General features: G+C 69.3%; 47 protein-coding genes (1 of these 47 running past the window's edge). 17 read left to right on the top strand and 30 right to left on the bottom strand.

The genetic code is table 11. From position 1 onward, the window contains the following. Together JGU66_33475 and polX are read right to left on the bottom strand one after the other, a co-directional pair. On the bottom strand, positions 1 to 42 hold the 5' end (the start) of the coding sequence (locus JGU66_33475) for a trypsin-like peptidase domain-containing protein (GenBank protein MBJ6765692.1). The gene continues 573 nt to the left of window position 1, outside the view; 42 of the gene's 615 nt are visible here — the first part of the coding sequence; the start codon lies at positions 40 to 42; its stop codon lies beyond the left edge, outside the window. A gap of 19 nt (positions 43 to 61) precedes the next feature. Beyond that, the gene (gene polX / locus JGU66_33470) at positions 62 to 1,792 is read right to left on the bottom strand and encodes a DNA polymerase/3'-5' exonuclease PolX (GenBank protein ID MBJ6765691.1); all 1,731 of its coding nucleotides are present in this window, start codon (positions 1,790 to 1,792) and stop codon (positions 62 to 64) included. 104 nt (positions 1,793 to 1,896) lie between these two features. Here polX and JGU66_33465 point away from each other — a divergent pair, with 104 nt between their 5' ends. The 6 genes from JGU66_33465 to JGU66_33440 all read left to right on the top strand — a co-directional run bounded on the left by JGU66_33465 (position 1,897) and on the right by JGU66_33440 (position 7,083). Beyond that, positions 1,897 to 2,211, top strand: coding sequence for a Rieske 2Fe-2S domain-containing protein (locus tag JGU66_33465; protein MBJ6765690.1), 315 nt, complete (start codon positions 1,897 to 1,899; stop codon positions 2,209 to 2,211). A 147-nt stretch (positions 2,212 to 2,358) separates the two neighbouring features. Next, on the top strand, positions 2,359 to 2,502 hold the full coding sequence (locus JGU66_33460) for a hypothetical protein (GenBank protein ID MBJ6765689.1): 144 nt from the start codon (positions 2,359 to 2,361) through the stop codon (positions 2,500 to 2,502). Beyond that, positions 2,499 to 2,966, top strand: a complete 468-nt coding sequence (locus JGU66_33455) for a molybdenum cofactor biosynthesis protein MoaB (GenBank protein MBJ6765688.1) — start codon at positions 2,499 to 2,501, stop codon at positions 2,964 to 2,966. The genes JGU66_33460 and JGU66_33455 overlap by 4 nt, the downstream gene beginning before the upstream one ends. Positions 2,967 to 3,076: 110 nt before the next feature. Next, positions 3,077 to 3,919 carry a TIGR02757 family protein gene (locus tag JGU66_33450; protein ID MBJ6765687.1) on the top strand — a complete coding sequence of 281 codons (843 nt, stop codon included), beginning with the start codon at positions 3,077 to 3,079 and terminating at the stop codon, positions 3,917 to 3,919. Positions 3,920 to 4,069: 150 nt separating this feature from the next. Next, entirely contained in the window at positions 4,070 to 5,929 is a 1,860-nt protein-coding gene (locus JGU66_33445) for a response regulator (GenBank protein MBJ6765686.1), read from the top strand. Positions 5,930 to 5,958: 29 nt separating this feature from the next. Then, positions 5,959 to 7,083, top strand: a complete 1,125-nt coding sequence (locus tag JGU66_33440; GenBank protein ID MBJ6765685.1) for a hypothetical protein — start codon at positions 5,959 to 5,961, stop codon at positions 7,081 to 7,083. Positions 7,084 to 7,156: 73 nt separating this feature from the next. Here the strand turns inward: JGU66_33440 and JGU66_33435 are convergent, their stop codons facing one another. The 9 genes from JGU66_33435 to JGU66_33395 all read right to left on the bottom strand — a co-directional run bounded on the left by JGU66_33435 (position 7,157) and on the right by JGU66_33395 (position 19,306). Next, entirely contained in the window at positions 7,157 to 8,500 is a 1,344-nt protein-coding gene (locus JGU66_33435) for a RagB/SusD family nutrient uptake outer membrane protein (protein MBJ6765684.1), read from the bottom strand. A 5-nt stretch (positions 8,501 to 8,505) separates the two neighbouring features. Beyond that, complete coding sequence (locus tag JGU66_33430) at positions 8,506 to 11,592, bottom strand: SusC/RagA family TonB-linked outer membrane protein (protein MBJ6765683.1); 3,087 nt, start codon at positions 11,590 to 11,592, stop codon at positions 8,506 to 8,508. 147 nt (positions 11,593 to 11,739) lie between these two features. After that, positions 11,740 to 12,957 (bottom strand): hypothetical protein, encoded by a 1,218-nt coding sequence (locus tag JGU66_33425; protein ID MBJ6765682.1) that lies wholly within the window; start codon positions 12,955 to 12,957, stop codon positions 11,740 to 11,742. A 13-nt stretch (positions 12,958 to 12,970) separates the two neighbouring features. Next, positions 12,971 to 13,834: a hypothetical protein gene (locus JGU66_33420; protein MBJ6765681.1), complete on the bottom strand. Its 864-nt coding sequence runs from the start codon at positions 13,832 to 13,834 to the stop codon at positions 12,971 to 12,973. Positions 13,835 to 13,862: 28 nt separating this feature from the next. Next, entirely contained in the window at positions 13,863 to 14,729 is an 867-nt protein-coding gene (locus JGU66_33415; GenBank protein ID MBJ6765680.1) for a hypothetical protein, read from the bottom strand. A 127-nt stretch (positions 14,730 to 14,856) separates the two neighbouring features. Next, positions 14,857 to 15,756, bottom strand: coding sequence for a class I SAM-dependent methyltransferase (locus JGU66_33410; protein ID MBJ6765679.1), 900 nt, complete (start codon positions 15,754 to 15,756; stop codon positions 14,857 to 14,859). A gap of 111 nt (positions 15,757 to 15,867) precedes the next feature. Further along, entirely contained in the window at positions 15,868 to 16,626 is a 759-nt protein-coding gene (locus JGU66_33405; GenBank protein ID MBJ6765678.1) for a TonB family protein, read from the bottom strand. Between the two features lie 119 nt (positions 16,627 to 16,745). Then, complete coding sequence (locus JGU66_33400; GenBank protein ID MBJ6765677.1) at positions 16,746 to 17,471, bottom strand: response regulator transcription factor; 726 nt, start codon at positions 17,469 to 17,471, stop codon at positions 16,746 to 16,748. Beyond that, entirely contained in the window at positions 17,468 to 19,306 is a 1,839-nt protein-coding gene (locus tag JGU66_33395; GenBank protein ID MBJ6765676.1) for a HAMP domain-containing histidine kinase, read from the bottom strand. The genes JGU66_33400 and JGU66_33395 overlap by 4 nt, the downstream gene beginning before the upstream one ends. Before the next feature lie 248 nt (positions 19,307 to 19,554). Here JGU66_33395 and JGU66_33390 point away from each other — a divergent pair, with 248 nt between their 5' ends. After that, positions 19,555 to 20,289, top strand: coding sequence for a hypothetical protein (locus JGU66_33390; protein MBJ6765675.1), 735 nt, complete (start codon positions 19,555 to 19,557; stop codon positions 20,287 to 20,289). A gap of 12 nt (positions 20,290 to 20,301) precedes the next feature. Here the strand turns inward: JGU66_33390 and JGU66_33385 are convergent, their stop codons facing one another. The 8 genes from JGU66_33385 to JGU66_33350 all read right to left on the bottom strand — a co-directional run bounded on the left by JGU66_33385 (position 20,302) and on the right by JGU66_33350 (position 29,279). Further along, the gene (locus JGU66_33385) at positions 20,302 to 21,390 is read right to left on the bottom strand and encodes a peptidase M35 (GenBank protein ID MBJ6765674.1); all 1,089 of its coding nucleotides are present in this window, start codon (positions 21,388 to 21,390) and stop codon (positions 20,302 to 20,304) included. A gap of 150 nt (positions 21,391 to 21,540) precedes the next feature. Then, the gene (locus JGU66_33380; protein MBJ6765673.1) at positions 21,541 to 22,224 is read right to left on the bottom strand and encodes a hypothetical protein; all 684 of its coding nucleotides are present in this window, start codon (positions 22,222 to 22,224) and stop codon (positions 21,541 to 21,543) included. Between the two features lie 114 nt (positions 22,225 to 22,338). Continuing rightward, positions 22,339 to 23,544: a hypothetical protein gene (locus JGU66_33375; protein ID MBJ6765672.1), complete on the bottom strand. Its 1,206-nt coding sequence runs from the start codon at positions 23,542 to 23,544 to the stop codon at positions 22,339 to 22,341. Between the two features lie 98 nt (positions 23,545 to 23,642). Continuing rightward, a complete protein-coding gene (locus JGU66_33370) occupies positions 23,643 to 24,500 on the bottom strand; it encodes a sterol desaturase family protein (protein MBJ6765671.1) in 858 nt (285 codons plus the stop codon). Then, the gene (locus JGU66_33365) at positions 24,497 to 24,760 is read right to left on the bottom strand and encodes a hypothetical protein (protein ID MBJ6765670.1); all 264 of its coding nucleotides are present in this window, start codon (positions 24,758 to 24,760) and stop codon (positions 24,497 to 24,499) included. The genes JGU66_33370 and JGU66_33365 overlap by 4 nt, the downstream gene beginning before the upstream one ends. A 37-nt stretch (positions 24,761 to 24,797) precedes the next feature. Next, positions 24,798 to 25,028 (bottom strand): hypothetical protein, encoded by a 231-nt coding sequence (locus JGU66_33360; GenBank protein ID MBJ6765669.1) that lies wholly within the window; start codon positions 25,026 to 25,028, stop codon positions 24,798 to 24,800. A 93-nt stretch (positions 25,029 to 25,121) separates the two neighbouring features. Next, positions 25,122 to 28,688 carry a DEAD/DEAH box helicase gene (locus tag JGU66_33355; GenBank protein ID MBJ6765668.1) on the bottom strand — a complete coding sequence of 1,189 codons (3,567 nt, stop codon included), beginning with the start codon at positions 28,686 to 28,688 and terminating at the stop codon, positions 25,122 to 25,124. 132 nt (positions 28,689 to 28,820) lie between these two features. Continuing rightward, complete coding sequence (locus JGU66_33350) at positions 28,821 to 29,279, bottom strand: DoxX family protein (GenBank protein MBJ6765667.1); 459 nt, start codon at positions 29,277 to 29,279, stop codon at positions 28,821 to 28,823. 88 nt (positions 29,280 to 29,367) lie between these two features. Here JGU66_33350 and JGU66_33345 point away from each other — a divergent pair, with 88 nt between their 5' ends. Next, complete coding sequence (locus tag JGU66_33345; GenBank protein ID MBJ6765666.1) at positions 29,368 to 29,775, top strand: helix-turn-helix transcriptional regulator; 408 nt, start codon at positions 29,368 to 29,370, stop codon at positions 29,773 to 29,775. 13 nt (positions 29,776 to 29,788) lie between these two features. Here the strand turns inward: JGU66_33345 and JGU66_33340 are convergent, their stop codons facing one another. Further along, positions 29,789 to 30,460: a hypothetical protein gene (locus JGU66_33340; protein ID MBJ6765665.1), complete on the bottom strand. Its 672-nt coding sequence runs from the start codon at positions 30,458 to 30,460 to the stop codon at positions 29,789 to 29,791. Between the two features lie 755 nt (positions 30,461 to 31,215). Between JGU66_33340 and JGU66_33335 the strand changes: the two genes are divergently transcribed. The 7 genes from JGU66_33335 (at position 31,216) to JGU66_33305 (ending at position 42,780) form a co-directional block, all read left to right on the top strand. After that, the gene (locus JGU66_33335; GenBank protein ID MBJ6765664.1) at positions 31,216 to 32,433 is read left to right on the top strand and encodes a biotin/lipoyl-binding protein; all 1,218 of its coding nucleotides are present in this window, start codon (positions 31,216 to 31,218) and stop codon (positions 32,431 to 32,433) included. Positions 32,434 to 32,435: 2 nt separating this feature from the next. Then, positions 32,436 to 35,186 (top strand): ATP-binding cassette domain-containing protein, encoded by a 2,751-nt coding sequence (locus JGU66_33330; protein MBJ6765663.1) that lies wholly within the window; start codon positions 32,436 to 32,438, stop codon positions 35,184 to 35,186. Further along, a complete protein-coding gene (locus tag JGU66_33325; GenBank protein ID MBJ6765662.1) occupies positions 35,183 to 37,294 on the top strand; it encodes an ABC transporter ATP-binding protein in 2,112 nt (703 codons plus the stop codon). The genes JGU66_33330 and JGU66_33325 overlap by 4 nt, the downstream gene beginning before the upstream one ends. Further along, a complete protein-coding gene (locus JGU66_33320; protein ID MBJ6765661.1) occupies positions 37,291 to 38,784 on the top strand; it encodes a TolC family protein in 1,494 nt (497 codons plus the stop codon). Before JGU66_33325 ends, JGU66_33320 begins: the two co-directional genes overlap by 4 nt. Positions 38,785 to 38,790: 6 nt before the next feature. Continuing rightward, positions 38,791 to 40,539 (top strand): hypothetical protein, encoded by a 1,749-nt coding sequence (locus JGU66_33315; protein ID MBJ6765660.1) that lies wholly within the window; start codon positions 38,791 to 38,793, stop codon positions 40,537 to 40,539. 8 nt (positions 40,540 to 40,547) lie between these two features. Next, positions 40,548 to 41,561, top strand: a complete 1,014-nt coding sequence (locus tag JGU66_33310; protein MBJ6765659.1) for a phosphotransferase — start codon at positions 40,548 to 40,550, stop codon at positions 41,559 to 41,561. Between the two features lie 265 nt (positions 41,562 to 41,826). After that, the gene (locus JGU66_33305) at positions 41,827 to 42,780 is read left to right on the top strand and encodes a hypothetical protein (GenBank protein ID MBJ6765658.1); all 954 of its coding nucleotides are present in this window, start codon (positions 41,827 to 41,829) and stop codon (positions 42,778 to 42,780) included. Positions 42,781 to 42,846: 66 nt separating this feature from the next. Here JGU66_33305 and nadE read toward each other — a convergent pair whose 3' ends face one another. The 9 genes from nadE to JGU66_33260 form a co-directional block, all read right to left on the bottom strand. Beyond that, positions 42,847 to 43,842, bottom strand: a complete 996-nt coding sequence (gene nadE, locus JGU66_33300; GenBank protein MBJ6765657.1) for an NAD(+) synthase — start codon at positions 43,840 to 43,842, stop codon at positions 42,847 to 42,849. Continuing rightward, on the bottom strand, positions 43,839 to 45,437 hold the full coding sequence (locus tag JGU66_33295; GenBank protein ID MBJ6765656.1) for an acyl--CoA ligase: 1,599 nt from the start codon (positions 45,435 to 45,437) through the stop codon (positions 43,839 to 43,841). Before JGU66_33295 ends, nadE begins: the two co-directional genes overlap by 4 nt. Further along, the gene (gene asnB, locus JGU66_33290) at positions 45,434 to 47,407 is read right to left on the bottom strand and encodes an asparagine synthase (glutamine-hydrolyzing) (protein MBJ6765655.1); all 1,974 of its coding nucleotides are present in this window, start codon (positions 47,405 to 47,407) and stop codon (positions 45,434 to 45,436) included. The genes JGU66_33295 and asnB overlap by 4 nt, the downstream gene beginning before the upstream one ends. Positions 47,408 to 47,413: 6 nt before the next feature. Continuing rightward, complete coding sequence (locus tag JGU66_33285) at positions 47,414 to 47,662, bottom strand: acyl carrier protein (GenBank protein ID MBJ6765654.1); 249 nt, start codon at positions 47,660 to 47,662, stop codon at positions 47,414 to 47,416. A 92-nt stretch (positions 47,663 to 47,754) separates the two neighbouring features. After that, positions 47,755 to 48,303 carry an acyltransferase gene (locus JGU66_33280; GenBank protein MBJ6765653.1) on the bottom strand — a complete coding sequence of 183 codons (549 nt, stop codon included), beginning with the start codon at positions 48,301 to 48,303 and terminating at the stop codon, positions 47,755 to 47,757. A gap of 35 nt (positions 48,304 to 48,338) precedes the next feature. Then, the gene (locus JGU66_33275) at positions 48,339 to 48,881 is read right to left on the bottom strand and encodes an acetyltransferase (GenBank protein ID MBJ6765652.1); all 543 of its coding nucleotides are present in this window, start codon (positions 48,879 to 48,881) and stop codon (positions 48,339 to 48,341) included. Positions 48,882 to 48,885: 4 nt separating this feature from the next. Beyond that, positions 48,886 to 49,749 carry a hypothetical protein gene (locus tag JGU66_33270; GenBank protein ID MBJ6765651.1) on the bottom strand — a complete coding sequence of 288 codons (864 nt, stop codon included), beginning with the start codon at positions 49,747 to 49,749 and terminating at the stop codon, positions 48,886 to 48,888. A 103-nt stretch (positions 49,750 to 49,852) separates the two neighbouring features. Further along, positions 49,853 to 52,258 (bottom strand): ABC transporter permease, encoded by a 2,406-nt coding sequence (locus JGU66_33265; GenBank protein MBJ6765650.1) that lies wholly within the window; start codon positions 52,256 to 52,258, stop codon positions 49,853 to 49,855. A gap of 132 nt (positions 52,259 to 52,390) precedes the next feature. After that, complete coding sequence (locus tag JGU66_33260) at positions 52,391 to 53,872, bottom strand: mechanosensitive ion channel family protein (protein ID MBJ6765649.1); 1,482 nt, start codon at positions 53,870 to 53,872, stop codon at positions 52,391 to 52,393. An 82-nt stretch (positions 53,873 to 53,954) separates the two neighbouring features. Here JGU66_33260 and holB point away from each other — a divergent pair, with 82 nt between their 5' ends. Further along, complete coding sequence (gene holB, locus JGU66_33255; GenBank protein MBJ6765648.1) at positions 53,955 to 54,986, top strand: DNA polymerase III subunit delta'; 1,032 nt, start codon at positions 53,955 to 53,957, stop codon at positions 54,984 to 54,986. A gap of 8 nt (positions 54,987 to 54,994) precedes the next feature. Beyond that, positions 54,995 to 56,299, top strand: coding sequence for a DNA polymerase III subunit delta (locus JGU66_33250; GenBank protein MBJ6765647.1), 1,305 nt, complete (start codon positions 54,995 to 54,997; stop codon positions 56,297 to 56,299). 94 nt (positions 56,300 to 56,393) lie between these two features. Here JGU66_33250 and JGU66_33245 read toward each other — a convergent pair whose 3' ends face one another. Continuing rightward, positions 56,394 to 57,584 (bottom strand): hypothetical protein, encoded by a 1,191-nt coding sequence (locus JGU66_33245; GenBank protein MBJ6765646.1) that lies wholly within the window; start codon positions 57,582 to 57,584, stop codon positions 56,394 to 56,396. Positions 57,585 to 57,671: the final 87 nt, after the last annotated feature.

The following is a 57,671-nucleotide window of genomic DNA, read 5'->3' as shown; positions in this document are numbered from 1 at the left end:
GCACGACAGGACGAAGACGCGGGGCGATGGAGCAGGGAACATCAACGCGCGCGGGAGCCTATCACCGGCGCGCGCGCAAGGTGGCGAGGAACCGCTCCGCGGGAAGCGTGTTGAGGATGTCCGACTTGCGGGCCCAGCCTCGGCGCGCGGTGGCCACTGCGAAGGACAGGTTCGTCAGGTCCTCCTTGCGGTGCGCATCGCAGCTCGCCACCAGCTTCACGCCCAACCCCACCGCGCGCCGCACGTGCTCGGCCTTGAGGTCCAGCCGCTGCGGCTTGCCGTTGACCTCCACTGCCACGCCGCGCTCGGCGGCGCGCTCCAGCACCGCCTCCATGCGCAGGGGATAGGGGTCGCGACTCTGGATGAGCCGGCCCGTGGGGTGCCCGAGGATGTGCAGAAACGGGTTGTCCAGCGCTGTGAGGACCCGCTGGGTCATCTGCTCTTCGTCCAGCGAGTGGCGCACGTGGATGGAGGCGATGACCACCTCCAGCCGCTCCAGCACGCTATCGGCGTAGTCGAGCGCGCCGGACTCCAGGATGTCCACCTCGATGCCCTTGAGCAGTCGCACGCCGGGCACCCGCTCGTTGACCCGGTCGATCTCCTCCCACTGCCGCTCCAGGACGTCCACCTTGAGGCCGCCCGCGTAGATGGCGGCCTCGCTGTGCTCGGTGATGGTGAGGTACTTGAGGCCCAGGGCGCCCGCCGCGCGCGCCATGTCCTCCAGCGAGTCGCGACCATCGGACCAGGTGGTGTGCGCGTGCACCGCGCCCTGGAGATCCTCCATCGTCACCAGGTCCTGGGGCAGGGTGCCCGCGAGCGCGGCCTCGACCTCGCCAGTGTCTTCGCGCAGCTCGGGCGGCACGAACTGCATGTCCAGCAGGCGGTACAGGGCCGCTTCGTCCTCCACCTTCAGCTTCGTGTCGTCATCGCGGTGCACGCCCCACTCGGAGATCTTGAGACCTCGCTCGTTGGCGCGGCTGCGCAGGCGCAGGTGATGGGCCTTGGAGCCGGTGAAGTGGTGCAACGCCGTGGCGAAGTCCTCATCGGGCAGCACGCGCAGGTCCACCTGGAGGTCGCCCGTGACGAGCCGCACCGAGCACTTGCTGTCGCCCTTGCCCAGCACCGTGGCCACGCCCGGCGCGTTGGCGAAGGCGTCCAGCACCGGGCCCGCCTCGGGCGCCGACGCGATGATGTCCACGTCGCCCACGGTCTCCGCGCGGCGACGCACGCTGCCTCCCAGGCTCGCGCGCACCACGCCCGGCGCGGCCTTCACGCGGGCCAGCAGCTCCTCGGCCACGGGCAGCGCATCCCCCAGGAGCTTCCGCTCGCCCTTGGCGCGACGGTACAGCGCGATGCCCTCGAGCAGCTTGGCCTCGCTCTTGGCGCCAAAGCCCTTGAGCGCCCGGACTCGCCCGTCGCGGCAGGCGGCCTCCAGTTCCTCGACGGTGCTGACGTGGAGCTCGTTCCACAGCACGGCGACCTTCTTGGGGCCCAGGTCGGGCAGCTTCATCAACTCCAAGAGGCCGGCGGGAAAGCGGGCCTTGAGCTCCTCGAAGGCGGTGAGCCGGCCGGTGGTCACCAACTCGACGATTTTCTCGGCGAGCGCGGGGCCAATTCCCGGCAGCTCCTGCAGGCGGCCTTCCGAGACCACGGCCGCCAGGTCCTGGGTGAGGCCGGCGATCCGGTCCGCGCCGATGTCATAGGCCCGGACGCGAAATCCACTCTCGCCCTGGAGTTGAAGGAGCAGACCCATGTCGCGGAGGACCTGGGCGACTGCGGACTTTTCGAGCATCGCGGTGGGCGTTTTCGAGTCGTTCACGTCGGGAATCCCACCCGGAATCTAGTGCCGGGGAAACAGGAGTGCAGGCGGACCCGCGTTGTGGGAAAAGAGGCGCGATGACGCGAATCAAGCTCGGCCCGGCGGACTTCGCCGAACGGGAGATGCGAGGCTACGAGGTCGGCAAGCGCAACGTGTGCATCGCGAAGATCCACGGGCGCTACAAGGGCCTGGATGATTGGTGCAACCACGCAGGCTGCCTCCTATCGGGTGGCCGCATCGAGGGCAACACCGTGGTGTGTCCCTGCCACGAGGTCGGGTTCGACATGGACTCAGGCCAGAACGTGACGTCGCCGGGGGTCTGCGACGACCAGCCGACGGTCACGGTGGGTGTGGATGAGGGCGACCTCGTCATCGAACTGCCCGATGCCTGAGCGCGCCTCGCGCCCTCGGAACCTAGAAGGAGCGGTACCCCATGGCACACGACGGACACGACCACGACCATGACCATGACCCCGGGCATGAGCACGCCCACGGCCATGCGAACTCTCATGGACACGACCCCGGGCATGATCACTCCCATGATCATTCGCACGACCACGGCCATGAACACTCGCACGCTCATTCGCACGGCCACGGGCATGAGCACACCCACGCGCATGACCACTCGCACGAGCACGGTCACGACCATGTCGCCTCGGAGCACCGCGCTCACGCCCCGGTGAGCGTCAGCGCGTTCGTCGTCACGTGCTCGGACAGCCGCGATGCGGCGCGGGATGAGAGCGGGCGAGTGCTGCGCGAGGGGCTGGAGGCCGCCGGACACGGCATCGCCGGCACCGTGGTGGTGAAGGACGACCCCGAGGCCATCCGCCAGGCGCTGACCCAGGCTCGCGAGGCGGGCGCTCGCGCGGTGCTCTTCACGGGCGGCACGGGCGTGGCCCGGCGCGACACCACCGTGGAGACCCTGCGCGCGCTGTTCGAGAAGGAGCTGCCAGGCTTTGGAGAGCTGTTCCGCATGCTGTCCTTCCGGCAGGTGGGCAGCGCCGCGTGGCTGTCCCGCGCGACGGCGGGCACCTATCAGGGGATGATCCTCTTCGCGCTGCCGGGCTCGCCCCAGGCCGTGCGGCTGGCCCTGGAGTCGCTCATCCTCCCGGAGCTGGGCCACGTCGTCCGCGAGCTGATCCGCTGACCGTGCCCGGAGCGCGCCGCGCCACGAAGGCTCGCAAGTCCACGTCCGCGGCACTGTCGCCGCGGGCGGTGGACCTCCTGCGGCCCCGCTTGGAGGCGCTGGTGTCCGCGATGGACGAGCGCGCGCGCATCGGGTTCGACCCGGTGGAGTTTCCCCATCGCTACTCGGATCCGCGCGACATCGAGGTGAGCGCGCTGCTCGCGGCGGCGCTCGCGTATGGGCGCGCGGACCTGTTCCGTCCCAAGGTCGATTCCCTGCTTCAGCGCATGGGGGCGTCTCCGGCCGCGTTCGTGCGGGGCCTCAAGGAGGAGGGGGCCCGCGCACTTCTGGAGGGCTTCGTCTACCGCTTCAACGTGGGCACCGACGTGGCGGTGCTGCTGATGGGCATGGGGCGCGCGCTGCGCGAGCACGGCAGCCTGGAGGCGGTGTTCGCGCGAGGACTGGCGGAGCGCGGGACACTGCACGGCGCGCTGGATGTCTTCACCACCACGCTGCGGCAGGTCCCCATGGAGCCGCTGCGCGCGAAGCTCGGGCCTGAGCGGGGCCTGCACCACCTGCTGCCCTCGCCCCTGGGCGCTGGAGCCGCCAAGCGCCTCAACCTCTACCTGCGCTGGATGGTGCGAGGTCCGGACGCGGTCGACTTCGGCATCTGGAAGCGGATACCTCCTTCCGCGCTCGTCATCCCGTTGGACACTCACATCGGGCGCATGGCCCAGCACCTGGGCCTCACCGCGCGCACGGACCTGACGTGGCGCACGGCCGAGGAGGTGACGGCGGCCCTGCGACGCATTGATCCGGAGGATCCAGTCCGGTTCGACTTCGCCCTGTGCCACTTCGGGATGAGTGGTGCCTGCCCGGCTCAGCTCGAGGCGTCCCGCTGTGCACGGTGTTCGCTGCTCTCCGTGTGCCAGGTGGGCCCCAAGCTGGCTGCTCGCTCTGGCCGTCGCGCCTGAGTCTCACGAGACCCGACTGCATCGTGACGTGGTCAGCTCCGCCCCGCGTTGACTCACGGGGAGCACCCGTCCGTAATCCGGGCCGGGCCGTTCATGTGTCCGGCGTGGGCGGTACCGAGGAGCGAAGGCGTGCACGCATTGCTGGTGGCGATGCCGGCGTCCGAGGTCGTGACGCTGGAGCGGGGGTTGCGCGAAACCGAGACCGGTCGTGGGTGTCGCGTCCTCTGCGTGGATGCGCCGCCTGACTCCGTCCCGGATGGGTTGGTGGTGTTGTGGGACGCGGGAGGGCCGCTGGAGACCCTCGTGGCCCGCTGTCGCCACTTGCACGCGCACCGCGCTCCGCTCCGCACGCACCTGGTCGTGCTCACGTCGCGCGGTGACTCCGACGCGGAGGCGCTCGCCCTGGCGGGCGCGGACGAGTGTGCCCGGCCGCCCGGCTCGGCGTGGGGGGCTCGGCTGGTGGCGCTGCGCCGCCGGCTGGAGGCGGACGGAGGCGAGGACCTCCAGACGTTGCGCCGCACGGTGGCGTTCCTGCGCAACGCGCTCGACGCCGTGCCGGATCCGCTCTTCGTGAAGGACCGCGCGCACCGCTGGGTCGCGATGAACAGCGCGTTTTGCCGCTTCATGGGACACGAGGCGTCCGCGCTGCTGGGGCACTCGGATTACGAGTTCGTTCCCGCCCACGAGGCGGAGGTCTTCTGGCGGCAGGACGAGCGCGTCTTCCGCACCCGCCAGGGCGACGAGAACGAGGAGCTGCTCACCGACAGCGCGGGGCACTCGCGCTGCCTCGTGACCAAGAAGGCCGCCTTCACGAGCGAGGAGGGCGAGCCCTTCCTCGTCGCCGTGATCCGCGACGTCACCGACCGCAAGCGCCTGGAGCACCAGCTCCGCCTGGCCGAGCGCATGGCCTCCGTGGGCACGCTCGCGGCGGGCGTGGCGCATGAAATCAACAACCCGCTCGCCTACGTCACCTCCAACCTGTCCTACCTGTGGGAGCGGCTGGCTCAGCCCGCGCTTCCGGCCGAGCACCTGGGCGAGCTGCGACAGGTGGTGGCCGAGGCGCTCGAAGGTGCCGGCCGCGTGCGCACCATCGTGCGAGACCTGCGCACGTTCTCGCGGACCGACGAGGAGCACCACGGGCCGGTGAACGTGCACAGCGCCGTGGAAGGCGCGCTGCGGCTCGTGCGCAACGAGATGCAGCACCGCGCGCGGCTGGTGTGCTCGCTGGAGCCGGTGCTGGCGGTGCACGGCAACGAGGGCCGGCTCGTGCAGGTGCTCGTCAACCTCCTGGTGAACGCGCTCCAGGCCTTTCCAGAGCGTCCCGCCGAGGAGAATCGCATCCGGGTCTCGGCGCGGCCGGGCCGCAGCGGCTACGTGATGCTGGAGGTGGAGGACAACGGGCGAGGCATGACGCCCGAGGTGAAGGACCGCATCTTCGATCCGTTCTTCACCACCAAGCCCACGGGCGTGGGGACGGGGCTCGGGTTGTCCATCTGCCTCACCATCGTGCAGGCCATGGCGGGCCGCATCGATGTCCTGAGCACGCCGGGGCGCGGCAGCGCGTTCCGGGTGGAGCTGCCGGCGCTCTCCGCGCATGTGTCGGCGCCCGTGGGCCCGCGGCTGGCGGGGATGTCACTGCCGGGAGACCGCCGCCGCCTGTTGCTCATCGATGACGAGCCCTCCGTGGGCAGCTCGGTGAGCCGGCTCCTGCGAGACCTGTACGACGTGCACGTGTTCCAAGACGCGCGAGAGGCGCTGCAACGCCTGTCGCACGGGGAACGCTTCGATGCCATTCTCTGCGACCTGATGATGCCGGGAATGAGCGGGATGGACTTCCTCGTGGAGCTGGAGCGGCTGGCTCCCGAGCTGGCGCCGCACACGGGGTTGATGACCGGAGGCGCGTTCACTGCTCAGGCTCGCGAGTTCGTGGGACACCGGGCCCGCGAACTGCTGGAGAAGCCATTCGAGCGGGAGCGGTTGTGCACGTTCGTCGAGCACCTGATGCAGTAGGGAAGCGGGCGCCACGGTGGCGCCCCTGGGTGGCGTTGGGGGTCGTTCTGCTCGCGGCGGGGCTCGTGGTCCCGCCCTGGGTTCGGGGGCTGTCCTTCGTCGTGCGCGCGGCGGGACTCCCAGGCTCCGTGGCGGGCTTCGTGGGCGGCTGGGGAACGGGTCCGTTCCAGACCTCCGAGCTGCAGATCCCCACCCGCCACGGCGACGTGCGTGGACGCCTGTACTTGCCCGAGCAGCGGAGCGGACGGCTCGTGGTGCTCACGTCCGGCGTGCACTCGGATGGCATTGACGAACCGCGCTTGCGCAAGCTCGCGGGAGACCTCGCGGCGGGCGGCCATCCGGTGCTCACCCCGGAGCCACCGGACCTGCTCCACTATGAAATCTCGCCGCGCATTCCGGACGTCATCACGGACGCGACGCTGTGGGTGGCCGAGCGCGCGGACCTGGTGCCTGACGGGAAGGTGGACTTGTTTGGCATCAGCTTCTCCGGCGGCATGTCTGTGATTGCCGCCGGGAGGCCCGAGCTGTATCCCCACGTGGCCGCGGTGTTGTCCTTTGGCGGGCACGGAGACCTGAGCCGGGTGCTGACCTTCCTGTGCACGGGCGTGCAGGCAGACGGGGTGCGTCGCGCGCCCCACGACTACGGCGTGGCGGTGTTGCTCTTGAACCTGCTGGAGCGGTTTGTCCCGACCGAGCAACTGGAGCCGCTGCGGGTCGGCATCCTGACCTTCCTGCGCGCGTCGAACCTGACGCTGTCGGATGGCAAGAGGGCGGAGGCGACGTTCGCGCGGGCTCGCGAACTCCAGACGGAGATGGCCGAGCCGGCCGCCTCGCTCATGGGCTTCGTCAATCAGCGGAATGTCGCGTCGCTGGGCACGTGGCTCTTGCCGCTCTCGAGAGGCTTGGGGGAGACCTTGGGCATGTCACCCGAGCGGGCACCGCATCCCATCGCGCCGGTGTACCTGGTGCATGGCTCGGAGGACTCGGTCATCCCGTCCATTGAGTCCGCGTCGCTGGCGCGCTCGTTGGAGCCGGGCACCGACGTGCACCTGTTGATCACCCCGCTCGTCACGCACGCGGAGTTGGACAGGGCAGGTGGGCTCAGGGATGCGTGGCGGCTCGTGGGCTTCTGGTCGGAGCTGCTCTCCGAGTAGCGCGCTTCGAGCCTGCGGGGAGGACCCCGGCGCTGCCGGTGGTGGCGAGCGCCGGGGCCTCACGTCTCAACGATTACTTCCGTCCGTCCATCTCGGGCTTGGGGATGGGGAACTGCTTGTGCACGGGGGCGTCGCTGTACTCCCGGGGCAGCGTGTCCAGCTTGTTGTAGCGGCGCAGGTCGATCCACCGGTGGCCGCCCTCGAAGAGGAGGGAGTAGCGCTTCTGCTTCAGCAACTCGTCCAGGGCCGTGGCCTCGGTGATGTCGAAGCGGGGCGCCAGCCCTCCGGACGTGGTGCGGATGAAGTTGAGGTCATCCGCCGCCGCCGGGTAGTTCTTCAGGCCGATGTTGGCCTCGGCGCGCAGGAGGATGAGCTCCTCGTTGCGGATGATCGTCACCGGCGCGTTGCTGTCCGGGTAGAGGGTGAACGCCATGTCGGAGGACACCTTGCCGTCCGGATCGCTGCCGGCCGCGCCCTTCTTCGTCTTTCGCGTCACCCGGTTGTCCAGGTCTCCATTCACCTTCTTCTCCGCATCCGTGATGAGGGACGGGTGGACGAAGATGGTCGGGCCGTTGAGGACGTTTCCGAGCTCACCGGAGCCCGAGCCGAAGCTGTCATAGACACCCACGGACAGGTCCGCCTTCACATCCAGGAAGGAGCCGCTGAGGTCCTCCAGTGCCTGGACGAAGTCGCCTCGGTACACGTCCACCCGCGCCTTCACCGCGCGGTTGACCTTGAGGAACGTGGCCGGGGTGTTGAAGCCCTTGAAGCCCGCGCTGAGGGCGAACGGGAAGGTGTCACCGCCATGGAGCAGGTGGTCACGCCCCTCGTCGAGCAGGCCGACGATGAAGCCATACACCTTGGCCTTGTCGGTCTCGATGGGCGCCAGGGAGTCGCCCAGCGGCCGGTTCACGTCGAGCACCACGCCGTTGTCGTAGTGCGTGTTGAGGACGAGGAGGAGGTCCAACGCCTGGAGCGTCTTGGCGTAGCCGCGGATGGCCTCCTTCTCCGCATCGGTCATGCCCGCCACGCGAGGGAGCGCGTCCATCACCGTGTTGGCGTTGCGGATGTTGGCGTAGGGGTTGAGCCAGAAGTTGCCGCCGAACACCGGGCCACCCGGGTCGAGGGCAGGGCCCAACAGCTCCGTGACGAAGCGGGGATCCGAGGCATCGAAGATGTATGCCTCGCGGCCCAGCACGCCCAGCTCCGCGACGTAGCCGTTCTGCGCGGCGATGCCGACGCGCCGCCCGAGCAACAGGCCCGTGGCGCCGGAGACGACCGCCTGCCGCGTGGGCTTCTCCACGAAGTCATCGCGGCTGGGATTGTTGAGGTCGGGTACGTCCAGGCTGCCACAGGCGCCCAGGGCCATCACGGCGCAGAGCGCCGCCAACAGGTTCTTCATCGGTCGGATGGTCATGGTGGTTAGAACCCCACGTCGAGAGACGTCCAGAAGCTGCGGCTGGGCGGATAGGGGGCCACGTCGATGTTGCGCGCGATGGCCTGGTTGCCGAAGTTGCTCACCTCCGGGTCGAGGCCCGAGTAGCCGGTGAAGGTGAGCAGGTTGCGGGCGCTGAAGCTCAGGCGGGCCGTCTTCACCTTGGGCAGCTTCGCCACGAAGGTGGGCGGGAGCTGATAGGTGACGGTGACCTCGCGCAGCTTCAGGAACGTGGCGTCCTCGATGTAGATGCCCGCGTTGGTGGCCTGCGCCTGCAGGCGATCTCGCCCGTGCTCCACGTAGTCCGCGGACGCGCCCGCGGAGTCGTAGATGAGCCGGGTCAGGTTGATGATGTCGCTGCCCTGCTGCCAGTCGAACAGGAACGACAGCGTGAAGGCGTCGTACTTGAGCGAGTTGGTGAAGGACATGCGGAAGGTGGGCTCGGTGTCGCCCAGCTTCTTCACCACGCAGCACTCGCCGTTCTCATCCAGGCCCGAGTTGCCGACGATCTGCGTGGCGGACGCGCCCTTCTCGATGCGGAACGAACCCAGGCTCGTTCCGAAGCCGCCCGTCTGGAACGCCGGCACCGGCAGGTCCGTCACCTTGCTGCGGTTGAGGGCGAAGGTGGCCGCGGACGTCCACTCCAGCGCGCCGCGCACCGGCGTCACCTGGAGCATCGCCTCCACGCCGCGGTTGCGCAGCGAGCCGCCGTTGAAGAACTGCGTGGCGAAGCCGGTGGACGGAGACAGCGTGCGCTGCAGCAAGAGGTCGCTGATGTTGCGCTGGTAGAGCGTCAGCTCGGCCACCACGTTGCCGCCGAACATGAGCGCGTCCACGCCCGCTTCGATCTCCCGCTGGCGCTCGGGCTTGATGTTCGGGTCGCCCGCGATGCCCGTGCCGACGAGGCCCGGGTTGCCGCCGATGTTGCCCGTGGCCGCCAGGCCGCTGAACTTCTGGCCATACAGCGGCTGGTTGCCCGTCTCACCGTAGGCGACGCGCACCTTCAGCTCGTTGAAGGCCGGCGACGTGGTGGGGATGCGGTAGGCGGAGGCGAGCTTCGGATAGAAGAACAGCGCGTCCGGGTTGCCGTTGGCGCTGCTCTGCTCGGCGCGCAGCGCGCCCACCAGGGTCAGGCGCTGGTCCAACAGCAGGGCCTCCTCCTGGATGTAGTAGCCGCGGTCGCGCACGAGGGTGCGGTTCTGCCGCACGCTCACGTCCGTACCCGAGTCCACGTTCTGCTGTCCGCCGTTGAGGTTGCGGCTGACGATGTAGACCGAGTCGAGGCTGCGCTCCTCCATCTGGATACCACCGGAGGTGGTGGCCACGATGCTCTTGGAGGTGGGCGAGTACGTGTGGACCAGGTTGAGGCCGCCGTTGAGGTTGCGCACCTGGCTGGTGCCGAACAGCGAGCTGCCCGGCTTGCCGTCATCCACCGGCTCGAAGTTGAGCGCGGGCGGGAAGTACAGCGTGTTCTCCTGCTGGAAGCGGTCCACGCCGAAGTTGGCCAGCACGCGCAGGTGGTTCTCGTCTGTCTGCCAGGCGTGCCACGTGGCGTCCGCGCTGCCCACCAGGCGCCAGACGTCTTCGTCGTTGCGCATGAGCGCGATGGTCTGCAGCGGGTTGGCCGTGCTCCCGAGGAAGGGGTTGGACGGATAGAGGCCGTCCGAGCCCGCCTTCGCGTCGTAGAACGACGGGGTGAACGGCAGCACCATGTAGTTGGAGATGCCGCGGTTGTCGTTGTTGGTGAGGCCGCGCTGTCCCAGCGTGTGCAGCAGGTTGCTGGTGACGCTGACGTCCACCGACTCGCCCAGCTTCTGACCCAGGTTGAGGCGGAACGACTGCTTCTCATACCCGGTGTTGGCGACGATGCCCTCGTCGTTCTTCACGAGCGCCGAGGCGAAGTACTTCGTGTTGCCGGAGGCGCCGCTCACGCTGGCCAGCGTCTCGCTGGACACGTCGCGACGGCCCGCCAGCTCCGCCTCGTGATCAAACGTGCGGCCGGGGACGTAGTACTGCGAGACGTCCACCTTCTTGTACGCGGCCTGCGCCTCCTCGAGGCTGTTGAACTGGCGCGAGCCCAGCTTGTTGGCGAGCGTGTACATGCCCACCCGCTGCGTGACGTTCACCTCGGGCTCGGCGGTGCGGCCGTGCTTGGTGGTGATGATGATGACGCCGTTGGCCGCCTTGGAGCCGTAGATGGCGGCGGCGGACGCGCCCTTGAGGACCTCGATGCTCTCGATGTCGTTGGGGTTGATGTCCGCGATGCGGTTGACCTGATTGTCCTGCGTGGGCGACGGGTTGGAGCCGCCCACGGACGCCGTCACCGCGAACACGCCGGATGCCACCGCCACGTCGCTGACGAGCACGCCGTCCACGACGTAGAGCGGCGCCGTCGAGCCGTTGATGGTGGACACGCCGCGCATGCGGATCTGCAGACCACCGCCCGGCGCGCCGGAGTTGCTCTGGATGTTGGCGCCGGCGATCTTCCCTTGGAGGGCTTGATCCACCGTCTGCGTGGGCGTGCGGGTGACCTCTTCCGCGTTCACGGACGCCACCGCGTTGGCCACGTTCTTGCGGGCCAGCTCACTGGCGCGGCCCACCACGACCATCTCCTCGGAGAAGCTGCCCTCCATGACGACGCGCACGTCGCTCTGGCTGGCTCCGACGGAGACCTCTCGCTCCTTGTAGTCCTGGCTGGAGAACAGCAGCGTCACCGGTCCGCGCGGCGCGCCTGGCAGCGTGAAGCTGCCGTCCACCTCCGTCTCGGTGCCCTTCGTCGAGCCCTTGATGATGACGCGCACCAACGGAAGCCCGTCGCTCGTCAGCTTGTCGAACACCTTGCCCCGGATGGTGCGTCCCTCCACCGGAGCGGTCGCCGCCGGCGCGCTGGTCGCCGGTGCGGTCGCCGCAGGTGCCGGACTCGGCGCGGATGCTGGCGCCGGTGCGGTCGCCGCGGGCGGATTCGCCGCGGGTGGGGTCGACGGCGCGGCGCCCGACGTGGGCTCCTGCGCCAAGGTTTGCAACGAGAAGAGTGCGATCACGCACCCTGGAATCACTGCTCCACTCCGCGCCATTCGAACCTCGCTTCGCTCTGGCCGGCCCCCCCATCAGGATGCCGTGGGTCGGAATCGTCACCGGCTGAACGACGCGAAGTCAAAAGGTTAAGCTGGTTTCACAATGAATTCCCGTGGCGCTAAATAAACCTCGAATTCTAATTCGCGTCATGGCGCGAGCAGGGCCCCATCGTTGAGCGTCACCTCGCTGCCGCCGTTGGCCACGCCGCCCCAAACCAGCATGTGGCCTCCGGTCCACGCGGCAGAGTGAGAAGCGCGAGCAGGTGGCGCACCGCGTCGGGTCAGCGGACGCCACGAATCAGTCACAGGGGCATAGGCGGCACCGTCCTGGCACGCACCCGAGCTGCCGTCGACGCACCGCAGCGCGGCGCCGCCCCAGACGAGCATCTCCTGGCCCGTCCACACCGCGGTGTGTCCCGTGCGCGCGGACGGGGCCTGGGCGGTGCTCAGGGCGGTCCAGGTGTCGCGGGCCGGGTTGTAGCGGGCGCCGTCGGCGCAGCGCTCGGGGCCGCCGCTCGCGTCGCGGGTACAGCCCAGGCCGCCCCAGATGATCAGCTCGGTGCCGGTCCACACGGAGGTGTGCGCCCAGCGCGCTCGCGGCGCGCCCGTGCGGCTGAGCGGGCGCCACGCATTCGTCGCGGGAGACCACGCGGCGCCGTCGTCGAGCGCGACGTCCTGGGTCGCATCGCCGCTGCCGCCCCAGACGAGCAGCTCGGTGCCGGTCCACACCACGGTGTGGTAGCGGCGCGCGGACGGCGCGCCCGTGGAGGGCAGCGCCACCCACGTGTCGCGCCGAGGCTCGTAGCGAGCGCCATCTCCGAGCACGCGCCGGCCCGTGGGCTCCTCGCCGCCCCAGACAATCATCTCGGTGCCAGTCCACGCCGCGCCCTGCCAGCCACGCGCGGAGGGCGCGCCCACGGTGGCCATCGGCGTCCAGGTGTCGCTGTGCGCGTCGTAGGCCGCGCCGTCGCCGCACCCGGCGGTGCCCTTCGTGCCGCAGCCCACGCCGCCCCAGACGAGCAACGCCGCTCCGGTCCAGACGGCCGTGTGGAGATAGCGAGGCGAGGGGGCGCGCGCCTCGGTCATCTGCGCCCAGGTGTTGGTCTCGGGGTCGAGCCGGGCGCCCGTGCCGCACAGGCCTTGCACGGTGCAGCCGCCCAGCCCTCCCCAGACGAAGACCTCGCGCTCTCCTGCCACGGCGGTGTCATGCAGGCCCGCGGTGGGGGCCTCCGCGGTGGAGACAGACATCCACTGGCCCGTGCCCTCCGTCGCGGGTGGCTGGGATGAACAACAGGCCAACAGGGTGGCGAGCATCCACGGCAGGCGCACCCGACGCGGTGTGTGGACTGGCTTCAGGTGCGCCATGCTCAACCTCCGACTACCAGGGCCGCGGGCTCCCGCAAGAATAGCCCGGTCCGTTGATGAAGCGTGTCACGGCGCGCGTGTTGGCGTCCGAGGCGGCCGTCTGTCTCACCGACGCGGGAACCCAGCTCTTGGGCTGATCCGCGACATCACAGAGATATTCCACCTGCACCTGATTGGGTGAGTGGAAGCGGCTGGCGGTGCCATTGTTTTCCCACATCGCGCCATAGGCATACGCGCCGATGCCGTGGAAGTAGAAGTAGTCACAGCCATTGATGGTGCAGGCGCCCGTGGGGCCGGCGCGGTGGCCGCCCTGGTCACCATTGTTGATGCCATACTTGTCGTAGTTGGCGTGCCAGCCCTCGTGCATGAAGTCACCGCCGCGCGAGCCCGGGTTGGCGTTGGCGGAGGTCCGGTTGTAGAGCGGGCACGCGGTCTCCACGCGGTCCGTGTCCCACGGCCAGATGCGCGGGGTGAAGCGGCCGAAGATGCCCGCGTCGTCGGTGACCGAGTGGTAGAGGCTGTCGTGGTAGTTGCCGCTCGCCGCCTCCGCCGTGGCGCGGTAGTCCACCGTGCCGTGGAAGGACTGCGAGACATTGTCCGCCAGCCCGTAGCTCACCAGATAGGCCGCGCTCCAGTGCTTGGGGAACTCGAGCGCCACATTGCAGGCGTCATTCCAGCCGCGCCCGCTCCAGTCGCCGGAGCGCAGGTCATACGCCTTGGCCTGCCAGACATAGAAGTCCGACCAGCAGCCGTGGATGTTCCAGAGGTCGATGTCGGCCTGGCTCGCGCCGGATTGATCACACGTGGCGAGCGCTTCAGAGGCCCCGCCGAGCGCGCAGAGCGCGGACGCGAGGGCAATGCCTTGCTTGAAGTTCATGTGGGATTCCTCGGAAGTGGGGGAGGGCTCAGCGCGCGACCGGGGGCGGCTCGGAGAAGCGGTTCGGGCTCTGCTCCGGAGCGACGACGGGGCCGGACTTGCGGTACTCGGGCGGCGGCGGCGCCAGCTCCGGGTGCGCGCGGGTGAAAGCCTCCAGCTTGCGATTGAACTGCTCGGCGCTCTCGCCGCTCACGTGGCGCACGCGCTCCAGGAGGATCTGCTCGTTCTTGCGCACCGAGGGACGCAGCGCCTCGCGGGCCGCGTCGGTGTCGCCGTGATTCCACAGGTAGGCGCTGATGGCCTCCGCGCGCACGATGATGGAGGGATGCGCTCCCGCCAGCCGCAGCACCTCCGCGTCCGCCTCGCGCGTGCCTCGGAAGGCCAGCCCGTCCACGGCCTTGGCCTGGAGGGACGCCATCGCGGTGGCCTCGATGAGGTCACCCTCCACGACGGTTCCCTTCGTGGGCAGGGGCTCGTTGATGAAGTCCCTCAGGTAGCGCTCGCCCTCCTCGGTGCGCATCTCTCCCAGGATGGCCAGCGACACGAGCGCGCGGCTGTGGTCCGTCTGATTCGCCTCGCGCGCCTCGGCGATGATGCCGCGGACGATGTCCGGGTTGGCCGCGCCCGCGAGAATCTCCCGCCGCGCGTCCTCGCGCTCATCCGCCGTGGAGAGGCTGGCCCAGGAGATGAATGAGCGCGCGGCCTGTCGCGCGAGATCGCCGCTGCCCACGAGGGCGGGTGGCCGGTGCAGCTCGCGCTGAATGATTCCGGTGGTGATGCCTCGGGTGGGGCTCGTCGGAGCCGTGGTCGGCTCGGCCGCGCCCGCCGTGCCCACGATTCCCAGGAGTGCCGCGAGCGCGCCGATGCGTGGCGCGCGCCAGGTGCTTCCCTGCATGGTGTTCCCCCTTTGATGTGGTTCCGCCGAGGCCGCGCGGGGGCGCGACATCGGATGCTCACAGAACGCGGGGAACGAGATTTCTTCGACAGCCCAGTTCGATTTCCGCGGCCGTTCGTTGGCCGGGCTACACGGCCTCGAGGACCATCCGATAGTGGTCGAAGAGGTGGCGCTCGAAGCACACCGAGTTGGCGCTGATGCCCGAGGCGAAGGCGTTGCGGAACTGTCGGCTGAAGAGGTAGCGCGGCAGCAGGGTCATCTTGACGGCGAATTTGGGCAGGCTGAACTCGGAGAAGCGTTGGCGCCACTGTCGGATGGTCTCGATGTAGTCGAGCCGGCCGCTGGTGGCGGACACCAACCGGAAGAAGGGGGCGAAGGTGCGCTCCAGCTGCTCTCGGCCGTAGGGCAACCACGAGCCGGGGAACTGCGCGGTCATCAAACCCAGCACATGGGCATCCGAGCCGCGGGGCGCGCGCAGGTCGATGGCCTCGTAGGGAAGCATCTTGGGCCCGAACACCATCGTCTGGAGATAGAAGCGCCCACCGGGAGGAAGCAGCTCGCGCACCGAGGCGAAGAGTTGCGAGTAGATGGCCTCTTGTCTTCCCTGTCGGTACTCGTCGATGGAGCAGAAGTGCTCGAAGGCGCCCAGGCTGACCACCGCGTCGAAGCTTCCGAAGGTGTCGCGGGTAATCGTGCGGCAATCTCGCAGGTGCACGTCCAGGCCGTGGCGCTGACAGGACTCCGCTTGTCCTCGGGAGAGCGTGACGCCGGTGGCGTGGGCGCCGAGTGACTCCGCGAAGCGCAGGAAGGGGCCCCAGCCGCAGCCCAGGTCCAGCACGCGGGAGCCGGAGGTGATGCCCAGGTTCTCCGCGATGAACTCGTGCTTGCGGTGCTGGGCTTCTTCGAGGCTGAGCGAGAAGTCACCGTCGTAGCGGGCGCCGCTGAAGTCCGCCATCTCGCCAATGGACAGCCGGAAGAGGCGGTCAATCTGGCTGTACGTGAAGTCGAGATCCGTCGCGGTGGCCACGTCCCCTCCCGTCGCCGGGTTCGGCTCGAAAGTGGGTGCGGGGCTTCGCGCCCGTCAAGGGTCCCTGGAGACGGTGCGTTGTCGTCCAGGGAACCCGGCGGGGGGCCCACTTCAGCGCGGGAGCTTCAGCTTGAGGTTGAAGACATACGAGACGCTGACGGGGCGGCCCTGGAAGGTCACCGGCGAGTAATGCCAGGACTCGAGTGCCTCCACCACGGCCTCGTCCATGAAGGGCAGTCCCTTGATGACGCGGCACTTGTGCACCTTGCCCGTGTCGGTGATGACGCACTTGACGACCAGGCTGCCCTCGACGCGCGCGGCCAATGCCTCATGGGTGTAGGCGAGCGGCTCGCCACCCTGGCGCACCGGCGGCGTCATCGCCGCGCCGAACGGGAGGATGTCCGTGCCCGAGGACTGCAGGGCCGTGTCGAGGCCGGGGATGGGCAGATGGCCGATGCTACTGGTGCTGTTCGGATCGCCGTTGGGATCGCCCACCGGCTCATCGCCGCCCGGTGCATTCGCATTCGCGTTCGCGTTGTCCGAGGACGGTGTCGACGGCGGCTCGATGTTGGCGGGCGGCGGGTCCATGGGCAGCGGCTTCACCACCGAGGGCATGTGCGGGCGATTGCGCCGCGGCGGCGGGGTGTTGGCCTGGGCCGGCTTGACGGGGGCGGGCGTGCCCTTCGCGATGGTGGGCCCGGGCGGGCGGAAGACGAGTTCCACTTCCTTCGGGAGCGGCGCCGCGGCGGGCTGGCTGGTCATCAGCACCACCAGTGCCAACAGTCCCACGTGCACTCCGAAGGACACCCACGCGCCGGTTCCCAGGCGCCCCGCACGCAATCCCTGTCGCTCCAACACGGAATGGAACATCCGACTGGCCTCCTCACCGGAAGGCCGGCGCTCCAGGCGCCGCGCCTTCACGAGAGTCAACCTACGGAGTCCGCACCTCGCCTTGGCCGGCGGGGCGCAATCTCTTCGTCATGGTTGTGTCATGACGTGAGAGGACCGGACAGCTCCATGCGATAGCCCACGCCTCGGATGGTGTGGATGGTGAACCCCGAGGTGCTCGTCCAGCCGAGCTTCTTCTTCAGGTTGGAGACGAAGTTGTCCACCGTGCGAGGGTCCACGACAACGTCACGGCCCCAGACCGCGTCCAGGATCTCTCCGCGGGGCAGTGCGCGGTCGCAGTGGCGCAGCAGGAAGGCGAGCAGATCGAACTCGGTGCGGGTCAGCTCCACCAGCCCGCCATCGGGCCGCGTGAGCGTGCGGCGGCCCAGGTCCAGGCTGTAGCCCGCGAAGCCCATCACCTGGGCCGGTGAGACTCCCGCGCGGCGCACCAGGGCCTGAACCCGCGCGAGCAGCTCCCTCAGTCGGTAGGGCTTGGTGAGGTAGTCCTGCGCGCCCGCGTCGAAGCCTCGGATGAGGTCATCCTCCAGCGAGCGCGCGGTGAGCATCATCACCATGCTCTTGATGCCCAAGGCGCGCAGGCGGCGGCAGAACGTGTAGCCGTCCTCGCCCGGCAACATGACGTCGAGGATGAGCAGGTCGAACTCGCGCTCGCGCAGGTGGGGCTCGGCGTCTCGGGCGGACGCGGCCTCCGTGACGTCGTAGCCCTCGTCGCGCAGGTTGTCGCGCAGGCCCAGGCGCAGGTTGGCGTCGTCCTCGACGATGAGGATGGTGGGGCGGGTGGAGGGCGTTGGGCTGGAGAGCGTCATGGGTGGAGGCGCGACTCGGGAAAGGTCAGCGCGAAGGTCGTGCCTTCGGGGCCGGAGGCGACGATGTGGAGCGTGCCCCGGTGCAAGGCCATGATTCTGCGGCACAGCGCCAGTCCCAGGCCACTGCCTTGCGTCTCCTGCCCGGGAGGGGACAGTCGGTAGAAGTCCTGGAAGACGCGCTCCCACTCGGACTCGGGGATGCCCACGCCGTTGTCGGAGAAGAGCACCGTGCACCCGTGGCCGGGCACGCGCGTGGCGCGCATGGACAGCTCCACCGGGTTGCGGCGGTTGTAGGCGCACGCATTGCGGCCCAGGTTCGCGAAGAGCATGCGCAGCAGGGAGGCGTCGGCTTCCAATTCCAGCTCGTCCACGTCCGAGGTCAGCGCCACCGGCACCGGGACGACGTCCGTCAGGTCGTCGCGCAACAGGCCCACCAGCTCCTCCAGTCGCACGCGGGAGACCTGGAGCTTCCAGCGTCCCTTGTCGATGCGGTTGAAGGACAGGATGTTCTCCACGAGGAAGTGCAGCCCATCCGCGGCGCGGACGATGCGCGTGGGGTAGTCGCCCGCCACTTCGGTGTGGCCGAGCCTCCGCTCCAGCGTCTCGCCGAGCAGTCGGATGGAGGCCAGGGGCGTGCGCAGCTCGTGCGACACGGTGGCGATGAAGTCGTTCTTCAGCTCCAGGAAGCGGTGCTTGCGCTGCTGCGCCACCATCGACACCGCGACGATGGCCACCGCCAGCGCGCCGCACGCGGCCCCCAGCAGCGTCTTCAAGCCGTAGCGGGCGTCGATGTCCGCCTCCGCCGCGGCCCACTCGGGCATGGCCACCACGAGCCCCACGTCCGACAGCGGTCGCACCGCGCCCGAGGGGCTGAGCAGCACCCGCCCGCTGGTGCCGAAGAGCCCGCGCCGACGCAGGTCCTGGGTGATGTCGCCGAGCAGCGCGTCCACGTCCACCGTGAGTCCGCGGACGACCTCGTCCTTGCCGGGCTCCACGTACCAGCGCTCTCCCAGGAGGATGGGGCCGACCAGGCCCGCGGGCATCACCAGCGCACCCGCGCCTTCCTCGCGGGCACGGGCCTGGAAGTCGTCGCTGCGCTCGCCCATCGCGGTGCTCACCTGGACGATTCGCTCGTGCAGGAAGTCGAAGTCCGCCTGGGTGATGCGGTCGCGCCCGCGCAGGAGGTCGCGCTGCAGGCCCGCCCCGCGCGCCACGCCGCCGTAGTCCTCGGGCAGTCCCTCGCGCAGGAGCGAGCGCACCAAGGGAGGCGTGGCCGCGCCTCGCCGCAGGCGCTCCACCACGAGCAGCGTGAAGGGCAGCTCCTGCGTGGACGGCAGCGGATGGGCGGCGTGATAGCGCAGCAGCTCCTCCACGCTCGCGGACGTCCTCGCGCGATCTCCCGCGTCCAGGTCCACCTCCACCTGCCGCAGGCGGGTGAGTCGCTCGTGCCAGGGCCCGCTCGCCGCTCCCTCCGCGAGCTGGCGCGCCATCGCCTCGTAGGCCGCCCGCGCGGGGGCCTGGTTGCCCATGAGGGGACGCGCGAGGCGCGGCAGGTACTGGTGGCCCCCGAACGACAGGTAGAAGCCCTCGCCGGGCGCGAGCGCGTCGCCCATGGCCGCGTGCATGGCGGGGACGTTCTCCTCCAGCTTGCGCGCCAGCGCTCGCCGCAGCGCCTCCGTGGCGAGCTGCTCCAACGCCTCTCGGCGCGAGCGCACCTGGGCGCGGGCATCGTCGCGCTCCTGGGTGAAGATGCGCTGGAGGCTCACCAGTCCCCAACCCAGGGCCAGCAGGCCACAGCCGAGCGCCAGGAGTGTGGGGAGGAGCCGACGATGCATGCGCGTCCAGGGTCCACTATCTCACGGTCGCGTGAGCGCGCTACCGCCGCGATGGGCCTCACGGCGCGATGGGCCACGGCCGGTGCTCGATGGGGCCGCGCCCGCGCCCGCCTTCCTGCTCGCCGTGAATCGTCCTCCGGTACACGAAGTCTCGGCGGGGCCCCCCTGACTCAGTGGAGTGCACCCGGGCGTCACGGCGAACGTGCAGGGAGCGCGAGCCTCTGGCGGGCTCTTGCGGAGGACGGGCCATGCGGATGTCGCTTCCCTTGTCACGCCCGGAGGAGGGCGGACCGGTGGTGCTCTGGGGCGGAGCGCTGCCTTCGGGCAGCCTCAAGTACCTGACGTTCTCGCGCTTCCTGGCGGACATGCCCGGGGATGCGCGCGGGCTGGTGGAGATGTCGGGCGCTTCCACGGCGCTGGCCCTGGACGCGTTGGGCCGCGAGCGAGGCGTGCCCACCGTGGCGCTGACCGACGCCTCGGGCGAGACCTACCTGCGCGCTCACGGATTTCGCGGCGAGGTGCGCACCGGAGGTGGATTGGCGGAGCAGTGGGAGCGCTGTCTGGCATTGGAGCGCGAGGGCTGGCTCTGGCCTCGGCAGCTCGCCAATGGCGCGCTCATCGGGTGCGTCGAAGCCTGGGCGGGAGGCTTGCTCGCGCGCGTGCGCGATGCCTTCCCCGCCGTGCGCACGCTCGTGTGTGGCTTTGGCACGGGCGCCACCGTGGTGGGCCTGCACCGCGTGTTCTCTCCGGCGGGCTTCTCGGTGGTGGCGCTGCAGCCCTCGCCCGGCGGGTCGCTGCCGGGGTGGCGCACCTGGGCCACCCAGAACCTGGGGGCTCGGGATTTGTTTCATCCCCACCGGGACGAGGTGCCGCTGGACACGGCGCGCCCGGCTCCGGATGGCTTCGCGGCCCTCCAGAACTGGGCGCGCGCGCATCCCCAGCCCGACACCGTGCTCGTCATCTCGCACGGCGCGAGGCCCTGAGGGACGTCCGCGTCAGGGAATGGGGGGCGTGTTCTCCGCGAAGTACTCGTGGTTGTCCGCGTTGTCCAAGGCCTGCGAGGGCCGGGTCAGCGCGAGCGTCGTCGCGCCGGTGTGCCCATAGGCAAAGTCATCCGTGTCCGCCACCACCGTGAAGTGGCTGAGCTCGTGGATGAGCGTGCCCGCCTTCGAGTCCGAGCCCCGCGTGGGCGCGTTCCAGAACGCCCCGCACGTGTAGATGTTGTAGGGCTGGTTCTTGTAGACATAGGCATACACGCCGCTGTCCGCGCAGCTGCAATCCACCACCAGCGACGCCGTGCTCAGGGTGGTCTGGATGCGCGCGAAGTGGTTCTTCGCGAGGCTCCAGCCGTTGGGCCGGTAGATTCCAAACCAGGTCGTGTAGCGCAGCGCGGGGATGGTGGGGCCCGCGGACAGGTAGCCGGCGGCGACGCTGGCGTAGTTCATCGCGGTGCTGAGCGCCGCGCCGATGGTGGATTGCTGCGAGGGCGTGCAGCCGCCCGAGAACGCCAGGCTGGAGCTGGTGACCTGGGGCGAGGGCTGCGACGCGCGCCGGTCCGGCCTGCCCTCGATGAACAGGCTCACCTCGGGCGCGTCCAGCTCCGCCACCGTCTCTTCGGCGCGCGCGGGCAGCTCGAACCGGATGCGGTACGTGCCCGAGCGCGACAAGTCATACACCCCCGACACGGCGACCGGCCCGCTGAGACTCTCCCCGGGCTCCAGGGTGACATAGTCCTGCGGGCGGGGCGCCACGCGCTTGTAATGGGCGCCCGTGTACGCCACGGGCTCGCCATCCCGGGTGATGTCGAGTCTTCCGTCCATCAGCCCCGCGCCGGGCACCCGCCACTTGAGCAGCTTGACGGGATGTGACGAGTCATTGGTCAGGGTGACGCGCACCGTGACTTCTTCGCCCGCCGCGAGCGCGGCCTTGGGGACGGACACCGTCGCGCTGAGCTTCCCGTCCTGGGCGGCATCCTCGGCCCGGACGGGAGACTCGTCCTCTGGGTGACTGCCACACGCGCTCAGCAGGACCGCGCTCAGGACCGACCCAAACATCCACCTGCCACCACGAAGTCTCTGACTCAATGTCGACTTCCTTTCGGGGAAAGGCACTGCGCCGGAAAGTCATTCCGGTCTCTCGCAACGCCTTTATCCCTAGCGGAAAGTCTTCATCGACTGGCCTGCCCGACGGGCTGACTCGCCCGTCGGCGGATCATCACCTGACGCGCGCGTGGCTCAGTGCACATCCCAACGCGCGGCAATCTCCTCGCACGCGAGCCGCACGTCGCTCAGGCGACGCTGACGCGCCCTGGGGGCTACGAACACCCGGCCGGCGAACACATCGAACACACGCACCAGACGGTGATCCACCACGCCCTGCTGCTCCAGCCGCTGCTCGGCGTACTCCTGCAACACGGTGGTGATGTATTGCCCGGCGCGCTCGTCCAGGGGGCGGTGCATGGAGAAGTAGAGCTTGAGCAGGCCCGAGCGCATCTCTCCGTGGCGGTCCATGGAGCGCAGCAGCATCTCCGGACGCACGTTGATGGAGACGCCCGCCACTTCCAGCGGCGGCGCGGACGCGTCCGCGGGGCTCGGCACCGCGTGGGTCAGGGCCAGCTCGTCCGCCGCCACCCGGAAGCGCTCGATGGCGTCGGCGTTGAACGCCAGCCGGTGCGCGTCCTCCGGGTTCTGCGCGGCGGCGTCGACCAGGAGTCGCTGGTGGTGGCGCAGGATGGCGTCACTGCGGCCGTGGCACAGGTACTCGGTGATGGCCCGCGTGGCCTCCGGGTAGTACAGGTACTGCGGCTCCGGCGGGTGCTTCTGCATGAAGATGATGCGCTTGCGCAAGGCCGGCGTGCCGGTGAGGAACTGGCCCAGCTTGTTGACCGAGACACGCGGCGACTCACGGGTTTCAACCATCATGTGCGGCCCTCCCAGGTTTCGTTTGCGATTCATGGAGAATACGCGGGGGGTCTGACATTCCCGGGGCCGCCACCGGCCCGGGCGAAGGGGCCCGGACCGGCGCGGTTTCACTCAGTTCCCGTCGGGGTAGCAGAACCCGTAGGAGCGGTCATAGCCGCCGTTGGCCAGCGGGTAGCCGATGTAGCCCAGCTCCTCGCCCGCGCCGCAGGCCGAGCGGGCCCGGGCCGCGCGGTAGCAGGTGCCGTGGCCGTCGCGGTCCAGGTCCACGCACACGCCGCGGGCGCCCTCGACGCCGCAGTACTCCGCCCAACTCTTGGTGCAGGTCTGGCCGATAAGCGCGGGGTCGAAGTCGAAGCCCTGCGACTCCATCACCGACTGCTGCATGCACAGGCCGTAGACGCCGCACACCGTGCCCGTGGGGCAGCCGGGGTTGGGCGCCAGGAAGTCACACGTGGCCAGGCACTGGCGGTCCGCGGTGTACGTGTCCGAGCAGGCGTAGCCCGTGGCGCAGTCCGTGGTGGCCAGCTCGTGCGAGGACGCGGCCGGGGTGCTGGTGCACGCGGCGCCCTGCGTCTTGTTGCCCAGCGACTTCTCCAGCGTGCCGTCGTTGGCCGCCGCGTCCGTGGGGACGCACGTCAGGCCCGGGACGTTCGAGGTGAGCGAGCCCTGGCGCGGATCACACCCGCCGTTGCGCACGGTGTTCCACGTCGCGAAGCGGATCCACAGGCACTGGCCGCCGGCCACCGCCGCGCTGCCCGTGTAAGGCGCGTTGACCGGCGCCGCGTCCACCGACTGGCGCAGCGTCACGTTCGCGAGCGCGCCCACCGTCTGGTCCGGCGAGACCTTGAGCGCCAGCAGCATGGAGCCCGACTCGGCGACGAACAGCGTCTGGTCCGTCGTTCCCACGTCCTTGTAGCCGTAGACGCACTGCTCGCACGTGAAGAGGTTCGTGCCGCCCGTGGACAAGTCATACAGGCCCGGCGCCGTGTTGACGTCCAGCCGGATGCGAGCCAGGTCATCCGCCGCACCCGCGAAGTTGGCGAAGTTGCCCCGGTACGTCGGCTGCGCGGAGTACTGCGTCGGCGTCAGGTCCACGCCGGTGTGCAGCTCGCCCAGGGTGACCTCGGTGCAGCCCGGGGGCGCCTGGAGCTGCGAGGCCTTCTGCTGGATGTCTTGCACGGACTGCTCAGCGGCGGGGCGCTCGGGCTGGGGCGCCGGCGCCGCGGGCTCCTGACCACAGCCAACCGCGACCGACAGCAGGGCCCAGGCCCAACGCGACGGACGCAGGAATCCCTGCACGATGTTGCGAGATGCCATGATGATTTCTCCAGTCCTTGGGAAACGGTTCAAGTGTGAAACGATGCATTCAAGGACTGGCTTGCATTACGCGAATAGCTTGTTTTGCTCAACGGGAATCATTGCGTGGTGGTGGTGTCATTCAAATCGCAAGCACCCGCTTGCTTCACCGCCAGATGCTGGGCTGTGCGAGATGGATGTGTATTCGCGCGCCAGGGTGCCAGGAGTTGCCCCAGATAGCCTTTGGGGAAGCTTCGGGTGAGGCCGAGCGCCCAGGTCTGTTCGCTCTTGGGACGATGATACGTTCCGAAGAGCCAGTCCAGGTAGGGCGCGAGGTTGGCGAAATTATGTCGGGTCTGCTCGGTGCGGGCGTGGTGCCAGTGATGCAGCTCGGGGGAGCCGAAGACAAACCCCAGCGGGCCGAGGGGGAGGCGCACATTGGAGTGGATGAAGGCGGCCCACATCCCACGAAAGGCAACCACCATGGCCAGGGGCGCCAGGGGGATGCCCAATACCAGCAGCGGCAGGTTGCAGACGAACTGGGTGGTCAACCCATCCAGCGGGTGTTCCCGGTGCGCGGCCAGCCAATCCAGATGCTCCACGGAGTGGTGGATGGCATGGAACCGCCAGAGCCAGGGCACCTGGTGACAGAGGCGATGCCAGACATAGACACCCAGGTCGCAGAGGACGGTTCCCGCGATGACCTGAAGCCACGGCGACTGGCGCGCCACCGTGGCGCGGAGTCCCGCCAGCGCCATGGGCATGAGCCAGTCACGGCTCGCGTCGATGGCCCAGACGGTGAGGGGGCCCCAGAGCAGGTATTGGCCCAGGAAGTAGGCCAGGTCCACACGCCACGCGGGACGCGCGAACCGCTGACCTGCCCGGGCGGGGAACGCCCGCTCCAGCGGGCCGAAGGCCACGAGCAACAACCCGAAGCCCAGCGCCGTGCCCAGCAGGAGGCTGAGCAGCGGCTTCATGGCGTAAGGGGCGCCGCCTGGACGGGGGCCGGTGTCCCCGCGTCCTCCGCGAACGCGTCGGCGTGGACGACGCGGCCTTCGCCCGTAGAGGGCATCACGCCTCGCCCGGCCATCGCCTCCTGAGACATCCCGAAGAGGCGCCGGACCTTCGTCCCCGACATCAGGGAGATGCTCGCCGTCACCATGACGAGGATGAGCACCCCCACCGCGCAGAGGATGGCGAACGCCTTGGAAATCTTGCTCGGTGGGGGTGTGCTCATGACCTTCGGGGTCAGGGGCGCGCGTCTGGCTTCGCGACTACGCGTCGAGGCAGGGGATGCCCAGGTCCCGCGGCGCGCAGACGCCCACGTTGGGACCGGCGATGGCACAGCACTCGCCCGCGTTCTGATTGCACTGCGAGCTGTCGCTGCAAACGGTGCCGCCGCGCAGCTTCTCGGCGCCTTGGGGATACATTCCCAGCGCGAAACCCGTGGAGGCAGAGAACAGGAAGGCAACCGCGACAAGGGCGTACTTCTTCGAAGAGCGCATGGTCGGTCTCACCGTGGATGGGGAGGGCTGCGGCTCCAGCCTAACATGCCTGTCTTCCCGTGAAAGGAGGTATTTCTGTCCCATGTTTGGGATTCAGTGGCGCGAGTCGGGAATCTCCTCGTCGTCATGTGTCGTCAGCCGCTGAGACAACAGCCCGAGCAACTCCTTCACGGAGAGCCTTCCTGCCTGGTCCTTGCCGTCGAGCACACCCGCGACGAGGGCTCGTTTGTGCTCATGCAACGACAACATCTTCTCCTCAATGGTTCCGCGCGCCACGAGCCGGTAGATGGTGACAGGGCGGTCCTGGCCAATGCGGTGGGCGCGATCCGATGCCTGGTCCTCGACGGCGGGGTTCCACCACGGGTCCAGGTGGATGACGCTGGTGGCGGCCGTGAGGTTGAGCCCGAAGCCGCCTGCCTTCAACGAGATGAGGAAGAGGGGGGCGTCGCCTTCCTGGAAGGCACGCACGCGCTCGGAGCGGGCCCCGGCGGGTGTCTGTCCATCCAGGTACTCGTAGGCGATGTCCTGCGCGTCCAGGTGCTCGCGCACGAGGGCCAGGTGCGAGGTGAACTGGCTGAACACGAGCGCGCGCTGTCCCGCCGCGCGCAGCTCGTCGACAAGCTCCATGAGCCGCTCCAGCTTGGACGACTCCAGCTTGGAATTGGCGTCATACAGGCGCGGGTGCGACGCCAGCAGACGCAGCCGTGTCAGCGCGGCGAGGATCTCGATGCGACGCTCCTGGTCGCGCATCGTCTCGGGGCGGGACTCCAGGTCGGACAGGGCGGCCAGCCGCGCGTCCTCGTAGAGCTGCCACTCCGCGGAGGAGAGGACCACCGGGACTCGCACCTCGGTGCGGGGCGGCAGCTGCGCCTCCACCTGGGCCTTGGTGCGCCGCAAGAGGAAGGGTTGCAGCACGCGCGCGAGCGCCGGGGCCGCGGTGGGGTCCACGTTCTTCTCGATGGGCAGCGCGAAGCGGGTGCGGAAGGCCTCCCAGCTCCCGAGCAGGCCCGGGAACACCACCGCGTAGAGGCTCCACAGCTCGCCCAGGTGGTTCTCCAGCGGCGTGCCGGAGAGCGCGAACTTGAAGTCACCTTGAAGCGCGCGGGCCGCGCGGAAGCGATGGGTCACCGCGTTCTTCAGGCCCTGGGCCTCGTCGTAGACGATGGTGGAGAAGCGCACGGCGGCCAGGCGCTCGATGTCCCGCGTGAGCAGGCCATAGCTGAGCACCAGCACGTCCCGAGGGCCCAGGCGCTCCAGCGTGCCGCCCCGGTCCACCTGCTCCGAGAACAGCTTCATGCGCAGCGAGGGCGCGAAACGCTGGGCCTCGTCCACCCAGTTGAACGCCACCGACGTGGGCGCGATGACGAGCGCGGGGCCCAGCCGCGAGCGCTCCAGCAGCACGGCCAGCGCCTGCACCGTCTTGCCCAGGCCCATGTCGTCCGCGAGGACGCCGCCCGCGCCCCACGAGGCCAGGCGGATGAGCCAGCGGAAGCCCTCGAGCTGGTAGTCGCGCAGCGTCGTCTTGAGCGTCGTGGGGGGCCGCGGGCGCAGCTCCTTCGCCGCGAAGATGCGCTCCACCAGGGACTTCCAGGCCGCGTCCGCTTCCACCTTCGCGCCCGCGTTCTCCAATGCGGTGAGCGTCTCCACGGCGGAGGGGCCCAGCTCCAAACCATGGCGTGAGCTGTGCGTGTGATCCGCCAGGCGCTCCAGGTGCGCGCGCAGGGCGTCTTCGATCTCCACGTAGGTCTGGGCGCTCACGTGGACGAAGCGCTGCTTGCGTCGGGCCGCGTCGAGCAGACGGGCCAGCTCCACGCGCTCGCCATCCACCGACAGGTCTCCGAGCGCGCCGAACCAGTCGCGCTTCTTGTCGAGCGTGATGTGCAGCGACCCCGCGCCGCGCCCCGCGAGCAGTCGCATGGGGGCACCCACCCACTCCAGCTCCGGGCGCGGCTCCATCGCGACCGTGGCGGCGAGGAGGGCGAGGCCGCCCTGCGCACTGGTGAAGAGGTAGCTGAACGGCGTGTCCTGGGGCTCGGCCGTGTCGAGCGGCAGCTTCGCGCGCAGGGCCTCGGCCAGGGCGCGCTCTCTCACGAAGTCGCGCACCGCGTGCATGGGCTCGGTGCCTCGGCGGACATGCACGTCCCGCGAGCCCTCGCCGGGCACGAGCGGTGGGCTCTCGGGGAGGGGCCGCGTGCGCAGCTCCACTCGGACCTGTCCTCCCGGCTGCGCCTCCATCCGCACCACGGGCAGGTCGAGCGGCACGACCTCCTGGCCCATCACGCTGCGCGGCAGGGCCACCGGAAGCCGGACCGACAGCTGCGACAGGTGTTGGAGGAGCGCGCCGTGGCTCTCGGGCGGAAAGCTGTTGCCGTGACGCGCGAGCACGCCCAGCAGCGTCCTCGCATCCACGCTCACGTCGAGCACCGTGAGGCGCCGCGCCGCTTCGTCCCAGAGGTAGAGGACCTCCTCGGGGCGCGAGCGCCGCACGCGCTCCACCATGGTGGAGGACAGGGACGCTCCCTCCACGCCCGCCGTGACGACGACAGACCCGCCTCGGTCCTCGGCCACCAGCCCCACCTTGGCGCGCTCGACGCGCACGAGGTCCGGGGAGTCATCCAGGTGGAGCCGCGGATGGTCCACCAACTCGAAGAGGAGCGCGCGTGACGCCGGCGCGGTCGTCTCCGGAAGGAGCACCGCGAGGCGCGCGTCGAGGGGGGAGAGCTGCGCGCCGTACTCCTGCAACAGCCGCCGCCGACTCAGCCGCGTGCCCGCGCTCAGCTGCCCCTTCTTGTTGCGGCGGTGGGCATACGCGGCGACCTCCACGCCGTAGCCCTCGATGACCTCCAGTCGCCAGGTGAGCTCCGAGCCCGGAGCGCCCGCGGGGTTCTCCTCGACCGCGCGCTCCAGGGCCCGCAGCGTGCGCTCCCACGAAGGGCGCACCAACTCGGCCAGCGTCTCGCCGAAGTTCTCGGACCAGGGCTGGCGCAGCCATGACAGCGCGGTGTCCACCATGGCCAGGCCATGCACGCAGGTCGTGGCGCCGCAGGTGCACTCCACGCTCGCGGTCGTGGGCGAGAACGTCAGCCGCATCTCCGGGAGGATGAAGCCCGCCTGGGAGCCCACGGGCAGCTCCGAGATGCCGCTCTCGCGCAGGCGGAAGCCGGGCAGCAGCGGATCCAACTCGAGCGCCTCCGCGTGCAGCAGATCCGCGGGCCTCGGCGCAATCGACGCGGGGACGCGGGCGCGCAGTGCGCTCAACAGCGCGTGGACCCGGTGCGTGCGAGGTTCGACTGGGGGCGCCAGCCGCTCGTCGAGGCCCGCGCGCGCATCCCGTGCGGCCACCGCCTCCTCTTCGACGAATCGCCAGGCGAGCCGGGGCAGCAGCTCCTTCATCTTCGGCGAGGGCTGTGCCTCGGTGTGCCAGCGAGCGAGCGACTCGGCGCTCACCAGCTCCACCATGCGTCGTCGGAGGATGGCGGGGCGGAACTGTGGCATCAGCGCCGGATCCACGCGAGGCGTGAGGGGGCCCAGGCTGTAGCGCGCGACGTGCTCGATGCCCTCGGCCTGGAGCCACGCCCTCAGGGCGGAGTCCGTCTCGAAGGGGGGGGTCCCCGCGACCAGCGAGGGGACGGGACCCGGTGGCTTGCGCTCCTCGGACATGCCGCTGCTTCTTCGCGATGCGACGGGGAAACGCAAGGCCGGAGTTCGGCCGGCCCTTGCGCTCACACGCGGCGTCTGGCTCCTCGGGCGAGCGGGTGGGGGGAGCCCTCGGTGGCCCTCCGCTCGGACGCGTTACGCGCGCGGCACGATGGGCGCCTTCGCGCGGCGGCCCCAGAACACGAAGATCGCGAGCGCCACGAGGAAGGCGTTGAAGGGCGTGTTCGCCGCTTCCCCGCGCGACAGGTGAAAGGCAATCGCTCCCACTTGCATGACGGCGCAGCCCAGCGCCGCGAGCCACGTCAGGCCCGGTTGGATGCGGGTGAGCGCGGGCAGCACCAGGCCCAATCCTCCGAGCAGGTCGAACGCGGCCGTCACATACAAGAAGGCGGGGGAGACCTGTCCGGCCCACGGAATCATCGCGGCGAGCGCGGGGATGGGCGTGAGGAACTTCCACAGTCCCGTGCCGACGAAGGTGAGGGACAACAACGCCTGGACCATCCACAGTCCGAAGTGGAGACCTCGGGATGGCGCGGCTGGGATGGGGCGCGCGCTCGACGCGCCGGAGGTTTCGTTTCGCGTGAGTTCAGTCATCGGATTTCCTCGCGGGCAGAGGGCGCGTGGTGACGCGGGGTGACTGGAACTATCTTGCTCGCCGCGCGGCGACGGACAAGGAGGCACATTGAAGTCACTAGGGAACGGCAAGTTGACTCGGAGCTACGCCGAGGACTGCGCGGCCACTCGCGAGGTCCTGACCCGAGTCGGTGACAAGTGGAGCGTGCTCGTCATCGTCAACCTGGGGGCGGGCACCCTGCGCTTCAGTGATTTGAAGCGCGCCCTCGATGGCATCTCCCAGCGCATGCTGACGCTCACCTTGCGCGGGCTCGAACGCGATGGGCTGGTCCTGCGCACCGTGCTCCCGACGAATCCCCCGCGCGTCGACTACGCCCTCACGAACCTGGGGCGGACCTTGCTCGAGCCGGTGACGGTCCTCGCGCTGTGGGCGGAGCGCAACTGCCCTGAGGTTCAGCGCGCTCGCGAGGCCTTTGACCGCGCCGCGAAGGACGTGCCTTCCTCGCGGGCCTCGTGACGCTCGCGCGGGCTCAATGCAGGAACTGGATGCGCAGCCCCGGTTCGAGCCAGCCGTGAACGGCTCGCCGTGAGCTCGGCACGGTCTGACTGCCACCGAACGGGTCGAAGGTCTCGAAGAGGGAAGAGTACTTCCCAAAGGTTGCCGTGAAGTACGGGCCGACGCGGAGGAACGAAGCGACCTCCACGTCGATACCTCCCTGGACATGCGCGAAGAGGAAGCCCGAGGCCTTTCGCTGCTGCGTGCCGCCGTCAGGACCCGTGGTCAACCAGGACATCTCGAGGTCGAGGCCCGCGCCCGCCCAGGGCTGGAGGGGGCCCTGACTCAGGAAGTGATAGTTCACGCCCGTTCCAAGCCGCACCAGGTATCCGTTGCACCGCACGCTCGGGTCGCAGGCCCCTGGCGCGATGCGCGCGATGCCATTCTGGAAGACCCCCTCCACCGACCAGTGAGGGGTGAGTGCGTAGCCCACGTCGAGCTGGGGCGCGAGCATCCCCGCATAGCGTGAGGAGAGCTTCTGGTCGCGGATGAGGTCTCCGACGGGAAAGGCATACCCCAGACGCAGGCCGACGAGGAGGTGCTTTCGTTGCCCCTGGGGTTGGGCTTCTGGGGTGTCTTCAGCCCAGGCGGGAGCGGTGAACAGGCACAGCAACAGCAACAGCCCGGCGTGACATCGAGGACGCATGGAACCCCAGGAGAAGGACGGCGAAGTCGGCCGCCAGGGCTCTGTGCAAATGAATGGCCAAGGGCACTTCGAGTGAGCCGCCGTGTGGCCCTGCTCTCGCGACACATTCGTGGAATGGCAGGCGCGACGCGCCTGTCATGACGGAGATGTCATGGAACATAGCAATCGCCTTGCTTGGCTTGATTTGCATGTATTGCGTGATTTTGCTTGGCGGGCTTCCAGTTGCGGTTGCCGAACCGCTCCGGGAGGTGTGGCTACCTCAGCAGGCCGGAGGAAGGCGCCAGGTCAGCTCAAGCTGGCTGATTCGCCTATCCATGCTCGCCAGGAACGAGCACTTGCAAGATCAAGGCGTTGCCAGAAATGAGAGGAGGGGCTGATGGAAAATCCCATCAACCCCCCTCTGTTCATCGGAAACGAGGGACGACCAGCCTCAACAGCTGGCGTCAAAACGGCTCACTACTAACGCGCCTTCGGGCCGCCGCGGACGTGGAGCTTGATCTTCATGTCGTGCCTCCTTTCAAAACCTAACGCTACACGCACTGTTAGTGATGTCAAGCCAGGGCAAACAAATGGCCGTCTCAATGTGTGACACATCGCGACACCATGTGATGCATTGCGACGCGTTGCGGCGATGCGGACGAAGTCCCGTGTCGCAGCGAGGGGTCTGTATGCGGGTCCTGCGAGGGTGAATTGCAAAAGCAGCCGCCGAGGTGTTGACACGGTGCGACCATCAAGGCGACGTTTGTTCGTGGGCCATGGCATATCCATTCGAGCGAACCCTGCGTTCCATGAACTACGAGTCAGACACACGCCTCGTGTTTGTGGCTCTGATGGTATTGTGCGTCGGCGGGCTCATCGCCTGGTCGCTGTTCGCCACGGTCCCGCTCGTCAAGGCCAGCTCACAGGCCCGGATCGAGCCACACAATGCCGTCCATCGCATCGAGCCGCCCAGCGCGGGCAGGGTCGTGCTCTCGCGGCTCAAGCTCGACCAGGAGGTCAAGGAAGGCGACCTGCTCATCGAGTTCGATACACGGGCCGAGCGCCTCGAGCTCGAGCGGAGCAAGGCGACGCTCGCCGCGACCGAGAAGGAGCTCGCCATCATCCGCCAGCAGATCACCAACAAGCACGAAGAGGCGGAATTGACGGCACGGGTGGACGAGGTCGCGGTCAAGGAGGCGCTGGGGAGGGAGCAGGAGCTCGCGCCCAGGCACCGGCTCGCGATGGAGCGCGCGGAGCTGGCCCTCAAGAGCCCGACGGGCGCGGTCTCGGAGATGGAGAAGCTCGAGCGCACGACCGACGTCGACGCGCTCAACTTCGCGCAGACGGCGCAGGGTCTGGCGCTCATCCGACTGCGGCGCGAGCAGGACGTGCGCCGTCAAACCCTCGCCGCGCAGCTGCTCGGGCTCGAGCGCGAGAAGCTGGCCTCCGAGGGGCAGATTCGGGAGCTCCAGGGCACCATCGACCGCCTCGAGTACCAGATCGAGCGGAAGCAGTATCGGGCGCCGGCCACGGGCCACCTGGTCGACGTGGCGGAGCTCGGCGCGGGAGCGTTCATCGCCGATGGGCAGCGGGTCGGTACCATCGTCGCGAGCGATGCCGAGGTGCGGGTGCGCGCCCGTTTCCCGAAGGAGGACGTCGGCTTGATTGAGCCCGGCCAAACGGCGCGCCTCAAGCTCGACGGCTACCCGATGACCCTCTACGGGACGGTCCCCGCCAGGGTGACGGCCGTCGGAACCGAGCCCGGCCAGACCGCCACGCCCGAGGCCATCCCCGGCACGGTGCGCGTCGAGCTCGCGTTCGCGCCGCCGGACGATCCGCGCATCCGGCTCCGCCACGGCATGACCCTGACGGTGGAGGTCGAGGTCGCGCGGGCGTCGCCTGTCGCGCTGCTCATGCGGGCGCTCGGAGAATGGAATCCGCAGCCTGAGGAACGGCCCACGACCGTGTTTCAGCCCGAAGCCGAGGCCCGCTGACCATGACTCCTCCCAGGCGCCGGCGCTCGATCATTCCCGAGGTGATCCAGATCTCGGCGACGGACTGCGGTCCCGCTTCGCTCAAGAGCCTGTTCGCGGGAATGGGCGTCGAGCTCAACTATCGCGTCCTTCGCGAGGTGTGTCAGACGGACGTCGACGGCACCTCGATCGTCACCTTGGATGAAGTCGCGAACCAGCTCGGGCTCGACGCCGAGGAGGTGATGCTTCCGCTCGATCACGTGGCGGTCCCCGAAGCCAAGGCGCTCCCCGCCATCATCGTCACGCTCAGCGCGGGAGGACGGCCGCACTTCGTGGTGCTGTGGAATCGCGTCGGCCCATTCATCCAGGTCATGGACCCGGCGGCGGGCCGTCACTGGACCCGGATTTCGACGCTGCAGCGCCACCTGTACCAGCACACCACGTCCGTTCCGGCGACCGGCTGGCGCGAATGGGCCGGGTCCGAGGAGGCGGTCGCGACGTTCGAGCGCCGCCTGCTGAACCTGGGGGCAACGCAGGCGCGGGCGCTGGTTGCCGGGGCGCTCGAGGATCCCGGCCATCTGAAGATCGCCAGGCTCGACGCCGCGTGCCGGGCGTCCGAAGCGATGATCCGCGCGGGCGCCATCCGTCGAGGCCTGACGGCGGCGGGCCTGCTCCAATCCATGATGGCGAAGGACGAGTCCGGCGAGGTTCCCATTCCCGCTGCCTACTGGTCCGTTCGCCCCAACCCCGAGGTGGACGGCGAGCTGTCGATGACCGGCGCGGTGCTGATGCGGGTTCGCGGGTGGCGCGAGGCTTCGCGCGCAGGCGAAGACGCGCCGAGAGCCGTGCTCGCGAGCGACCTGGCAACGGAGCTCGTCGCCCAGCAGGTGAGCCCCGCGCGAACGCTGCTCCGCCTGCGAGGCGAAGATTCGTGGGTCGTTCCGGGCCTGATTGCGCTGGGACTGGTGTTCGCCACCTTCGGGCGGCTCCTGCAAGCGCTGATGCTCCGTGGAGTGCTCGACCTGGGGCGCGACCTCGGCACGTTCGCGCAGCGCGCGACGGGCATGGCCGTTCTCGCGGGCGTCGCGCTCGGCATCATGCTCATCCAGATCCCCGTCTCACTGGGATTGCTCGGCATCGGCCGCCGGCTCGAGGTGCGGCTGCGGCAGGCGTACTTCGAGAAGCTCCCTGAGATGGAGGACCGCTATTTCCAGAGCCGGCTCGCCTCCGACATGGCGTCTCGCACGCACAACATCCAGGCGATGCGGTCGCTGCCGCTCCTGCTCGCGCAGGCCTTGGTCCTGTCGCTCGAAGTCTCGAGCCTCTCGGTCGCGCTCATCTGGGCCGCACCGCACGCGTGGGGCATCGTGCTCGCGCTCGCGGCGGTCACGCTGCTCGTGCCCCTGATCATGCAGAAGCTGCTCTTCGAGCCCGACCTGCGCGTGCAGATGCACGCAGGCGCGCTCAGCGGCTTCACCCTGAACGCGCTCGTCGGGCTCACGCCGATCCGGATCCACGGCGCCGAGCGGTCGCTGCGCCGCGCGCAGGAGACCTTGCTCGTCAGCTGGACCCAGGCGCGCTATTGGCTCCAGACGCTCTCGGTCGGGTTCGAAGGCGGGCTGATGCTGGTGAGCTACGGCCTCGTCATGCTGCTCGTCTATTCGTACCTGGAGGGCACCGAGCGGGCTTCGCTGGTGTTGTTGGTCGTCTATTGGGCGCTGCGGTTCCCCATCCTCGGCCAGCGGCTGATGGTGCTGAGCCGCGCGTTCCCGAATGCGATGAACCGGGTTCGCCGGCTCCTCGACGTCATCGGCGACGTCAAGGAGTCGCGGGCCCGGCCTGAGGCGTCAGCGCAGGAGCCTGTCGCGCCCGCGGACACCGCGAGCGGCGTTTCGATCACGATGGAGAAGGTCCGCGTGAAAGGCGGCGGTCACACCATCCTCGACAAGGTCTCCTTGAACATCGCCCCCGGCGAGCACGTGGCCGTCGTCGGTGTCTCGGGAGCAGGCAAGTCGACGCTGGTCGGCCTGTTGCTCGGCTGGCTCCGGCCGGCGCGCGGCGACATCAAGGTCGATGGGCAGGTGCTCGATCAGGCCGGTGTCGAGCGGCTGCGGCGCGTCACGGCCTGGGTGGATCCGGCGATCAGTCTCTGGAACCAGAGCCTCATCGACAACCTCCGGTATGGCAACGACGGCGCGCACGGCTGGTCGCTGTCTGGGGCGCTGAAGGGCGCCGAGATGCTCGACATCCTCGAGGCGCTTCCAGCCGGGCTGCAGACCTCGTTGGGCGAAGGCGGAGGGCTGGTCTCGGGCGGCCAGGGGCAGCGCGTGCGCCTGGCGCGCGCGATGCTTCGCTCCGGCGTGCGCCTGGCCATCCTCGACGAGCCCTTCCGCGGTCTTGATCGCGACCGGCGCGCGCGGCTCCTCGCCGAGTCCCGGCGGCTCTGGGCAGACATCACCCTCTTCTGTGTCACCCACGACGTCGAGCACACCCAGGAGTTTGATCGCGTGCTCGTGATCGAGAACGGTCGGATCCTCGAGAACGGGCCGCCGAAGGAGCTGCTCGCGAACAAAGAGTCGCGATACGCCGAGCTGCTTCGCGCCGACCAGGAGAACCGCACGCTGCTCTGGGGCGGTGGGCGCTGGCGCAATTGGTGGCTGGCGGACGGCCAGTTGGTGGAGAGGCCGGTGCCGAAGCCGGTGGAGACGCCGGTCGCGGAGCCCGTCGCAGGCGAGACAGAGCCCGTCGCAGGCGGGTTGGAGCTGGTGGGATGACGCGCCCACCCTCCGACCTGTTGTGGCCGGTCGAGCGACTGCCCGACGCGCTGGATCTGCTGGCGCAGAAGCAAGGCTATGGCAGGACCGCGGGCGATATCGCTCCGCCCGCGGCGGCCGTCGAGCCGAGCCGGGTCTGGATGTTCGCGCTCGGAGATCGCCTCGGCGTGGAGCTCGAGCCGATCACGCCGCTCTACCACGAGCTGCCCGATGTCCTCGAACGCGCCGCGCCCTGCATCCTCCAGGTCCGGCGAGACGGTGTCCCCTCCTATCTGGTGCTGCTGGGGACGCGGCGCGGGAAGCTGCGCCTGCTCACGCGCGACGGCATGGAGGTTCCGGTCCAGACGAAGCTCGCGCTCGCGCTCCTGCGCGAAGAGCAGGAGGCCACGGCCGCCGAGGTGGATCAGCTGCTCGGCGGCGTGGAGATGTCGCCCCGTGCGCGCGAGCATGCCCGCTCCAAGATGCTGCTGCAGCGGCTCGGTCAGGCGCAGCTGCGCACCGGCTGGATCATGCGCCCCCGGCGCACCGCGAGCCGGCGGACGCTGCTCGGCGACATCCCGTCGCTCGTCGTCGGCATCCTCGTGAGCCACACGCTCCTCTCGGTGGTGCTGGCGGGCTCGTTCTGGTTGCTCGGTCGTGCCGCGCTCCAGGCCCACCTGGAGACCGGCTGGTTCCTGGGGTGGATCGCCGTGATCGCCTGCGCCATCCCGTTGCGCATGCTCGAGGTGTGGTGGCAGGGCGTGTTCTCGATTCGCCTCGGAACGCTGCTCAAGCAGCAGCTGCTCGCGGGGACCCTCAAGCTGACCCCCGACGAGGTGCGGCTCGACGGCATCGGTCGCCATTTCGGCCGCGTCGCCGAGGCCGAGGTCGTCGAGCAGCTCGCGGTCGGCGGCGCCCTCCTCGCGGTGTTGTCGCTCGTCGACCTGGTCCTGGCGGGCGTCATCCTCGTGCTCGGGGCGGGCGGGTGGCTCCAGGCGACGGTGCTCGTGCTGTGGATCGGGGTCGCGTTCGTCCTCGCGCGCCGCCACTACGGCGTCCAGCGGACGTGGTCGAGCGCCCGCGTCGAGATCACCCACGACCTGCTCGAGCGCATGCTCGGCCATCGAACGCGTCTGGCGCAGCTCCCACTCGAGCGCTGGCATGATGGCGAAGATGTCCGCTTGAGCGCCTACTCCGAGCTCTCGAAGGTCATGGACCGCCGGACCATGCAGCTGACCGCGCTCCTGCGGGACGGCTGGTTGGTGCTCGCGCTGCTGACCTTGCTGCCGAGTTTCAGCAGCGGTACGGCCGATGCCAGCGCGCTGGCGGTGTCCGTGGGCGGCGTCCTGCTCGCGCTGAGAGCCTTCGACGAGGTCGCCGTCTTCTTCCAGCAGGTCTCCCAGGCCGCGGTGTCGTTCGAGCAGATCCGCGACTTGTTGCTCGCGGTGGGCCGCCCCGAGCTCGAATCGAAAGTCCCTCTCGAAATGGAGGGAGGCCAGCTCACCGACGCCGCGGGCGCAACCCTCATCGAGGCGCGGGGCATCACCTTCCGCCACGATGCGCGCACCCGGCCGGTGCTCGAGAACTGCTCGTTCCAGATCGCGCAGGGCGACCGCATCCTGCTGGAGGGCCCATCGGGCGGTGGCAAGTCGACGCTGGTCTCGCTGCTCACGGGCCTGAGGACGCCGCAGGGTGGGGTGATGCTGCTGCACGCGTTGGACCGCGCGACGTTCGGCGCCTCGGGCTGGCGCAAGCGCATCACCGCCGCCCCGCAGTTCCATGAGAACCACGTCCTGTCCGGCAGCTTCGCGTACAACCTCCTGCTCGGACGCGAGTGGCCGACCTCGCCCGAGCTGCGCGCCAAGGCCGCCGCGCTGTGCAAGGAGCTCGGGCTGGACGAGCTTGTCGCCAAGATGCCCGCCGGCCTCGAGGAGATGATTGGCGAGACCGGCTGGCAACTCTCGCATGGCGAGAAGAGCCGGCTCTACATCGCGCGCACGCTGCTGCAGGGGGTCGAGCTGGTCATCCTCGACGAGAGCTTCGCCTCCCTCGATCCCGAGACCATGCGGGTCGCGCAGCGCTGCGTCCTCAACCACGCGAAAGCCCTCGTGGTCGTCAGCCACCCATGAGACTTCGATTGACGCTCGCCCTCCTCGCGACGACCTGCGCCGGTTGCGAGTTCATCCGTCCCGTCGTCGTCCAACCGCCTCCGGCGCCGAGCCGCTACGCGACCTCCGTCGACCTGCGCACCGAGCCGCCCCAAGCGTCCAGCGCATCCGAGGGCGGGGTTCCCAGCCCGCAGCCGTCGAAGGAGGGCGTGCCCGCGCAGCCCGCCGAGCGCGTCACCCAGGACGCGGTCTGGTGGTCGGCGTTCGCCGATCCGGCGCTCGACACGGCCATTCAGGAGTGCTTCGGCAGCAACCTGGCCCTGCGCGACGCGCGGGAGCTGATCTACGAGAACCAGCTCGACCCCAACGTGCCGCAAGGTTGGTGGTACCCGCTCCAGGTCGGCATCCTCAACCCGGCGAGGCTGAGTCATGTCGTCTCCATCGTTCCGCCCGCGCCGGCAACCCAGGTCGAGTACAACATCGCCACCGCCGATTTCGGAGTGGCCTACCAGGTCGACCTGTTCGGGAACCTCGCGGCGCAGCGAAGCGCGGGGTTGAACTTCGCCGAGCAGCAGCGGCAGCTCACCGAGGGCCGCGTCCAGGACCTCGCGCTGCGAATCACCCAGATCTGGTTCGACATCCTCGAGGCCCGCGCGCTCCGGGACCTCACGCTGCGGCAGATCGACTCCAACAAGGAGCTGCTCCGGCTGATTCGAGCGCGGTTCGAGCAGCACCTCACGCCCCGGCTCGCGGTGCTGCAGCAGGAGCAGCTGCTGGTGAACCTCGAATCGCAGGTGCCGCTGATCGCCACCCGGAACGCGCTCTTGAACTCGGAGCTGAAGGCGCTGCTGGGCCGGGTCCCCAGCCCCGCGGACGACATCGTTCCACTCGAGCGACAGCTTCCCGATCTCCCGCCTCCGCCACAACTCGGAACGCCAGGCGACCTGAACGTGAACACGCCCGAGATGCGGCTCGCGCAGCTGCGCGTCGCCGAGGTCGGGCACCGCATCAACGCGAACCGGGCGAGCTGGCTTCCGACCATCGAGCTGGTGGGCAGCGTGGGCGCCGCGAAGGTCGGCTTCTCGGAGCCGGTCCTTGGCCAGTCCGTCGTCGGGCTCAATCTGACCTGGGCCCTGTTCGATGGACGGCGATTCACCGAGCACTTGCGATTGCCAATCCAACTCCAGCGTCGCCAGGTCCAATACCAGCTCGCGCTGCAGACCGCGATCGGACGGGTGCAGAATGCCGTGGTCCAGGAGGAGAACGAGGCGACGAGCCTGCGCAGCCTGCGTACGCAGGTCCAGCTCGGGCGGCAGCTCCTGGACGAGGCGAGGCGGATCTTCGAGCAGGGGCAGTCGGACTATCTGACGGTGCTCACCGCCCTGACGAATCTGATCGGGCTCGAGCGCGCAAGTCTGCAAGCGCAACGGCTGCTGCTCAACCATCGCGTCGAGGTCTATCGCTCGCTCGGCGGCACCTGGTCGCGCGACGTCACACTGAAGCGGGAGTGAGAAGCCATGGCACAGCTGCAAGCGGATGAGTTGCTCTACATTCCCAATCGAAGGCGGCTCACGCACGACCGGCTCGACGCCGGGAATGGCCAGCAGGTCCTGCACCTCTTCTATGGCGAGGTGGAGCTCATCTTCGACGAGCCGGACCTCGCGCCCTTGGGCGAGAAGCTGCTCCAGGTCGAGCAATTTCACGCCTCCGACGCCATGGCGTGGTCGGACGGCGCGCCCCATTCCTGGGAGAAGATCCGGGAGCTGCTCGAAGCATTGATCGAACAGCGGGTGTTGAGGCGGGTCTCGGATGCGCCCACGGGCCGCACCTCGGTGTCCTTCCCTGAGCGGCTGGGTGAGGTGCCAGAAGGGCGTGCGCCGCTCACGTTCAGCGCCCACGACAATCGTTGCCCCGTGCTGACCGAACAGGCGTTCGGACGGGCGTTCGAGCTGTCGAACCTCGAGGTGGTCGTGCCGGTCTACCGCGTGGCGCATCCGGCGATCGACGGTGACGGCCGGCAAGTGGGCGAGAACAACGTCGCACCGCGCACGTTGTTCCTCGATCTCCCCACCGTGCGCAAGCAGTGCCAGTACGCGGGGAGCCGGTACCAGAACGAGCGCCCGATGAACGTGACGGCGATGAAGGCCATGGCGCGTCAGTGGCCGGAGCTGCTCTCGTTGACCGAGCAGTTCCGCAAGGCCTTCTTCGCGCGCATGCCGCCCCGGACCCCGGGGGTGCTCACCGCGGGCGAGCTCCAGATCATGGTCGTCTGCACGCTCGCGTCGGTCGGGTACGTGCTGGTGAGGGGCACCGATCCGGTGCCGAACGGAGCGCTCGACAGCGGGCTCGCGGCCATGTTCCGGCTGATCGACGGTGTTCGCCTGGTCACCAACGACCTGGTGCGCGATGCCCCCGAGCAGCCCGTCACCGCGCAAGGCATCGTGGACTATGCCGAGCGTCACGCGGTCTTCCATGGTCCGCACGGCGTGTGCGCCGGGCCGCCGGCGCTCATCAACGAATACCTGCAGGTGTTGACCGGCTCGGCCCCGGCACCGATTGATGCCCAGCCCGACATCGCGGCGCGCCTCGGCGATCTCGACGCCGCGCTCGATTACGGCCTGCTCGGGCAGCGCGTCGAATCGGTGGTCCGCTTCCTCGGCGCGACCCAGGGGCTGCTCCACGAACGGCTCCGGGCCGCGTTCGCTGGACACCTCCCACGCACCGCGCTGCAAGAGCGCGTGGAGGCGCCGATCGACGTCGAGCACTACCCGTTGCTCCGGGACGACTTCCCCCTCGCCGAGACCTACCAGCGCGAGATCAACCTCAGCCGCTGGTTGTTCGCGCGCATTGGCGAGGCGTTCCCCGGCACGCCACAGGGCACCTCGCTGGACGGGCTGGCGAAGCTGGATCCCGCCGAGCAGGCCACGAGCCGGCGGCGACTGGCCGAGCTCTTCGCGCACGGGCTGACAAAAGACGTGGTCGTGGCGGAGCCCATCCTCGGAGAGCTCGCGGACGTCGCGGCCAACGCGTTCGCCCTGGAGCGCCGGTGCCTGCGCGTCGTCGAGCGCGAGCAAGCGATGCTGAACCAGCGGCTCCGCCGACCGGATCACCCCCTGACCGGCATGGACCTGGCGGTGTTCACGCGGCCGCGCAATGGCCCCCCGTTGGCGGAGACCCTCGCGCGCGGCCTGGGGGTCTCGGTCACCAGCGACTCTGCCTCGACCGTGCTGGGCTACGGTGAGAGCAGCCTCACGTTGAAGGACTAGAGGGTTCGATGCATCCAGAGCTCGTCCGCCGCTTCCATGAACCGATTCGCGATGAGGCTGCGCGCCGATATGGCCTATCGCCCGAACAGCTCACCGAGCTCGCGGCCTTCGAGAACTTCGTCTACGAGGCGGAGAACGACGACGGCGAAGGCATCATCCTGCGCATCTCGCACAGCACGAGGCGAACGATTGACTACACGCTGGGCGAGGTCGAGTTCGTTCGATATCTGGCCGCCGCGCGCATTCCCATCGCCTCGCCCGTCCTCTCCGATTCGGGGCAGTTCGTGGAGCGGATCGAAGATCGCGAACCCGGCAGCTACTTCGTCGCCACCGCGTTCGAGCGCGCGCCGGGCATCGTCTTCGACGACGCGCCTCCGCTCAAGGAGCGCTACTGGAAGGCCCCTCTGTTCCGCGACCTGGGCCGGCTGTTCGCGCGGCTCCACAACCGCGCCGAGACCTACGCGCCTTCGAGCCCCAAGCTCAAGCGCCAGGAATGGCATGAGTATGACGTGGTCGACATCGACCGGTTCGCGCCCCCCGAGGAGAAGCTCGTTCGCGAGCGCACCAAGGCGATCATCGCGCGCTTGAACCGGCTACCGAAAACACCGGAGAGCTACGGGCTGATCCACGCCGATCTCCACATGCACAACTTCTGCTTCGCCGAAGGGAAGATCACCGCGTTCGACTTCGACAACTGCGAGTACGCGTGGTTCGTCAAGGACATCGCGGTCCTCCTCTTCTACATCGCGCGAGGCGAGGTTCGAGAGGCGCGCGACGAAGCGGTCGCCGCGTTCCTGGGGCCGTTCCTCGAGGGGTATCGGGAGCTCCGACGCATGGAGCGCGAGTGGCTCGCGGCCGTGCCGGACCTGCTCGCGCTCCAGCGCTCGATGAACTACGCGCTGTTCCACCAGTATCGCGATCCGGCTGTGCTCGACGAGAGCACGCTCGACCGATGGGGGCGGTTCCGGCGCGACATCGAAGCGGACACCCCCGTCCTGCAGATTGATTTCAGCGCCTATTGATTTGGTGCCAATGATTCGCGCAGGCCATCCGCGGTGGGGGCGGGTGGCTTGCGCGTACCGCGGTCTCCAGTCCGAAGCGCAATCGACGGTTGCCTTTGGACCGCGCACGCAATCGGCTGCGCTCCCGGATTGAGTGCTGCTTCCACGAACTCAATCGCTTTCGCGCCGTCGGCCACCCGCTGCGCCAAGAGGCGACCCGCTTCCGCGCCATCTTGTACGTCGCGGCCATGATTCTCTGTCTGCGCCAATCAGGGACTGCTCCTGGATTTGCGGGATGCGATGGCTCATTGCTTTCGCGTTGTGTCTCTCCCTGGCCTCGGCCTGTGCTCACAGTCCCGAGGCGTCGACACCTACAACCTCCGCCTCACCTCTCTCGGCGGGCGCTGAGACTGCCGCCGAGCTGCCCTTCATGGAGCCCCTGGCCGCGCCCATGCCGGGGCGTCTCGAGGCCCGTGCCGGCACCGCGCTGATGGGCCAGAACAAGCCCGAAGAGGCGCTGGTGCTCTCCACGCGAGCCTGGAGCGCCGGGAACCGGGAGAGCGACACGGCCTATTGGGCGGCGTGTGCCACGGGGCGACTGGGGCGCAAGGCGGAGACCCTGGCGTGGTTGTCCAAGGCGGCGGAGACGGGCTATCGGGACGTGGCGTGGATGAATCAGGACGATGACCTGGCGCTGCTGCGGGGCGATCCGGAGCTCAAGGCCCTGGGCGAGCGCATCGCGAAGATGCTGGAGGAGTATCCCGGCTCGAACGCGGAGCTGCGGCGCATGTTCGCCGAGGACCAGGCGATGCGCCGCCATCTCCCGCAGAAGCCCACGCCGGAGCAGGTCGCCGCGTTCGTGGCGAAGGACCGCCAGCACCTGGCCCGAGCCAAGGAGATGGTGGCCCATGGCGACTTGAAGACGGCGGAGGACTTCCTGTCCGCGGGCTTCATCTTCCAGCACGGAACGACGCTGGAGCGCTACGCCATGGCCCGAGACATGGGCGCCGAGGCCGCGCGGCGTGGCCACCCCCGAGGGCTGTGGCTGACGGCGGCGGCGTGGGATCGGTGGCGCATGGATGCCGGAAAGCCGCAGCGCTTCGGGACGCAGTTCTTCGGGGCGAAGGGCGCCAGGCAGTTCTCGCTCTACACCATGGACCCGCGCGTGACGGATGAGGAGCGCGCGCGCTGGGGCTTTGGTCCCGTGAAGGAGGCGCCCCAGGCCCGGACGTTCCCGTAAGGCGACTCGGGAGCGAGAGGCCGCGAGACGCGCCGAGGAACGACGCGTCTCGTGGGCCCGAAGTGCTCAGCCAATCTTGAACGGCGTCAGCTCCGGCACGGGCTCCAGCAGCAACGGCGGCGCGTGCAGGTACGCGGTGGTGCGGCGCTTCTGCTCGATGTCATCGAACACGCGCTGCACCTGCTGCGGCGTGAGGTCCATCTGCGCGGAGACCTCCTCGGGGGACACGCCATGGTTCTTCGCCCAGAGGATGAGGTCGAGCTGTGAGTAGTGCACGGAGAAGTAGAAGTCCTCCTGCGACTGCTCCAGGCTGAACGTGTCGGTGGTGGGCTCGCGGTTGAGGATGCCGTCGATGACGCCCAGGTGACGCGCGAGCTTGTACGTCTGCGTCTTGTAGAGGCTGGCGATGGGCTTCACGTCCGCCGCGCCGTCGCCCAGCTTCACGAAGAAGCCCTGGTCGTACTCCAACCGGTTCGGCGTGCCCGACGCGGCGAAGTTCAGCCGGTCCGCGTGGTAGTACTCCATCATCTTGCGCACGCGCTGCTTGAAGTTCGTGGCCGCGACGATCTGCACGTAGGCCTGCGGCGTGAGGCGGAAGCGCTGCTCCTCGCCATTCACCTGCACCACCACGTAGAAGACATTCAGCGCGTCGGTGTTCAGCCGATCGCCGTGCATGACGATCTTCCACTTCATGTCGGGCTGGAATCCGGGAAACACCGAGCGCACCGCCGCGTCGCGCTGCGAATAGCACCCCGCGGCCTCCAGCACGGGCGCGATGTCCACCAGCGTGTGCTGGATGCCCAGGTGACTGCACAGCTCACGGCCGAGCTGTGAGGACAGGCCGCTGGAGTCGCGCTCCGGCAAGAGCAGACCGAAGACGCGGTCGGGCCCCAGGGCACGCACCGCCAACGCGGCCACGCAGGCCGAGTCGATTCCTCCCGAGATGGCCACCACCAGGCCGCGCCGCCGCAGCTTGCGCAGCACCGCCTCTCGCAGCCCTTCTGCCAGCGAGGCCGCCTTGGCTTCCCAGTCCAGTTCCAGCACCTGCTTGGAGAACTTCATGTCGAGGACCTCGGTTGAGGGGGTGAGACAGGAGTCGTGAGTCGGGTTCGCAGCTCGGCCTTGAGCACCTTGCCGTTGGGCCCGCGTGGCAGCGCGTCCGTGAACACCACGTGGCGCGGCACCTTGTGGGCGGGGAGCGACTCGCGACAGAAGCGCCGCAGGTCGTCGTCCTTCACCGCCGCCTCGGGACGGAGCACCACCGCCGCGAGGGCCGCCTCGCCGCCCAGCTCGTCGGGCACGCCCACCACCGCCACTTCCTGCACGGCGGGGTGGCGGGCCAGGGCGTGCTCCAGCTCCGCGGGGCTGACGCGGTGTCCGCCAATCTTGAGGATCTCCTTCGCGCGGCCCACCAGGAAGAAGAAGCCGTCGGGGTCCTGCCACGCGAGGTCCCCCGTCCACAGCCAGCCTTCGCGCAGGATGGCGGCCGTGTCCTCGGGGGCGCCGAGATAGCCCGGCGTCACGTTGGCCCCGCGCGCGACCAGATGTCCAGTCTCTCCGGTGGGCACAGGAAGCCCGTCCTCGCTCACCACGCGCAGCTCCACGCCCGGAATGGCGATGCCAATGGAGCCCGCCTTGTCGTGCGCGCGCTCGGGCGGCAGGTAGCTCAGGCGCGCGGTGGCCTCGGTCTGGCCATACATGACGAACAGCTTCGCGGGGTGGAACGCTTCACGCACCCACCGCACCGTGTCTGGCGACATGCCTCCGCCGGCCTGGGTGAGGTATCGCAATGACAGCCTCGCGAGGGCCTCGGGCGCGCCTTGCCGCCGCAGCAGCTCGAAGGTGAGGGGCACGCCCGCGAAGCCCGTGCAACCTTCGGTGGCCATCGCGTCCAACACCACCTGCGGGTACATGAAGCGCGGATCCAGGAACACCGAGCCGCCCGCGAGCAGGTGCGTCTGGAGCACGCTCTTGCCGTAGCAATAGTGCAGCGGGAGCACGAGCATCGCGCGGTCGCGCGCGGACAGGCCCAGGTACTCCACGATGGAGCGCGTGTTGGCCGCGATGTTCCCGAACGTCTGCACGACACCGCGAGGCGTGCCCGTGCTGCCCGAGGTGTAGACGATGGCGGCGGCCGTATCCGATGCCGCCGGAGGCAGGGCCTCGAGCGGCGCTTCGGGTGTCTCCGCGCCGAGCGCGCCGTCCTCTTGAACCCACGCGCTCGCCGCGCTGCCCAGCAGTCCGAGCAGCCGCTCCGGGGGCGCGGACGGATGCACCACCCACAGGTGCGTGAGCTGCGCGCGACCCGCCCACTGCCGCGCGTCCTGGCCGAAGAAGAACGCATGCCGCGCGCCTGTCTGCGCGACGATGGTGTCCAGCGTGCTCCCGCTCGTCGTGCGCTCCAGCTCCACCGCGCATGCGCCCAGCGCCTGCACCGCCAAGGAGGCCACCGCGGACGCACAGCCCAGCGGCAGCGCGATGAGCACGCGCACCCCGGGACCCACGCCCGCGCCGCGCAGCTGTCCGGCCAGAGCCCGCATGCGCGTGGCCAGCTCCCGGTACGTCAGCCGAGTCCAGGGCGAGTCCACCGCGGGGGCATCCGGCGTGGTGCCCGCGTGAGCCCAGACCCAGGCGGGCGCGGTGTCCGGTGTGCTCATGCGGCCTCCAGCGCCACGGCCTCCACGTCCGCGGACGGAGGCGGAAGCGGGGACAGGAAGTGGTGGGCGAGGAGCTGCGTGGACGCCACGGCGAACAGGGCCATGGTGTCCGCCTCGCTCTCCGCCGCGTTGGGCGCCCGGAGCTTGGCGACGAGCCGCTCCACCTTGCGCGCATCGAACACGCCGGTGGCGGCCACGGCCTCGGGCGCGAGCAGCTCGCGACACCACGCGGGAGCCTCGGCGCCCACCAATGCGCCCGCGATGGGCGCGCGGTAGGGGAACTTCTGCCGCTCCAGGATGGACGCGGGCACCTTGCCGCGTGCATAGCGCTTGAGCAGGTGCTTCTCGTCCAGGCCGCGCAGGCGCAGGCGCTCGGGCACGCGCGCGGCGAACTCCATCACCGTGGTGTCCAGGAACGGGAAGCGTCCCTCCACCGCGTTGCCCAGGAGCATGCGGTCGCCCTGCGCGGACAGCAGGTATCCGGACAGGAGCGTGCGGGCCTCCAGGTACTGCGCCCTCGCCAGCGGGCGCCACTGGCCCACGTGCGCGGGCACGGTCTCCAGCAGCGAGGCCACCGGATCCTCATCCGCCACGCGGGCCGCGAACTCCGGCGCGAGGAAGCGCTGGATGCGCCCGCTGTTGGACCAGCGCACCAGGTGCGAGAAGGCCAGCGCCCCCGGCTCCTCCAGCCCTTGACCGTAGAACTCGCGCAAGAGCTCCACGCCTTGCTGACTCACCGACAGGGTGGGGTAGAGCTTGCGCAGGAGCAGCGGACGCCAGCGCGACTGCGGCGCGCGCGCCCAGAACTGGCGGACCTTCGTCTCCTTGAAGAGGTCGTAGCCGAGGAACATCTCATCCGAGCCCTCCCCGGTGAGCACGACCTTGATGCCGTTGTCGCGCACCCAGGCGCTCAGCCTGAGGAAGGGCGCGGGCGCGGAGCGCATCATCGCTTGCTCGGCGTGGAAGATGACGCCCGGCACCAATCCGCCGATGTCTCCGTCCCGCATCTCCACCACGCGGTGCTCGGTGCGCAGCTCCTGGGCCACCGCGGCTTGATGGCTGCGCTCGTCGAAGCGCGCGTGCGCGAAGCCCACCGAGAACGTGCGCAGCGTGCCTCCGAGCTGTCGCTGCGCCAGCGCGCACAGCAAGCTCGAGTCCAATCCGCCCGACAGGTACGCCGCCACGGGCACGTCCGCGCGCAGGCGCAACCGCACCGCGCGCTCCAGCACTTCGTCCAGTTCCTCCAGCAGCCGAGGCGCGTCCTCCACGGGCTCGGGCGTCACGCCGAAGTCCAGGTCCCAGTAGCGCTGGAGCGTCAGCGTGCCGTCTCGCCAGCGCGCCGTGTGCGCGGGGGGCAAGAGCGACACGCCCTCGAACGACGTGCGCGGCGCCACCGGAGCCCAGAGCTGGAACGTCTGCTTGAGGCCCCGCGCGTCCAGCTTGGGCGTCACGTGCCCGCTGGCGAACAGGGCCTTCATCTCCGACGCGAAGGCCACCTGTCCGTCTGGCAGGTGCGCGAAGTACAGCGGGCAGATGCCCACCCGATCTCTCGACATCCACAGGGTGCGGTCGCGCGGATCCCACAGCGCGAAGGCCCACTGGCCCTCGAAGCGGCGCACGCAGTCCATGCCCCATGCCAGATAGGCCGCGAGGATGACCTCCGTGTCCGAGCGCGTGCGGAACGCGTAGCCCGACGCGAGCTGCTCGCGCAGCTCCACGTGGTTGAAGATTTCACCGTTGAAGACAAGCGTGACGCCCGTGGCCGCGTCGTGCATGGGCTGGTGCCCCGACGCGAGGTCCACGATGGACAGCCGCGTGTGTCCCAGCGCCACCCCATCCAGGAGCCGCGCTCGCTGCGCGTCCGGCCCCCGGTGGCGGAGGCTGGCCGTCATCTGGCGCAGCCGCGCCGCGTTCGGGCCGCGCATGGCCGCGCCGCCCTCCGCGTAGGTGAACCCCGCGATGCCGCACATGACGGGTCAGCTCGCCTTCGCCAGCGCCTGCTTGCGGCCCACGAAGGCCACCACGCGCGAGAGCGAGTCCAGGTTCTCCGGCACCAGCTCCTTGTCGTCCAGCTTGATGCCGAACTCCGACTCCACGAAGGCCACCAGCTCCATCATGCCCGTGGAGTCGATGAGCCCCTTGCGAAGAAACGAATCGTCGTCGCCGAACTCATCCACGAAGAAGGTGTCGACGATGAAGCTCCGGATGCTGTCGCGTGTGCTCACGGTAGGGTCCTATCGTTTGTGCGGTGAAGGGATGATCGAGGAGAGAAAGACGGCGGCGGGGCGTTTCCTTGAGTCCCACCGCGAAGGGGGCGTCAGGTGCCTGTGCCGCGGGCGACCAGGTCCATGCTCATCGTCCGCGCGGGATTGCCCATGGCCAACATGTCCGGCGGCACGTCATGCGTCACGATGCTGCCGGCGGACACCACCGAGCGCGCGCCGATGCGCACGCCCGGCATGAGGATGGCGCCATGCGCCACCCAGACGTCATCCTCGATGACGATGGGCGCGGTGCGCTGGCCGTCGCGATCGCAGATGCGCACGAACGAGGCGAACATGCACCGCTCGCCAATGGACACCGACTCCCAGGCCTCCAGCGACACGCCGTAGTTGAAGTGCGAGCTGGCCCCCACCACGAGCCGCGCGCCGGGGTGACACGTGAGTGACGTGGGCACCATGCCTCCCATGAAGCTCAATCGCTGACCCAGCTCCACCACGCCCTGATTGTCGACCACGACGCGGCCGTAGGTGGCCACGCCCCAGTCCACCTGACAGTCGCGCAGGAACCACTTCGCGCGAAGAATCCCCATGGCGCGCTCGGCGCGAGGGCGGAACTGGTCACGCATCTCGGCCAGTTGGGCCATCACGAGCGCCGGGTGCAGCGGGAAGGTGGGCGCATTCATCCTGGCTCCTCCGTGCGCAACACTCGGGCGGGTGACCCCCCCACCCGGACTCCCGAGGGAATGCGCCGAGAAACAACGGTGCCGGGTGCCAGCCGGGCGCCTTTCTGCAGGTGGGTCCCGGGCAACAGGATGGAGCGGCTGCCCACCATCACGCCTTCTTCAATCGTGAGCGGCACCGAGGCGGGGCGCTCGTGACGATTGCCCCGCAGCGGGTGGTACTGGTTGTCCATCACCTTGCACCACGTCCCCAGTCGGCTGTGCGCGCCCACGGTGATGCACGACTGCGCCTCCAGGGAGCTGCCCCCCTCGATGGCCACGTCGTCCTCGAGCACGATGCGGCCGCCGCGCTGCGCGTGCAGCTCGATGGGCGCCACGCGGCCATCGAGCACCACGTGGTTGCCGATCACCACCTCGCCCTCGCCGTGGATCCACACCCGGCCCAGGACGATGGGCGCGAGTCCCACCGCCCGGCAGCGGTGAAGCTTCAGGCGGGCGAGGAGTGTTCCGAGCCCGCGCCTCAGCGGAAGGGTCGTGCCCATGGCGTCACGGCACGGCCTGGGCGGGAGTGGTGCGCGTGGCGGGTGGCAAGGCCGCCAGGAAGTCGATGAAGGCCGTGGCCAGGCGCGCCTGCCCGACCTCGTTCAGGTGGCCCCCGTCGTTCGAATACGCGGGCACCATCGCTGGATACGCGCGGCCGTTGAGCGCGTACGTCTCCGGTGTTCCATCCGGTCGGGTGGACTCCAGCGCGGCCAGGTCGAACAGCGGCTCCTTGCCCGCATACGTCTGGCGCATCAGCGTGTTGAACGCCTCGCGCGTGACGTTCTCGCCCACGCCCCACACGGAGCGGCCCATCAGCTCCTTGAGCCACGCCTTCGCGCCCGATTGCACGGTGGTGAGCGGCACGGTGACGTGCACGAAGGTGACTTGCGGATGGCGCGCCTTCAGGCCGTCCATCGTCGCGCGGTAGCGGGCGAACAGCGCGCGCGCGTCCGTGCGCACGTTGAAGTCGATGTAACAGAACTTCAGGAGCGCGATGTCCGTCTGCGCCGCCATCCCGTCGTCCATGTACCGCTCGAAGTCAGCGAGCTTGGACTCGGGCTGCTCGTTGTGGCCGAGCATCGCGTGCGCCAGCGTGCCCGGTGCGACGGGGGCGGTGGGCTCGCGCACCTCCTGCACCTTGGGGGCGGGCCCTCCACGCGCCATGAGCCGGCCCACGCCCTCGAGGATGTTGGCCCCCACCGACTGGTGTCCGAAGAAGACGCGCCTTCGCGACAGCTTCTCCAGTCCCGTGGGCGTGTCGGGGGTCGCCTGCGGGGGCGCGGCGCTTGCTGCGTGCAACGCCATGAGCAGCACGCCGGGAACGACGACGGCGCTCGCTCGGACAAGAAAGGTCCAGTCGCAGTGCATGGGAGCGTTTAATCGCTTCCCACGCTGGGCGTCAAAGGGTCGCAGGTGCCGCGAGTGCAGTGGCGAGCGTCACGCGTTTCCCACCATGCACGAGCCTCGAGGCCTACTCCGCGCGGAGGGCCACCGTGGGCGGCACCCGGCTGGCGCGCCACGCCGGCACGCCGCTGGCCAGCAGCGCGACAAAAGCCAGGGTCAATGCCACCCCGCCCAGGATGAAGGGCTCGTTGGCGTTCACGCCGTACAGCATGCTCGCCATGAGGCGCGTGCACGCGAGCGCGGCCACCACGCCCACGGCGACGCCCACGAGCGTCAGGCGCATGCCCTGGCCGAGCACGAGGCGCAGCACCGAGCTGGGGTGCTCTCCGAGCGCCAGCCGGATGCCCAGCTCCCGCGTGCGTTGACTCACCGCGTAGGCCATGACGCCGTAGACGCCCACTCCGGCCAGCACGAGCGCGAGCAGCGCGAAGCACCCCAGGAGTCGAGTGACGGCCATGGGACGTCGCAGCTCGTTTTCCAGTCGGGAATCGAACGGGCGCAGGTCCTGGACGGGCAGGGTGCTGTCCACGGCCCGAACCTCGTTGCGCACCGAGGACAGCATCGTCGTGGGCTCGCCGCGCGTGCGCAGCACCAGCGTCATGGTGGGCCATGGGAACTGCGTGAGCGGCACGTAGGACTCGGGCTTGGCCGGCTCGGTGAGGCGCTCGTGGCGCACGTCGCCCACCACGCCGATGATCTCCCGGTAGGGCTCCGCGTCCGTCCAGTCCACGCGGATCCGCTTGCCCAGCGGCTCCTCACCCGGGAAGTACCGCCGCGCGAACGACTCGTTGATGATGACCACGGGCGCCGAGCTCGAGATGTCTCCGCTTTCGAACGTTCTCCCGCTCCGCAGGGCAATGCGCATGGCGCGGAAGTAGTCCGGGGTGGCCACGCGCAGCTCGGTGAGCCAGCGCTGGCCTTCCGGAGGCGCGCCCCGCCCGTCGATGACGAAGTCTCCGTTGCTGTTGCTTCCTCCGAGCGGCGCGTCGTTGACGAAGCCCGCGGCCTCCACCCCGGGCAGCGTCGCGAGCCGCTGCCGCATCTGCTCGAAGAGGGCCGCGCGCCGGGTGAGGTCCTCGGGGCTCTGCGACAGCGGCTGCGACAGGCGCACCGTCAGCACGCCGTGCGGATCGAAGCCCAGGTCCACGTGCTGGACGTTGTCGAGCGTGCGCACCATGAGCACCGTGCCCACGAGCAGCACCAGCGCCAGCGCGAGCTGCACCGCCACGAGCCCGCTGCGCAGCGGATTGCTGGTGCCGGACACCGAGCGGCTGGAGCCCCGCAGGACGCCCATCGCGTCCACCGTGGACATGTAGAGCGCGGGCGCGAGCCCGAAGAGCACGCCGGTGCCCACCGACAGCCCGAAGCTGAAGAGGAGCGCCGTGCCGCTCAGCTCCATCGGCGCCATGCGGATCATGTTGGGCGGCAGGAGCGTGCGCACCAGCTCCAGGCCCCAGAGCACGAGCAGCATGCCCACGGCCCCACCGAGCAACGCGAGGAGGACGCTCTCCACCAGCGCTTGCTGCACCTGCCGCGCACGGGGAGCGCCGAGCGCGGCGCGGATGGCGCCATCGCGCTGCCGCCCGAGCGCGCGCACCAGCATCAGGTTGGCCACGTTCGCGCAGGCGATGAGGAGCACGAAGCCCACCGCGGCCCAGAGCGTCCAGAGGACCGGGCGCGTGCCCTCCACCAGCGACTCGCGCCACGACACCACGCGCACGCCATGGGGCTTCTCTCCGGCGTTCACGTGCGAGATGGGGCCCGCCACCCGCGCCAGCTCCGCGCTCGCCGTCTCCACCGTGCGTCCCGGAGCCAGGCGTCCCAGCACGGCCAGGTGGTGCATGCCGTGCCGCTGCGGATCCATCCACTGCGGCACCCACACGTCGACGTCCTCGGTGTACTCCGGGAAGGAGAAGGACTCGGGCAGCACCCCCACCACCGTGTGGCTGCGCCCGTCCAGCACCAGCGTCTGGCCCACCACGTCCGGCGCCGCGTTCATCGCGCGCTTCCAGAAGCCGTGGCTGATCATGACGCGCGAGGAGGGCGCGGCAGCCGGGGCGTCCTCCTCCGTGAAGTCCCGGCCGAGCGAGGGCGTCACGGCGAGCAGCGTGAAGAAGTTGGTCGTGACGCGACCGCCCCGCACCCGCTCCGGCGTGTCGATGCCCTGGCGGTTGTAGTCCACGTGGTCAAACGCGGCGAGCTGCGAGAAGGCATGCGTCTGCTCGCGCCACCCCAGCAGCTCGGGCTGGGACACGGAGGCGCGCTCGATGGCCTCCTGCGTGTCCCAGATGCGCACCAGCGACTCGGCGCGGGGGAAGGGCAGGGGGCGCATCAGCACGGCATGGATGGCGCTGAACAGGACGGTGTTGGCCCCGATGGCGAGCGCCAACGTCAGGGCGGCGGCCAAGGTGAAGCCGGGGGTGCGCGACAAGGTGCGCAGCGCGTAGCGAATGTCCTGGCGAAGGGTGTCCATGTCCGTCCCACAGAGCGAATGCCGTGCCAAGGCTCCCCGCGCGCGGCCTGACTCGGGGCGGGTCCAGGGAGATGCGGGCTTCTGGGGGGGGAGCGCTCGGACCCGGGACAGCGATTCCCAGAAGCGGACAGCCTACTCGTGGGCGAGACCGAAGATCTGCCGCAGCCGCCCCAGGATCCTGCCCGCCTCGGGGGTGGGGTCCACGCTGGCGCCATGCGCCTCGGCCACGGCGCGAAGCTGGGTGCGCCGCTGGGCCAGCAGGCGGGACAGCTGCCCGGCGAGCTGCGGATGCTCGGAGAAGAGCCGCCCGAAGGTGGGCCGATCCAGCTCCAGCAGCACCGAGTCCTCCATCGCCACCACCGTGGCGGCGCGCTTCTCGCCCGTGAGCAGCGACATCTCCCCGATGTAGCTGCCGCGCCCCAGCCGGGTGACCTCCGCCTGCGCCTTGCCCGCGCGCACGCTGACTTCGCCGGAGCCCACCACGTAGAAGGTCCGGCCCTCCTCGCCCTCCTGGATGATCCGCTCGCCGCGGCCGAAGCGGCGCACCGCCACCTCGCGGCGCAGGCGCTCCAGCTCCGAGGTGCCCAGCGGGCTGAACAGGTCCACCGCGCGCAGCAGCTCGTGAACCGTCTCCTCGGACAGCTCCAGGCGCCGCGTCTCCTGACGCACGTGCACGGTGCGCTGGGGGAACGGGATGTCGATGCTGTCGCGGCGCAGCCGGTACCACAGCCGCGTGTGCAGCTCTTCCTTGACGGTCTCCGCCAGCGTGAAGTCCGAGAGGAAGAAGCGCACCATGTAGCGCACGCACGACTCGTCGAAGGACACCGTGCGCGCGAAGGGCGGAGGCTCCACGAGGATGTGCGGAATCTCCTGGGCCACCTCCACGAGCGCCTGCTTCACGCGGTTGGGCGGCGCGTCGTACGAGAGCCCGAGCGACACGTCCACGCCCACCGGCTCGTGGCGCTGGGAGTAGTTCTTCACCTTCTCCTTGGCCACCATGCCGTTGGGCAGGGTGATGAGCTCACGCCGGAAGGTGGCAATCCGGATGGAGCGCCAGCCCAGGTGCACCACGCGACCGCTGTGCTCGCCGATGTGGACGATGTCGCCCACCTCGAAGGGGCGGTCCAACTGGAGCGACAGGCCCGCGAAGAGGTTGCCCAGCGTCTCCTGGAGCGCCAGACCGATGACCACCGACAGCACCGCGGACGTGGCGACGAGCCCGGCCAGGTCCAGGTTGAGCTGCGTCTGGAGGATGGGCACCGCGGCCAGCGCGTAGAGCGTGAAGTCGATGACGTCGCGGAGGATCTTCGGCGTGGTGCCCGGAGAGCGCAGCCGCCACAGCTTGAGCCCGATGCCCACCCCGGCGCGGATGACGCCAAAGGCGAACATCAGCATCCACGCCACGCGCACGAGCTTCAGCGCCGCCTTGTGCGAGGTGTCCGGCAGCGCCCACGCGGCCAGCCGCAGCACCACGAAGGCGATGATGAGCCGCAGCGCGCCCCGCAGGTCCCGGCGCAGGTCCTTGTCGGAGGTGGCCGCGAGGGCGCCCAGCAGGAGGACGGCCAGCACGGCCCCCACCGCGAGGGAGAGATTGCTCTGAAGGAAGGGAAGCAAGTCACGCGAATCTCACCGTCCCCCCAGGCCCAGGTCAATGCGGCGGTTGACGTGTCCGGCGCGAGCGGGGATACACCCCCCCATGACGCTCGCCTCCGTGCTGGGACAGCCCCGCGCGATTGATTCACTCCAGGCGGCCCTGCGCGCGGGCGCGGTGCATCACGCCTGCTTGTTCGCTGGGCCTGAAGGGGTAGGGAAGGAGCGGGCCGCGGTGGGGTTGGCCATGGCCCTGACGTGCCCGGAGCGGCCCGACGTGGGCTGTGGCGAGTGCGGTAGTTGCACGCGCATCGCCCGAGGACTGCACCCGGACGTGACGTGGCTCATGCCGGATGACGAGCGCGTGTCGCGCGGACTCGCGGGGCGCTCGGATTTCACCGGCACGCCGAGCCGTGAGATTCGCGTGGAGCAGATCCGCCAGCTCCAGGAGCGCGTGGCGTTGCGCGGCCTGGAGTCGCGGCGCAAGGTGGCCCTCATCGTCAGCGCCCAGGCGATGAACGTGCAGGCGCAGAACGCCTTCCTGAAGACGCTGGAGGAGCCGCCCGCGGACACCACGCTCATCCTGGTGGCGAGCGCCATCGATCGGCTCCTGCCCACCATCCGCAGCCGGTGCAGCAAGGTGCACTTTGGACCGCTGCCCGCGGCGCTCATCGCCCAGCGGGTGCAGCAAGAGCGCAAGCTGGACGCGGCGACGGCGGGGCTGGCCGCGGTGATGTCGGGAGGCAGCCTTGGGCGCGCGCTCGCGTTGGACCTGGATGCGCTGGCGGAGCGCAAGGACGGGGTGACCGCCTTCGAGTCGCTGCGCGGTGACGACATCCCAGCCCTCCTGCGGTTCGCGGACGCGCACGGCGGTTCGCGCGACGACGCGGAGGGCATGCTGGACCTGTTGCTCTTGTGGACGCGCGACGTGGCGCTGGCCAAGGCGGGCGGTGAGCACCTGGCCAACGCGGACCTGGTGTCCCTGGCGCGCGAGGTGGCCGCGCGCACTTCCGAGGCGGGGCTGCACCGTCGGCACGCGCTGCTCGAGTCGGCGCGGACGGCCATCGTCGCGCGCAACGGCTCGCCGAGGCTCCAGTTGGAGCGGATGCTCATCGAACTGTTCCTGGAGGCGCGGTGAGCGCGGACATGGACGAGGTGTTGAAGGAGGTGAAGGACGGCCGCGTGTGGCCGCTGTACCTCCTGTGGGGCGAGGAGTTCCTGGTGCGTCGCGGCGCCGACGAGCTCGTCAAGGCGCTGGTGCCAGATGCGGCCATGGGGCTCAACCTGGTGGCGCTGGACGCGGCCTCGCCGCGCGAGGTGGCGCAAGAGGTGGCCACCCTGCCGCTGTTCCCCGGGCGCAAGGTGGTGTTGGTTCGCGACCCGGAGTTCCTCGCGCCCAAGAAGGGACGTGGCGACGCGCTGGCCAAGGCGCGCGAGGCGTGGAAGGCGGGCAAGCGCAAGGAAGGCGCGCGGCGGCTGCTCGCGCTGGCGGGGCGAGCGGGCTGGGGCGTGGAGAAGTTGGATCCGAACGCGGCGGGCGCGCCCACGGTGGAGCAGTGGAAGGACGAGCTCAACGTGGAGCTGGCGGACGCGGACCTCGCGTTCCTGAAGGAGGCCGCGGCCTTCTGCCGTGAGGAGCGGATCAGCGCGCCGGAAGGTGACGCCTCGGCGCTGTTGGACCTCTTGAACAAGGGGGTGCCCGCGGGGCACGCGCTGGTGCTGGCCGCCACGGACGTGGACTCGCGCAACCCGCTGCTCAAGTTCGCCCAGGACAAGGGGCGTCTGGTCGAGCGCAAGGTGGCCGCGCGCCACAAGGACCTGGACCTCACGGAGCTGTCCCGCGAGTTCCTGGCGCCCTTCAAGAAGAAGCTGGGGCCCGGAGCGCTGGAGGGGCTCAAGGAGCGCATCGGCGGCAACATCCGCCTGCTCCAGTCCGAGCTGGAGAAGCTGGCCACCTACGCCGACGGCCCGACCATCGACGCCTCGGACGTGGCGTTGCTGGTGCATCACGCGCGCGAGGAGGAGTTCTTCGAGCTGACCGAGGCCCTCCAGAAGCGAGAGCTGCACGCGGCGCTGGCCTACGCGGAGGACGCGATGGGGCAGGGCACGCACGCGCTCCAGTTGTTGGGGGCGGTGGCCTCCATCGTGCGGTCGCTCCTGGAGAACCACGCGTGGCTGGAAAAGTACGCGGGCGGCACGCCGCCTCGCACGGGCCGCGACGTGGAGGCCCGCATCCTCCCGAAGCTGGAAGCGGAGCTGAAGGCCACCAAGCGCAAGATGCCCAACGCGTGGGCGCTTGCGTTCGGCATGCAGGCGGCGGCGCGCTACGAGCGCCGCGAGCTGCTCGATGCCGTGGTGGCCTGCGCGGACGCGGACCTGGCGCTCAAGTCCTCCGGCAACGGCCGCCTGGTCATCGAGCGCCTGCTCTGGACGGTCTGCGAGCGGACCTGAAGGGTTGAAGCCGCAGCCCGGTGCGCGAGCGGCCCCCGGGCCCCACCCCATTGCCTGTCACGAGGCACGAAGGGTGGGGCTCACGGGGAGGACCTCAGGGCCAGAGCAGTGCCAAGCCCCAATTCACGTGGCGGTTCTCATCCGTCCAAATGCCGGAGATCAGTATCTTCCCGTCTGCGCCAATCGAGATGGCGTCGAGAGTCAAGAAGTGATGCTCGATTTCGGTGTGGATGCCGAAATCCGTGTCGAGGGTGCCATCGGTTCGGAGTCGAGCAATCAGAGCCCTGTATGAGGTGCTATCGGCAGTGCCGGGGTTGGTGTTTACCGCGAAATAGACTCGACCCTCGGCATCCACTGCGATGGCCGTGGATTGGAGTTCGGACACGTCGGTCTGCGCGGTTGCGGCGAGGTCTACTTTCCCGTTCGTTCCGAAGCTCACATCCGGCGTCCCCTGGGCGAGATACCGAGAGAGGGACCTCTTATCGCTATCGAGGACGAAGAAGGCGTTGTCCGCACTCATGTAGATGGTGCCGCCCACATCAAGGAGGGTCCCTGCGCTCGCGAAACTCGGATCAAGTACCCCGGAAGAAGTGAGCCGGATGAGCTTCCGTGGTGTGCCCTGCGCTGTGTTTTTACTCAACGCCACGAGAATCCGGCCGTCGGACTGGGCGGCGAACGAGGACAGACCAAAGGAAGGCTCGACCAAGTAGATGCCCTGTACCCCGAAGTTGAGGTCGAGTTCACCGCTGGGTGTCGCCTGGAGCAGGACGCTGGACGTGGCGGCGAGGACGGCGCCTGAAGCAAGGCTACGCACTCCAACGGCATGGTCTAGCGGCAAGCCCGTAAATTTGCGGCACCCCGAATCACCGAACGATGCATCGTCGCTCCCATCGCTCGTAAGGTGACGGCAAACAGTCATGTAGGTGCTTTTGTCAAAGGCGGTAAAGACGGTCAGCAAGCGTTGCTGCGCGTCGACGGACATGAACCCGCACGCATACAGTTGGTCACCAACCGTTGGCAGTTTGAGTTCAGCACCCAGCGCGTCGTACTTGCGGATATAGGCTGCGGCCCGAGCATCGCGACTGTTGACGTACTGTTTCCCCCTCGCGATGACCTCTCCGGACGTGAGGATCTCCACCTGCGTCTCGATCTCTGGGGTCGCCCTCGGCCATCCCTCGACGACAGTCCCGGACTTGGAGGGGACAGGTTCCGAAGGAGCAGGCTCCGAGGAGTTGCAGGCCGCGAGGAGAAGGAGCAGGGGCCAGTAGTAGCTGCGCTTGTTCAAGAAGTACTCCGAAAGGTCGAGGCGGTGCCGGGGAGCAGGCACGTGTCCTGCGCGCCCCGCCTGATGCGCGGCGAGCCAGGATTCGCG

The organism is Myxococcaceae bacterium JPH2 (genome assembly GCA_016458225.1).
Classification (GTDB): Bacteria; Myxococcota; Myxococcia; order Myxococcales; family Myxococcaceae; genus Citreicoccus.
Note: the sequence above shows the minus strand (reverse complement) of the source record. Positions and strands in the feature narration are given on the sequence as shown.

Bases quoted from the DNA above. Each gene is read 5' to 3' on its own strand.
- JGU66_33445 (MBJ6765686.1), top strand. From the start codon at position 4,070: ATGCCGGCGTCCGAGGTCGTGACGCTGGAGCGGGGGTTGCGCGAAACC.
- holB (MBJ6765648.1), top strand. From the start codon at position 53,955: ATGACGCTCGCCTCCGTGCTGGGACAGCCCCGCGCGATTGATTCACTC.
- JGU66_33375 (MBJ6765672.1), bottom strand. From the start codon at position 23,544: ATGGCATCTCGCAACATCGTGCAGGGATTCCTGCGTCCGTCGCGTTGG.
- polX (MBJ6765691.1), bottom strand. From the start codon at position 1,792: ATGCTCGAAAAGTCCGCAGTCGCCCAGGTCCTCCGCGACATGGGTCTG.
- JGU66_33415 (MBJ6765680.1), bottom strand. From the start codon at position 14,729: ATGCAGGGAAGCACCTGGCGCGCGCCACGCATCGGCGCGCTCGCGGCA.
- JGU66_33460 (MBJ6765689.1), top strand. From the start codon at position 2,359: ATGATCATTCGCACGACCACGGCCATGAACACTCGCACGCTCATTCGC.
- JGU66_33400 (MBJ6765677.1), bottom strand. From the start codon at position 17,471: ATGACGCTCTCCAGCCCAACGCCCTCCACCCGCCCCACCATCCTCATC.
- JGU66_33435 (MBJ6765684.1), bottom strand. From the start codon at position 8,500: ATGACCATCCGACCGATGAAGAACCTGTTGGCGGCGCTCTGCGCCGTG.
- JGU66_33335 (MBJ6765664.1), top strand. From the start codon at position 31,216: ATGGCATATCCATTCGAGCGAACCCTGCGTTCCATGAACTACGAGTCA.
- JGU66_33395 (MBJ6765676.1), bottom strand. From the start codon at position 19,306: ATGCATCGTCGGCTCCTCCCCACACTCCTGGCGCTCGGCTGTGGCCTG.
- JGU66_33405 (MBJ6765678.1), bottom strand. From the start codon at position 16,626: ATGTTCCATTCCGTGTTGGAGCGACAGGGATTGCGTGCGGGGCGCCTG.
- JGU66_33325 (MBJ6765662.1), top strand. From the start codon at position 35,183: ATGACGCGCCCACCCTCCGACCTGTTGTGGCCGGTCGAGCGACTGCCC.
- JGU66_33330 (MBJ6765663.1), top strand. From the start codon at position 32,436: ATGACTCCTCCCAGGCGCCGGCGCTCGATCATTCCCGAGGTGATCCAG.
- JGU66_33295 (MBJ6765656.1), bottom strand. From the start codon at position 45,437: ATGAGCACACCGGACACCGCGCCCGCCTGGGTCTGGGCTCACGCGGGC.
- JGU66_33370 (MBJ6765671.1), bottom strand. From the start codon at position 24,500: ATGAAGCCGCTGCTCAGCCTCCTGCTGGGCACGGCGCTGGGCTTCGGG.
- JGU66_33355 (MBJ6765668.1), bottom strand. From the start codon at position 28,688: ATGTCCGAGGAGCGCAAGCCACCGGGTCCCGTCCCCTCGCTGGTCGCG.
- JGU66_33365 (MBJ6765670.1), bottom strand. From the start codon at position 24,760: ATGAGCACACCCCCACCGAGCAAGATTTCCAAGGCGTTCGCCATCCTC.
- JGU66_33320 (MBJ6765661.1), top strand. From the start codon at position 37,291: ATGAGACTTCGATTGACGCTCGCCCTCCTCGCGACGACCTGCGCCGGT.
- JGU66_33425 (MBJ6765682.1), bottom strand. From the start codon at position 12,957: ATGGCGCACCTGAAGCCAGTCCACACACCGCGTCGGGTGCGCCTGCCG.
- JGU66_33275 (MBJ6765652.1), bottom strand. From the start codon at position 48,881: ATGGGCACGACCCTTCCGCTGAGGCGCGGGCTCGGAACACTCCTCGCC.
- JGU66_33250 (MBJ6765647.1), top strand. From the start codon at position 54,995: ATGGACGAGGTGTTGAAGGAGGTGAAGGACGGCCGCGTGTGGCCGCTG.
- JGU66_33420 (MBJ6765681.1), bottom strand. From the start codon at position 13,834: ATGAACTTCAAGCAAGGCATTGCCCTCGCGTCCGCGCTCTGCGCGCTC.
- JGU66_33430 (MBJ6765683.1), bottom strand. From the start codon at position 11,592: ATGGCGCGGAGTGGAGCAGTGATTCCAGGGTGCGTGATCGCACTCTTC.
- JGU66_33270 (MBJ6765651.1), bottom strand. From the start codon at position 49,749: ATGCACTGCGACTGGACCTTTCTTGTCCGAGCGAGCGCCGTCGTCGTT.
- JGU66_33450 (MBJ6765687.1), top strand. From the start codon at position 3,077: ATGGACGAGCGCGCGCGCATCGGGTTCGACCCGGTGGAGTTTCCCCAT.
- JGU66_33465 (MBJ6765690.1), top strand. From the start codon at position 1,897: ATGACGCGAATCAAGCTCGGCCCGGCGGACTTCGCCGAACGGGAGATG.
- JGU66_33340 (MBJ6765665.1), bottom strand. From the start codon at position 30,460: ATGCGTCCTCGATGTCACGCCGGGCTGTTGCTGTTGCTGTGCCTGTTC.
- asnB (MBJ6765655.1), bottom strand. From the start codon at position 47,407: ATGTGCGGCATCGCGGGGTTCACCTACGCGGAGGGCGGCGCGGCCATG.
- JGU66_33310 (MBJ6765659.1), top strand. From the start codon at position 40,548: ATGCATCCAGAGCTCGTCCGCCGCTTCCATGAACCGATTCGCGATGAG.
- JGU66_33350 (MBJ6765667.1), bottom strand. From the start codon at position 29,279: ATGACTGAACTCACGCGAAACGAAACCTCCGGCGCGTCGAGCGCGCGC.
- JGU66_33315 (MBJ6765660.1), top strand. From the start codon at position 38,791: ATGGCACAGCTGCAAGCGGATGAGTTGCTCTACATTCCCAATCGAAGG.
- JGU66_33390 (MBJ6765675.1), top strand. From the start codon at position 19,555: ATGCGGATGTCGCTTCCCTTGTCACGCCCGGAGGAGGGCGGACCGGTG.
- JGU66_33265 (MBJ6765650.1), bottom strand. From the start codon at position 52,258: ATGGACACCCTTCGCCAGGACATTCGCTACGCGCTGCGCACCTTGTCG.
- JGU66_33360 (MBJ6765669.1), bottom strand. From the start codon at position 25,028: ATGCGCTCTTCGAAGAAGTACGCCCTTGTCGCGGTTGCCTTCCTGTTC.
- JGU66_33380 (MBJ6765673.1), bottom strand. From the start codon at position 22,224: ATGGTTGAAACCCGTGAGTCGCCGCGTGTCTCGGTCAACAAGCTGGGC.
- JGU66_33280 (MBJ6765653.1), bottom strand. From the start codon at position 48,303: ATGGCCCAACTGGCCGAGATGCGTGACCAGTTCCGCCCTCGCGCCGAG.
- nadE (MBJ6765657.1), bottom strand. From the start codon at position 43,842: ATGAAGTTCTCCAAGCAGGTGCTGGAACTGGACTGGGAAGCCAAGGCG.